The following is a 56,357-nucleotide window of genomic DNA, read 5'->3' on the forward strand; positions in this document are numbered from 1 at the left end:
GGAGCCAGGCACAGCCCGCCGCAGGGCAGGCAGGGCGCGCCCGCTTGCCCTACGCGACGGCCAGGCGCGACCCGCCTCAACTGCGGGAGCAGGCGTCTCGACCGGAGGAGCCAGGCACAGCCCGCCGCAGGGCAGGCAGGGCGCGCCCGCTTGCCCTACGCGACGGCCAGGCGCGACCCGCCTCAACTGCGGGAGCAGGCGCCTCGACCGGAGGAGCCAGGCACAGCCCGCCGCAGGGCAGGCATTTGCCTACCAGCTCTACCGAAGCAGTCAGGCGCGTCTCCCCGCCGGACAGACGTGCCTACCAGCTCTCATGAAGCAGTCCGACCAGCCCGGCCCGCTGCCGGTAAGACACGGCGTGTCCGCCTGCCTACCGGACGAGTCAGGCGCGAACCGGCACGCCACGGAGGCAGGCGTGGCGGGCTGTCCTGGCGCCGGCGGTCAGGCGTGACGCGCCCCCGGGTGAGGCGCGGGCGACCTGACCGGCGGCGACGGTCGCGCGGCGGGCGGGTGGTCAGGCCAGGCCCACGCGGTCCAGGATCCAGGCGGTGATGAACGCCTCCTCGCGCCAGGCGTCGTAGCGGCCGCTCGGGCCGCCGTGGCCGGCGCCCATCTCGGTCTTGAGCAGGACGTCGGACTCGGGCGAGAGGCTACGCAGGCGGGCCACCCACTTGGCCGGCTCGTGGTAGAGGACGCGGGTGTCGTTGAGGCTGGTCACGGCCAGGATCGCCGGATACGGGCGGGCCGACAGGTTCTCGTAGGGGGTGTAGGACTTCATGTACGCGTACACCTCAGGGTCGGCGAGCGGGTTGCCCCACTCCTCCCACTCGGTGACGGTCAGCGGGAGCGACGGGTCGAGGATGGTGTTGAGGGCGTCGACGAACGGGACCTGCGCGACGATGCCCGCGAAGGCCTCCGGGGCGATGTTGGCCACGGCGCCCATGAGCAGGCCGCCGGCGGAGCCGCCGCGGGCGATGAGCTTGTCCGACGACGTCCAGCCCGTCTTCACCAGGTGCTCGGCGCAGGCGACGAAGTCGGTGAAGGTGTTCCTCTTCGCCAGCAGCTTGCCCTCGTCATACCAGCGGCGGCCCATCTCGCCGCCGCCGCGGATGTGGGCGACGGCGAAGACGACGCCGCGGTCGAGCAGGGACAGGCGCGGGATGGAGAACCACGGGTCCATCGACGCCTCATAGGAGCCGTAGCCATACAGGACGGCGGGGGCCGAGCCGTCGCGGGGAGTGCCGGCGCGGGCCACGATGGAGATCGGGACGCGGGTGCCGTCCTCGGCGAGGGCCCACTCGCGGTGCTGCTCATAGCGGGACGGGTCGAACTCGCCCAGGACCGGCTTCTGCTTGCGCAGGGTCAGCTCGCCGCTGTCGAGGTTGCAGTCGAAGACCGAGTCGGGCGTGACCAGCGAGACATAGTGCAGGCGGAACGAGGTGGTGTCGTATTCGAGGTTGGCCTCGGGGCCCGCAGAGTAGATCGGCTCGGGGAACTCGATGTCGTAGGGCGCGGCGCCCTGCAGCGGCACGACCCGGATGCCGGTGAGCCCGTCGCGGCGCAGCGAGACGACCAGATGGCCGGAGAACGCGTCGACCCCGAGCAGGCGGGTGCCGGGCTCGTGCTCGATGAGCGTCGTCCAGGCGCCGGGCGCGTCGACGGAGGTGTACGACAGGGCGAAGTCCTCCGCGCCGTCGTTGTGCAGGATCAGGAACCGGTGGCCGTGGTGCTCGACCGAATACTCCACGCCCTGCCGGCGCGGCGCGATCGGCTGCGGCGGGCTGGTCGGCGCGTCGGCCGGGATGACCAGGACCTCGCTGGTGACCTTGCTGTGGATGTCGATGAGGATGAAGCGCTCGGAGCGGGTCAGGTCGACGCCGACCCAGAAGCGCTCGTCGGTCTCCTCGTGGACCACCACGTCGTCGGAGGAGGCGGTGCCCATGGCGTGCCGCCAGACCTTGTTCGGCCGCCACGCCTCGTCGACGGTGATGTAGAAGAGCGTGGAGCCGTCGGCGGACCAGGCGGAGCCGTAGAACGTGCCCTCGACGGTGTCGGGCAGCAGCTCACCCGTGTCGAGGTCCTTGACGCGCAGCGTGAAGCGCTCGTCGCCGGCGAAGTCGGTGCTGTAGGCCAGGAGGCGGCTGTCGGGGCTGACGTCGAACGTGCCCAGGGCGAAGAACTCCGAGTCGCCCGCGAGGGCGTTGCCGTCGAGGAGAACCTGCTCGCCGGGCAGGGCGCCGCCGTCGCCGAGGTCGGGCGGCGCGGCCTGGCCGGCCTCGACCGGGACCCGGCAGTGGATGCCATACTGCTTGCCCTCTTCGGTGCGCGTGTAATACCAGAAGCCACCCTTGCGGGTCGGCACCGAGAGGTCGGTCTCCTTGGTGCGGGACTTGATCTCGCTGAACGCCGTCTCGCGCAGGCTCTCCAGGTGCGCGGTCGCCGCGGTGGTGAACGCGTTCTCCGCCTCGAGATAGGCGATCGTGTCTGGGTCTTCCTTGTCCTGCAGCCAGAAGAACTCGTCGACCACGGTGTCGCCGTGGTGCGTCCGCTCGTGCGGAACCTGCTTCGCCGTCGGCGGCTGAACGCCCGTCACACCTGAAGTCACGCTCAAGACGTTACCCTCACCCCCCGACACTTTCGGGCGCGTCGACCCCTCAAAAACACCCGAGAGCCGGTGGGCGGAGCACGCAACCGGGGGGTGAACTCGGCAGTCTGTCCTGTAGGAGAAAGCGACGCCGGTACCGTCATGGTCTCGAAGTTCGGGCGAGCCCATGGAGGAGTGCGGTGCGGCGTCGTGGGGTGTTGCACATCGGGGTGGCGGGACTGGCAGCGATGCTGGTCCAAGCGTGCGCCGGGGAGTCGGATGCACCTGAAGTGAAGGGCGGCGCGGCGTCGGGCTCCTCCGGCGCGGTCCAACCGTCCTCCACGTTCGACCCCTCGGCGTACGTGCCTGCCGCCGTGCCGATCGCCGAGCTGAGGAAGCTCTACTCGTACGACTCCAAGGCGACGCTCAACGCCCAGCTCACCGACAAGCGGACGGGTGACGGCGTGATCCTGGAGGACATCACGTTCTCCGACACGAGGGGTCGCGAGGAGATCCCGGCGTACGTGCTGGGTCCGGAGAAGTTCACCGGCCGCCTGCCCGCGGTGGTGTACGCGCACGGCAGCGACGGCAACCGCGACACGATGCTCAAGGAGGGGATGGCGCTCGCCCGGCTGGGTGCGCTGGTGTGCGTGCCGGAGCTGCCGCTCAAGCCGTCGGGCGACCCGGTCGCCGACAGCAAGGTGGTGGCCGACTCCGTGGTGGCGCTGCGCCGCGCGTACGACCTGCTGATCCGCCGCTCGGACTGCGACGGGTCGAGGGTCGGGTTCGCCGGCCACAGCTGGGGCGCGGCCATGGGCGCCGTCCTGTACGGCATCGACTCCCGCATCACGGCGACCGTGCTGGCGTCCGGGTTCAGCCGGATCTCCCGCTGGATGGTCCGCAATCCGCTGCCGAAGGACTGGCACGCATACCTGGACGCATTGTCCCGCTTCGACGCGCCGCCGTACATCAAAGTCACCGGCCGCAAGGCTGTGCTGCTGCAATTCGGCAAGCAGGACCAGGAAGTCACAGACGCCGAGCGCGCCGAGCTGGCCGACGGCGTCGCGGGGCCCAAGGAGCGCAAGGACTACGACACCGGCCACGATCTCGTCGGCTTCGAAGCCGCGGCCACCGACCGGGTGGCCTTCCTGCGGAAGCAGTTGCGACTGAAGTAGCGACCCACTACGCTTTCGAACACATGTTCGAGATCGCTCGGACATGACTGAACGCGTCGTTGGGAAAGCTTGGATCACGCCCTGACCGGCGGGGTCCCGGCTGCCGCGAATCCCGCCGACGAGCACTTCCCCGTGTGGTCGTCTCGTCGGACGATCCAGCCTGGCGCTGGGTCGTGAGCAGGGAAGCGTGGGCTGCGGTGAGCGTGATCGAAGTGCTGGCGGAGGCGTGCGGGCCGGAGCACGTGTGGGAGGCCGGCCCCGCCGACAGGGTGGACGGGGTGCCGGCCGGCTGGGTGGTCGCGCCGGGCAGCGCCGAGGAGGTCTCCGGCGTGCTGCGCGCCGCGGCCACCGCCGGGCTGTCGGTCGTCCCGTCCGGTGCCGGCACGAAGCTCGACTGGGGGCTCCCGCCCGCGCACGTCGACGTCCTAATGGACCTCGGTCGCATGTCGGGCGTGCTCGACCACGCCCCGGACGACCTCGTCGCGACCGTCGCCGCCGGCACCCCGATGCGGGCGCTGCGGGCGCACCTGCTGCGGGTGGGGCAGCGGATCGCGCTCGACGTCGCGTCGCCCGGCGCGACCCTCGGCGGGGTCCTCGCGACCAACGAGGCGGGCCCGCTGCGCCACCGGTTCGGCACGCCGCGGGACCTGGTCGCCGGCGTGCGGGTCGCGCTCGACGAGGGCAGCCTGGAGCGGCATCTCGACGGGCACGACCTGGCCAGGCAGGTCTGCGGATCGTTCGGCACCCTCGGCGTCATCACGGAGGCGACGGTCCGGCTCGAGCCGATGCCGTCCGCGCGGGCATGGGTCGTGCGGCCGGTGTCGACCCCGCGCGAGGTGCAGCAGCTCACGGAGGCGCTGGTCTCCTCGTCGCTCGGCGCCGCGGCGATCGAGGCCGACCTGCCCGGCGGCGCCGGCCGCCCCGCCGAGCTCGCCGCGCTGTTCGAGGGCAGCCGCGCCGGCAGCGCCGCCCGGGCCGAGGCCGCCGCGCACCTACTCGGCGGCGGCGCCTCGGTCGAGCCCGCGCCGCCGGAGTGGTGGGGCCGCTACCCCTTCGACGCCGACGACGTGGCGCTGAAGATCTGGGGTCAGCCCAGTGAACTCTTCGCCGTCGTCTACGCCCTGCGCGACGCCGCCGGCATGCCGGTGCCGGTCCGCGGCTCGGTCGGCGCCGGCATCGCGCACGTGGCACTGCCCGTCACGACCCCGGCGGAGCGGCTCGCGGGCATGCTGACCGCCGCCAGGACGGTGCTCATGGCCCGTGGCGGGGGCGGGTGCACGCTGCTGCGCGCCCCCGCCGACCTGCGCGACCTCGTGGAGACCTACGGCCCGGCCCGGCTCTGTGACGCGACCGTCCGGCTGAAGCTGGCCCTGGACCCCGAGGAGCGGATGGCCCCCGGCCGCCTGCCCGCGTGTTAACGCGACCTCTCGGTCCAGACGACCAGCTGGTCCACGCCGTCGATCTCGGTGGTGTACTGCCGCTCCGGCACCTCTTTGAAGCCGAAGCGGCGGTGCAGGGCGATCACCTGCTTGTTCCACGCCAGGGTGCGGCCACCGACCGACGTGAGCTTCATCTCGTCGAACGCGTACGCGACGGCGGCCTTCTCCAGCTCCATCCACGCCGGCAGCAGCTCACCGCGCTCCTCCAGGCCGTCGACGTCGAGGAAGAACCCCCACTCGGCGGTCCCGGCCACCTCGTCGTGGTCGTTGAAGGTGACCACGCCGCAGTCGTTGCCCTTGTACGAGAAGATCAGCACCCGGCGGGACGGGTCGGACTGGACCTTCGACCACCACTGAGCGTGACCCTCGGGCGTGATGAACGCCGTGTAGATGCTGGCACCGCGCGTCTTCGGGTGATTGCGCCACCGCCGGATGGTCTCGACGTCCGAATCGTCGGCTTCGCGCAGCACCTTGGTACCTCCCGTAGGCGGGCGTGTGGGCATTGAAAGACCGGCCAACGGTACACTCGCTCGCGGACGCCAGCCGCTTACCCGATCGAACAGGACCCTGAGCTGATGAGCAACCTCGATCGTCTTCGTGTCGCCTTCCGCACCGCACTGGCACTCCCGGAGGACTACGACGTCGACAAGCTTGAATACCGGGGCATCGAGAAGTGGGACTCGCTGGCGCACCTCTCCCTGGTCGGCGAGATCGAGGACACCTTCGACGTGATGATCGACACCGATGAGGTGATCGACCTCAGCTCGTTCGACAAGGCCGTCGAGATCCTCGGAAAGCACGACGTTGAGTTCTCCGGCTGAGGGCAGGGTCGCGCTCGTCACGGGCTCCTCGCGCGGGATCGGCCGGGCAGTCGCGCGCAAGCTCGCTACTGAGGGCTACCAACTCGTCCTGCACGGCATGCGCGAAGGCTCGGCCAAGACCACGGCCGACGAGATCACCGCCGACTTCGGCATCGAGCCGCTCGTCGTGCACGGCGACGTCAGCGACGCCGCCGACGTCAAGGCCATCCTGCGGCTCGTCTTCGAGCGCCACCGCCGCCTCGACGCCCTGGTCGTCAACGCCGGCGTCCACGAGGCGGGCTTCCTCGGCATGATGGGCGACGCCGCGATCGAGCGGCTGTTCGCCGTCAACGCCGTCGGCGCCACGTACACGGTGAACGGTGCCGTCAAGCTGCTGCGCCGGGGCACCGCACCCTCGGTCGTCCTGCTCTCCTCCGTCATGGGCACCTCCGGCTCCGCCGGCCAGGTCGTCTACGGCGCGACCAAGGCCGCCGTCGCCGGGTTCGCCCGCGCCGCGGCGAAGGAGCTCGGACCGGCCGGCATCAGGGTCAACGCGGTCGCCCCCGGGTTCATCGCCACCGAGATGCTGGAGTCCCTCGACGAGGCCGGCCGTGCCGAGCGGGTCGCCGCGACCGCGCTGCGCCGACTGGGCCAGCCCGAGGACGTCGCCGACGTGATCGCGTTCCTGCTCTCCGACGCGTCCCGGTTCGTCACCGGCCAGGTGATCGAGGTCGATGGCGGCCTGGTCGTATGACACACCGTGACGGCGCTCTACACGACAAATCGGACTATTTTTTTGGATGCTGTACGGTGAGAGGCATCCGTGTCCACCTCGCCGGCATCAGTGCGCCGCGGAGGTGACGCCATGACGTTGTTGCACCCCGACGCGAGGCTGATCGACGCGGCGACCGGCGCCGAGCTCAGTGGCGTGCCGCTCCGCGAGGCGGTGCACGCGGCGGTCGCGGGGTTCACCGAGATCACGCCCGGCGTGGTGTTCCTGCGCACGCCGACCACCGTCGAGGCGATCGTCCGCTACATCGGCGCGTTCGAGTCGGGGCGTCCGCTGGCGCTGCTCGACCCGGGCCTGCCGGCCGAGATCCTCGCCGACTTCATCGACCGGTTCGAGCCCGCCGCCGTCTGCGGCCCCGTGCCGCAGGACGTGCACAAGGGGTACACCCGCCGCGGCGACGAGCTGTGGGAGCGCGACACACCGCCGGCCATCGAGCCGCACCCCGACCTCGCCACGCTGCTGGCGACGTCGGGCTCCACCGGAAGCCCCAAACTGGTCCGGCTGTCGCGCACGGCGATCCTGGCCAACACGACGTCGATCATCGAAGCGCTCGGCATCACCGGCGCCGACGTCGCGGTGAGCAGCCTGCCGTTCTACTACAGCTTCGGCATGTCGGTGCTCAACACGCACCTCGCCGCCGGCGCGACGGTCGTGGTGGAGTCCGAGGGGCTGGTCGCGCGGTCGTTCTGGCCGGCGGTCACGAAGTTCGGCGTGACCTCGCTCGCGCTGGTGCCGTCGCAGTACGAGATGCTGCGCCGCCTGCGGTTCGACCCGAAGCGCTACCCGAGCCTGCGCACGCTGACGCAGGCCGGCGGCCGGCTGCGGGCCGAGCTGGTGCAGGACTTCCACGACCGCATGGCGTCCGTCGACGGGCGGCTGTTCGTCATGTACGGGCAGACCGAGGCCGCTCCCCGCCTGACCACGCTGCCGGCCGGGCGGCTCGCGGAGAAGCTCGGCTCGGTCGGGCCCGCGGTGCCGGGCGGCGCGCTCGCCATCCGGCTCGAGGACGGCACCGAGACCACCGCCCCGGGCGTCGTCGGCGAGGTGCTCTACCGCGGCCCGAACGTGATGATGGGCTACGCGGAGACCGCCACCGACCTGGCCCGCGGCGACGAGCAGGGCGGGCTGCTGGAGACCGGCGACCTCGGGCACCTCGACGAGGACGGCTACCTGTTCATCGACGGGCGGCTCAAGCGCTTCGGCAAGGTGTTCGGCGTCCGGCTCAACCTCGACGACATCGAGCAGCTGGCGGCCGCCACCGGCCCGGGCGCCGTCGCGGCCGTCTCCGGCGACGACAAGGTCATCGTCTTCGTCGAGGGCGCGACGGCCGAGGAGCTGGCGCCGCGGGTGACCGAGCTCGCCGACCGGCTGAAGCTGCACTGGTCGGGCTTCGAGATGCGCGGCCTCCCCGCCTTGCCGCTGCTCAGCAACGGCAAGGTCGACTATCGAGCGTTGGAGTCCGCACGATGAGCGTGTTCACCCTGTCGCAGCCGGACCGCGAGGCGCAGCTGCTGCCCCGCCTGGTCGAGCTGACCGAGCAGCACCGGGCGCGGGGCGAGGCGTACGCCAACATCCTCGCCGCCACCGGTCATGGCCCCGGCCGCTCGTACGAGCGGATCAGCGACCTGCCGTGGCTGCCGGTGCGGCTGTTCAAGACGCACCAGCTCAAGAGCATCCCCGACGACGAGGTCTTCAAGGTCCTGACCTCCAGCGGCACCACCGGCGACGTCAGCCGCATCTACCTGGACAAGGCCGCCGCGGCCGCGCAGACCAGGATGCTCGGCCAGACCCTGCAGGCGGTCCTCGGCCCGAAGCGGCTGCCGATGCTCATCGTCGACACGACCGCGATCATCAAGAACCGCCGCTCGTTCAGCGCCCGCGGCGCCGGCGTCCTCGGCATGATCACGTTCGGCCGGGACCACGTCTGGGCGCTCGACGAGGACAGCAAGCCCGACCTCGAGGCGGTCCGCGGATTCCTCGCCAAGCACGGCGACAAGCCCTTCCTGGTCTTCGGCTTCACGTTCATGGTCTGGCTCTACCTGTACGAACTGGCGCGCGACAACGGCCTGGATCTCAGCAACGGGATCCTGGTGCACTCCGGTGGCTGGAAGAAGCTGGTCGACCAGCAGGTCGACAACGCCGAGTTCCGCCGCGCGTTCCAGGCCGACACCGGGCTGCGCAACATCCACAACTTCTACGGCATGGTCGAGCAGATCGGCGTCGTCTACCTCGAAGGCCCGGACGGCAACTCGCTGTACTGCCCCGACTTCGCCGACGTCGTCATCCGCGACCCGGAGACGTGGGAGCCGCTGCCGCCCGGCAAGCCCGGTCTCGTCGAGGTGATCAGCACGCTGCCGGAGTCGTACCCGGGCCACGTGCTGCTCACCGAGGACATGGGCGTGATCAACGGCATCGACGACGGCGCCTGGCCCGGCAAGCGCTTCTCCATCCTGGGCCGGCTGCCGCGCGCCGAGGCCCGCGGCTGCAGCGACACGTTTGTGGGTGCATCGTGAAGAGCGTATTTCCTGAAATTTCCGATATTTCGGTTGAGCGGCTGCTGGCGGAGATCACCGACGAGCCCGAAGGCGGGCGGCTGACCGTCGGCGACGAGCGGGTCCGGGACTTCCTGATCGCGTTCTCCCGGCGGCTGCTCAAGCCCGATCTCGCCCGCCGCCACCCCGAGCTCGGCTCGCTCGGCTTCTTCCTGCGCAAGGGCGAGCTGGCCCGCGCCGTCGAGCGCCTCGCCGACGGCGCCAACGGCCAGCGCCGCGCCCCCCGCGGCCTGGTGCTGCACTTCCCGCCGGCCAACGTCGACACGATCTTCGTCTACTCGTGGGCGCTGTCCGCCCTCGCCGGCAACCACAACATCGTGCGGGTCTCCGCCCGTGCCGCCGGCGCCGCGCAGACCGTCCTCGAGGCGCTCAACGACGTGCTCGCCGACGCCCACCCGGCGATCGCGCAGACCCAGCGGATGGTCACCTACGACCGCGACGACGCGATCACCGGCGCCCTCATCGGCGCCTGCGACCTGCGCGTGCTGTGGGGTGGCGACCAGTCCGTCAACCAGCTCCGCAAGCACCCGATCCAGCCGCTCGCCCGGGACCTCGCGTTCCCGGACCGGTCCTCGTTCGCCGCGATCTCCGTCGCCGGCTGGCAGGCCTCCACCCCGGAGCAGCGCCGGGCGGCCGTGGACGGGTTCGCCAACGACCTCTACTGGTTCGACCAGGCCGCCTGCTCCTCCCCTCGCGACCTGTTCTGGGTCGGTGAAGGCGGCGTCGAGGAGGCCCGCGCCGAGTTCGACGAGCTGCTCGGCGAGGTCGTCGTGCAGCGCGGCTGGGGCGTCGACCCGGCGATGGCCGTGGAGAAGTACGTCGCCACCTACGGCCTCGCCGCCACCGGCGCCGCCACCAGGATCGCGTTCAACGGCAACGCCGTCGCCAACGTGTCCCTCGCCGGCCTCGACGACCTGCAGCGGCACTGGCTCGGCGCCGGCACCATCTGTCACGTCACGGTCGGCTCGCTCGCGGAGCTCGCGCCGGCGATCCAGCGCAAGGACCAGACGCTCAGCCAGTACGGCTTCACCATGTCCGACCTCGACGACTTCGTCACCACGCTCGCCGGACGCGGCATCGACCGGATCGTGCCCTTCGGCCAGGCGCTGACGTTCGCGGGGACCTGGGACGGCTTCAATCTGCTCCACGAGTTCACGCGCATCATCACGATCCAGGCCTGACCTCAAAACGGAGTACTCTCCTCCGTACACGGTTCTGTGAGGAGCTCCACAACGTGTCTCTGTCCGTCGTCGTCCCGTGCTACCGCTCCGCGCGAATCCTCCCCACGCTGGTCGAGCGGCTCAACGGCGTGCTTCCCGGCATCACCCCCGACCACGAGGTGATCCTCGTCGTCGACAGCACCGACAACACGTGGGACGTCGCCAGCGAGCTCGCCGGCAAGTACGAGCACGTCCAGGCGATCCGCATGGCCCGCAACTACGGCCAGCACAACGCCCTCATCGCCGGCATCCGCGCCGCGTCCTTCGACCGCATCATCACGATGGACGACGACCTCCAGCACCCGCCGGAGGAGCTGCCGAAGCTCGTCGACGCCCTCACCGACGACCTCGACGTCGTCTACGCGGTCTCCGAGCAGGAGGAGCACGGCGCCTTCCGCAACCTCACGTCGTGGGGTGCGAAGAGCCTGGTCATGGGCCGCACGATGGGCATCCCCAACGCCGACGTCCTCGGCGCCCTGCGCATCTTCCGCACGTTCCTGCGCGCGGGCTTCGAGCAGGTCAGCGGCCCGCACGTCTCCGTCGACATCGTCCTGTCGTGGACCACGACCCGCGTCGGCACCGCCACCGTCCGCATGGACCAGCGCACCGAGGGCCGCTCCGGCTTCACCTTCAAGTCGCTGATGAAGCACGCCGTCAACATGATCCTCGGCTATTCGACGAAGCCGCTCCGGCTCGTGACGTACCTGGGGTTCCTGATCGGTATCTGCGGCCTGATCCTCACGATCCGGCTGGTCTGGCTCTACGTCATCGGTGACACGACCGTGGCCGGCTTCACCACGGTCGCGTCACTGGTCACGGTCTTCTCGTCGGCCCAGCTGATCGGCATCGGCGTCCTGGGCGAGTACCTGGGCCGGGTGCACGCCCACGGCATGGGCCGCCCGACCTACGTCATCCGCGAGCACGTCAACAGCACCGCCGGCCGCACCGACGCCGCCTGATCGAAACGGCCACTGGACCGGCGCTCCGCGCAGGAGCGCCGGTCGTCCACAGGCGCCCGGCTGTACACAGACCGATGTCCCCAGCTGTGGATAACTCCCGCCGAACCTGTGGATGAGTGCGCACAAGGCTGTGGATAACCGTGTGGGGTACACGTGGAGTACACCCCGGATCCACCTGGGTGTTGGCCGGGTGAGGCCAGGGCGAGGGCGACCTGGGGAGACGATGCCCACAGGAGTTACCCACAGGCTGTGGATAACCCGGTCAGTCGGTGAAGAGGCCAGCGGCCAGGCGGGGGTCGATGTTGCCGCCGCTGACGACTGCCACGGTGCGGCCGGCGGGGAGCTCGTCGCGGTGGTGCAGGACGGCGGCGGTGGCTGCGGCGCCGCTGGGTTCGGTGATGAGGCGGCCGCGGCGGGCGAGGACCTTCACGGCGTCGAGGATCTCGTCCTCGGCGACAGTCACGATCGCGTCCAGGTGGGCGCTGAGGTGCGCGAGGGTGAGCTCGGACAGCGGGGTCCGCAGGCCGTCGGCGATGGTGCTGAGCATGCGCTGCTCGGGCCAGACGCGCACGACGCCGGCGGCGAGGCTTTCGGCGGCGTCCGCGGCCACGGCGGGCTCGACGCCGATGACGGCGACGTGCGGGGCGAGGGCCTTGATCGCGGTCGCGACGCCCGAGGAGAGGCCGCCGCCGCCGACGGGGACGACGACGACGTCGACGTTGGAGAGGTCCTCGAAGATCTCCAGGCCGACGGTGCCCTGCCCGGCGATGATGTCCGGGTGGTCGTAGGGCGGGATCAGGGTCAGGCCGCGCTCGGCGACCAGCTCACGGGCGACGGTCTCGCGGTCGGCCTGCGGGACGAGGATGACCTCGGCGCCGTAGCCGCGGGTCGCTTCGATCTTCAGGGGCGTCGAGACGTCGGGCATGACGACGGTGACCGGGATGCCGAGGGAGCGGCCCGCGTAGGCGAGGGCCTGGCCGTGGTTGCCGGAGGAGTGGGTGACCACGCCGGCGCGGCGGTGGTCGAGGTCCAGGCGGTGCAGGGCGTTGGTGGCGCCGCGGAGCTTGAACGCGCCGATCGGCTGAAGGCTCTCGGGCTTCAGCCACAGTTCGTCGGCCCAGGGGCACGGCAGCAGCGGGGTGCGAACCACGAGGCCGGAGATCCGCGCGGCGGCGTCGCGGATGTCGTCCAGCCTGACGAGGTGTTGAGCGGTGGTGGTCACGGGGTCATCTTGACAGCCCACGGGCATGATCACCCTCCTCGCATCCGGCGAATGAGAGATCCATAACGTCGATGGTCAGCCGCTGCTGTAGAACCGCGCGGCGCCGGGGTGTAGCGGTACAGGATCGGTGACCAGAGCACCCGCTTTGTCGTAATTGGCGCCTTCAGGATGTACGCGGCTCAGCTCGAGCTGGTAGTCGAAAAGGATCTTGGTCAGGTCGTGCGCGAGCTGGTCGGGCATGTCGGGCGACACCAGCAGCAGGTTGCCGATCACGATCGTGTCGACGTCCGCGGGCGTGTCGTAGGTCGACTTGGGGAGCTTGCCCGCCGCGTACACCCCGCCGTAGCGGAACGCGAGCGGCTTGAGCAGATCGTCGAGCGGCAGCAGGGAGAACTGCCCGGGAGCGCTGGCCAGCAGGTCGGCGATGCCGGGTGTGGGCAGGCCGCCGGTGAAGATCAGCGCGTCGGTGGTGCCGGCGAGCATGCCCTTGGTCGTCTCCGGCAGGGAGAGGCGCTGCCGGACGATGTCGGTGTCGGGGTTGATCCCGCCCGCGAAGAGCAGCCGGCCGGCGAAGACGTCGGCGCCGGAGCCGGCGGAGCCGGTGGAGATCCGCTTGCCGCGCAGGTCGGCGAACTTCGTGACGCGCAGGCTGTTGCGGACCACGACCTGGGCGTAGCTGCGGTACAGCCGCCCCAGCGCCACGATCTTCTGCGGGTTGCCCTCGAAGGCGCCCTTGCCGTTCACGGCGTCGGCGGCGGTGTCGGCGATGCTGAACGCGACGTCCATGTCACCGGTCGCGACGCGCTGGATGTTCTCACCGGAGGCGCCGGTCGCCTCGGCGCGCGCCTCGTAGCCGGGCACGTGCTTGGTGATGAGGTCGGCGTAGCCACCGCCGAACTGGTAGTACACGCCCGTCGTGTTGCCGGTGGCGATGAAGATCCGCCCGCCGTGCCACAGCCCCGCGCCGGCGCGCGGCGGTGCCGACGAGCCGCAGCCGGCCAGCAGGGCGCACACGAGAAGGACAGCCGCGAAGCGCCTCACCGGAGCATCGCATCCCGCGGGAGGGGGTCGAGCGCGTCGGCGACCCGGTGGACGAGCATGGCCGTCTCGTAGCCGACCTGGCCGAGGTCGCAGCCGGGGGCGGCGAGCACGCCGAGCAGCGCGCGGTCGCCCACGGCCATGACGATCATGACGCCGCCGTCCATGTCGACGATGGTCTGGCGGACGAGGCCGGCCTGCATCACGCGGGCGGCGCCGAAGGTGAGGCTGGCCAGGCCGCTGATGACGGCGGAGAGGTGGTCGGCCTGGTCCACCGGCAGGTCGGCGGAGCAGGCCAGGCGCAGCCCGTCGCCGGAGACGGTGATCGCGTGCGCGACATCGGGGACCTGCCGGGCGAAGCTGGCCATGAGCCAGTCGAGCTGGCCCGCGCCGGTCGGGTTCTGAGCGTCTGGCATCGCCATCATCGGTCCTTCTGTGCAGGGTTTGCGCTGTGGGTCGCGCTGTTGAAGCCGCCCGTGCTGGTTCGGCGGGCGGCGGCCGAGACACCTTCCGCGAACGCCGACAGCCGGGACCGGACGGCGTCCGGGTCGACCGCGTTCCTGCGGGTGGCTGGCGGCTCCGGGCCCGTCGCTCCCGGTGCGGGCTGAGCTCCGGGGGCGGGCTGAGCTCCCGGTGCGAGCTGCATTCCCGGGGCGAGCTGCGCTCCCGGGCGGCGGCGGGGCAGGCCGTCCGAGTCGGAGCCCGAGGGTTCCGGGCCGTCGGCGGAGCGGGACGGACCTCCCGGCCGTAGCGGCGGCCAGGCACTGAGGGAGGGTGGCGGGACGGGTGGCCTGGGGGTGTCGCCACCGCCGCTGAGGTAGGGGCGGAACCACGGTGCGGGCGCCCCGGACGGAGTCGGCTGGTGTTGCTGCGGTACGCGAGGCCGCCCCAGCGGTGCGCCGACCGTCGAGGGCACGACGACCGGCGGCGGCCCGGGGCGGGGCGGCGCGGAGACCGGGACGCCCGAAACCGGCGCCGCCGAAACCGGCGCGGAGGACACCGGCGCGGACGAGACGGGCGCGGGCGAAACGGGTACAGCGGCGGCCGGCACGGAGAAAACCGGCGAAACCGGTGGAAACGGCGGAAGCGCCGAACGTGGCGGAGCCGACGGAACCGCGGCAGCGATTGGGGCAACGGCGGCAGGAGAAGGGGAAGCGGCAGCAACGGCGGAAGCGGAGGCAGGGGCCGAGGAGACCGGCGCGGCGGCGGGCGTCAGCGCCGGCATCCGCTCCAGGGCCCGGTGCGGCAGCGCCACGTAGGCGACCGTGCCGCTGCCGGTGGCGTGCAGCTCCACCCGGATCCGGTGCCGGGCGGCCAGGTGCGACACCACGTGCAGCCCCATCGTGCCGGCCGCCGCGCTGCTCAGCGTCGTCGGCGTCGCCAGCCGCGAGTTGATCTCCGCGAGCCGCCGCGGCGCGATGCCGATCCCGCTGTCGTGCACGCGGATGATGGCACCGTCGACCGTGGGCCGGGCGTCGACCCGGACCTGCTGCGTCGGCGGCGAGAAGGTCGTGGCGTTTTCGAGCAGCTCCGCCAGCAGGTGGACGAGGTCACCCACGACCGGCCCGGTGATCGCCAGGTCGGCGGGCTGGACCTCGACCCGCTGGAAGTCCTCGATCTCCGACGCGGCGGCCGTGATGACCGCGCCGATGCCGACCGCCTGGGTCGCCGGCCGGCCCGGTTCACCGCCGGAGAGGACCAGCAGGTTCTCGCCGTTGCGGCGCAGGCGGGCGGCGATGTGGTCGAGGGCGAAGAGGCGGGCGAGCACGTCCGGGTCGGTCTCGTCGCGCTCGAACTCGTCGAGGAGCCGCAGCTGCCGGGTGATGAGGGTGCGGATGCGCCGGGCCAGCACCTCGGCCATCCGCGACACGTCGACGCGCAGCTCGGCCTGCTCGCCGGCGAGCCGCAGCGCGGTGCGGTGGACGGTGGCGAACGCGTCGGCGACCTGGCCGATCTCGTCGTTGGTGGCGGCGATGCTCCGGGTGGCGGCGGCCGCCGAGGTGGCGGTCGGCATCGCCGCGCCGGCCGCCACGGAGTGGATCACGTCGGGCAGCTCCTGCCGGGCGACCGTCAGGGCCGCGGCACGCAGCCTCCGGAGGCGCCGGGCCGTCCGTACGGCCAGGGTGATCGCGATCGCGAGGGCGGCGAGACCGATCGCGGCGGTGCCGATGAGGGTCGCCCACGCGCGCCGCTGGGCGGTGACGGCGATCTGCTCGGCGCGCCCGTCGAGCCGGTCCGACAGGTCGAGGCTGACGATGTTGAGCCGGCGGATGAAGCCGGACTGCGCCACGAACCACGTGTCGGCGTCGACCTTCAGCCCGGCCGGGTCCTTCTCGGCGTTGCGGGCGGCGGCGCTGAGCTTGTCGGCCTTGTCGACGTCGAGGCCGCGGATCTCCTGGTCGTACACGGTGCGCCAGGCGCCGGTCGCGGCCCGGTGGAACTCGGCGGCCCGCTGGTCGCGGGCGCCCCGCAGCTCCGACATGGCGCCGAGGTCGCCGGGCTCGACGGCGCCCCGGGAGAACACCGCGCGCAGCAGGTCCCGTTCGAGGGCGGCGAAGTGCTCGACGGCCGCGACGGCGGCGACGGCCCGGGCCGCGTTGGCGAGCTCGTTGTCGGCGATCTGCGCCGGCACGGCGTCCGCGATCGCCAGCAGGGCCTCGGCGAGCGGCCGGTACACGGGGTCGGTCATCAGCGTGATGGCGGGGTTCGTGTCGGCCGCCTCGCGGGTGGCGCCGAGCCGGCTGTAGATCTCGTTGACGGCCCGGACGGCCCGGTCGAGGTCGGGCACGGCCTTGACCGCGGCGCGACTGTCGGCGAGGTAGCGTGCCGCGGCCTTGTCGGTCCGCTCGCGCTGGGCGACGACGAGCGAGACACCGGTCTTGCCGCCCCGTTGCCGCAGTGCCGCGGTCTCGGCGACCTCGCGCTCCAGCTCGTGCACGAAGCTGACCGCGCTGGTCGCGGTGGATGCGAGGGTACGAGCTCGCGCCGCGTCCCCGGCGGCGGACCTGGCGGTGGCGGCCTGGGCGGTGCTGAGGACCGCGAGCCCGACCATCGCGACGACGATGGGGGCGAGCAGCTGCGTGCGGACCGACCGCAGCCGGCTGGGCCGGGTCGTGCCGCCGCGCCGGTGCCCGGCGACCGAGGTGTCAGGCGCGCCCGACCGGCGCTGCCGACCGCCGCCGCCGATCGCGCGGGGCGAGTCGGTGCCGGTCGCTCGGGAGGGGCTGCTGCCTGCCAACCGTCATCGCCTACCGGTGGCGGAGGAGCACGCTGTAGCGGGAAACCTGGTTAAGGAACACGAAAGGGCACGCTACTGGAAAGGTGCTTCCCCGATAAGCCTTCATTCGCCGAACGGCGGCCGTCACAAGCCAAACGGCCCGCCGTTGGCGAACTAGGCGTGACGGCGTCGTCGCAGTACGAGGAAGGCGACCGCTCCGGCGATCACGACGACGACCCCGAGCCCGATCCAGCCGGTCGACCGGCGGCTGGTCTCGGTGGTCGCGGCGGGGCTCGGGCTTGAGGTTGCTTTAACGCTCGCCGGCGGCTCCCCCGGCGTGCCGGGGGCCGCGGTCGCGGACGGCGCGATGGACCGGCCGGTCGGTTCGCGGAGCGTCGGCAGGTCGCTCAGCGGCGGCAGCGTCGACGGCGGCGCGCCCGGCTCGACGACCGCCGGCGGACCCGGCAGCGGTGGCCCGGGCGGCGGCGACGGCTTGCCGGTCGCCCCGGCCAGCAGCGCGACCAGTAGCAGCCCGGCGACGGTGAACGCCCGATGATGCCTCACACCGGACAAAACGGCACCGACCACCCAGCCTTGAGGCTTTTCCTCCCGATGATCCCGAACGGTTTCGGTAGCCCTGGCCACCAGAACCGTTCGGGATCACGGGAAGGTCAGGCGGGCTGGACGAAGACCGAGACGGTGCGGCCGGGGACGGTGAACGTGCCGTGGGCGCTGTCGAAGGTGGCCTGGCGGGCGAGCGGGTCCGCCGAGGCGGCCTGCACCGGATGGAGCGCGAACCGGGCGCCCGCGTAGACGCCGACCGTCTGCGTCGCGGCGGCCGGGCCGGCGTTGAAGACCACCACGATCGTGTGGAACCGCTGGTCGAGGCCGCGGGCGTCCAGCGTCATCGTGATCACGCCGGGCGTCGCGGACGCGCCGGACAGCGGGAACGCCACCCGCTGCTGCACCTGCGCCGCGGTGCCCAGCGAGAAGACCGGCGAGCTCGCCCGGATCCTCAGCAGCTCCTGGAAGCGGGCGCCGGCCAGGTCGATCGCGGCGCAGTCCGGCACGAGCGCAGGGTTGGCCAGCAGCGGCTGGGCGTAGGACCACTTGTCCTGGTTGTCGGCGGCGGGCGGCAGGCCGGCGCCGAAGCCGTTGCCGGCCGCGCAGTCCCAGCGGATCTGGTTGAACCAGTCGCCGGAGTTGAACGAGTTGCGGTCCAGGGACTTGGAGCGCAGCCGGTCGGAGCCGGTGGTGACGAACCCGGTCCCCTGGCCGAGGACGGTCGTGGACAGGGCGAGCACCTGCAGCCTCGCCCGCTGCTCGGCGGTCGTGCCGGTCGGCAGCTTGTAGGCGAGGGCGTCGTAGAGGATCTCGTTGTCGTGGGCGTCGACGTACGTGACGCCCTCCGCGGGCAGGCGGGTGTAGCCGGCCGGCGAGCCGTTGTAGTCGACCTGCGCGCCGGTGACGCGGTGGCCCGTGGAGTCGACGAACTCGTAGGCGGCGAGGTTGCCGGTGAGCCCGACCTGGATCAGGTCCTGGTAGTGCAGGAGCCTGGCCCGCTGCTCGGCCGTCGTCCCGTTGGCCGGGTCGCCGTTGGGGGCGGTGTACAGCCCGGACGCGAACCCCTGGATGCGCGGGTCGCCGTCGAACGGGCCGCCGCCGCGGACCGCGTCGCGGAGCCGGTCGTTGAAGGTGCCGATGCCGGTGCCGGCCATGTTGGCCTGGGTCGCCTGGACGAAGCGGGCGTCGCCGGCGACCTCGCCGAAGTTCCAGCCCTCGCCGTAGATGAGGATCTTCTTGCCGTCGACGCCGTCCTTACCGAGGGTCAGCTGGTCCAGCGCGGCCCGCACGGCGAGGATGTTGGCCTTCGGGTGGTGGCCCATGAGGTCGAAGCGGAAGCCGTCGACCTTGTACTGCTTGGCCCACAGCACGACCGAGTCGACGACCAGCTTGCCCATCATCGCGTTCTCCGGCGCGGTGTTGGCGCAGCAGGTGGAGTTGGCGACGGTGCCGTCGTCGAGCAGCCGGTGGTAGTAGCCGGGCACGATCTGGTCGAGGACCGAGTGCGGATCGGTGCCGGCGGCGGTGGTGTGGTTGTAGACCACGTCGACGACGACCCGCAGGCCGGCGCCGTTGAGCCCGGCGACCATCTGGCGGAACTGGGTGATCCGCGGGGTGCCCTGCGGGTCGGTGGCGTAGGAGCCTTCGGGCGTGGAGTAGTGGAACGGGTCGTAGCCCCAGTTGTAGCCGTCCTGCTCCGCGATCTGGGCGACGCACGCCTGCTGCTGGCTGGAGTCCGGCGGCAGCGCGGCCAGGTCGCACGGCGGCTGCTGCTGGTCGGCCCGCCGCTCGGGGATGGTGGAGATGTCGAAGACCGGCAGCAGGTGCACGTAGGACGTGCCGGCCTTGGCCAGGTCCCGCAGGTGCGTCATGCCGGCCGACTGGGCCTGGGCGAAGGCGAGGTAGGTGCCGCGCTGCTGCGCCGGCACGGTGGTGTCGGCGATGGAGAAGTCGCGGACGTGCAGCTCCTGGATCTGCGGCCGGGCCGGCACCGGCGGCTTCTTGACCGCGGACCAGCCGGGCGGCTGCAGGGCGGCGTCGGCCAGGTCGACGATCTGGCTGTGGGTGGAGTCGGCGGCGAGGGACACCGAGTAGGGGTCGGTCACCGACGCCGTCGTCACGCCCCGGACCGCGGGCTGCCAGGCGGTGACCCGGAAGCGGTAGTAGCGCCCCTTCCAGCTGCGGTCGCCCGTCGCCGTCCAGACGCCGGTGTGCTCGTCGCGCTTCATCGCCGTCAGTACCGGCTGCGCCGCCGGGTCGTCGAAGAGCTCCAGCGCGACGTTCTTCGCGGTCGGCGCCCACACGCTGACGGAGACGCGGCCGCCCTCGAAGTGCGGGCCGAGCCTCGCCCCGACGGCGCCGACGTAGAGGTCGTCGAGTGCCCCGGCGACCTGCACGGCGCTGGCCTCGGTGACGGCGCCGGCGGCGTCGCGCTCGACCACGACGACCTGCCCGCGCAGCGCGGTGGACACGGCGGCGCGGTCGGCGGTGACGTGGAACGCCTGGTATGCCCACAGGTGCGGGAACTTCGCCCGCTGCGGCTCGGTCAGGCTGCCGGTCGCGCGCATCGGCAGGGCCTTCGCGACGCCGACGACCTGCCCGTCGACCACCGACAGGCCGCCGTCGGGCGCGGACAGCAGCTCGTAGGAGTGCCCGTCGGCCGGCCCGGACCGCCACGCGATGGTGTCGCGGTCGACCCACACCGCCTTGGCCTTGGTCAGGTCCGTGTCGGGGGTGCCCTGCGGCGGGACCGGCAGCAGGTAGCGCTCCTGCCCGGACAGGATCCAGACCTCGTGCCCGACGGTGACGAGGTCGAGCGCCTGGTCGGCGGGCAGGTCCTTGGTGTCGCCGTTGTGCAGGATGTAGTTGAGCGTCGTGGCGTTGCCGGTCAGCGGCACGCGGAACCGCGCGCCGAACGCGTCGCTGCCCTCCGGGAGCAGCGGGCTGCCCCAGTCGGTGGGGGTCGCCGCGCCGGTCCAGACGTGCAGCCCCCAGCCGGTGTAGTCGCCGGCCGGGCGGCGGTAGTGCAGCACGGCGGCGTGCTCGGCGGCGGCGCGGGTCGGGTGGACGGTCGCCTCGCCGGAGCGGACCCAGGCCTCGCCCTGCCGGTTCGGCAGGACGGACTGGTCGGCGCCGGGGTCCTTCACGTCGCCCTTGTGGACGATGAAGTTGACCGGCTCGGCCGGGTCGGTCACCGGCACGTGCCAGAAGGCGCCGTAGCTGTCGGTGCCGTCCGGCGGGCGCGGCGCGGACCAGTCGGTGCCGGTGCCGGGCGCGAGGCCGTCGCCCCACAGGTGCAGGCCCCAGCCGGTGTAGTCGCCGTCGGGCCGCCCGTAGTGCACGGCGACGGTGCCGGTGGCCGCGGCCTGTGAGGTGTAGATGGTCGCGTCTCCTTGCTTGAGCCAGATCTCCGGCGTCTTCGTCGGGTCGAGCGTGCGGTCGACGGCGACGTCCTTCACCCCGCCCGAGTCGACCACGAGGAAGCCGACGTTCGCCGCCCCCGGTTTCAGCTTGACCCATGCGAAGCGGCCGAACGAGTCCTCCCCGGCGAACGGGGCGCCGGCCGGCCACGTCATCGGCGTCTCGATGTCGCCCCACGCGTACAGGCTCCACGGCTCGTATCCGCTGGTGGGGCGCTGGTAGTGCACGATCGCGTAGTCGGGCGCGGCCGCGCTCGGCGGCGTGCCGACCTTCGCGGTGATCCTCGTCTCGGCGGTGCGGCCGGAGCCGTCGCGCACGACCGCCTTGTACTCGAGCGTCGTGCCGGCGGGCAGCCCGTCGAGGTCGTGGTGGACGCTGTACGGCGCGGCGTGGTCGGTGCCGAGCAGCTTCCACGGGCCGTTGCCGGCCTTCGCGGCGAACGTGACCGTCGACAGCGGGTCGCCGGTGACCTCGGCCTTGACCTCGGCGGGGCCGGGGACGGCCTGGCCGGCGGCGGGCGCGACCAGCGTGACGGTGGGCTTCGCGGCGGGCATCGCGATCGCGCCGCGGGCCTTGAACACCACGGTGCTCAGCGGCGGCACGTCCAGTCGCAGCCGGCCGTCCCCCGCGGAGGCGGCGATCGCGCCCGTGGACGGGTAGATCCGGTCGAAGGTCGTGCTCGCCATGGCCGTCGGGACGGTGACGGTCTGCGTCGTGGTGGCGTTGTTGGTGGCGACCAGGTACTCGACCCGCTGCTGGGGGTCGATCCGGGAGAACGCGAACACGCCCGCGCCCTGCGCCGCGTACCGGGTCACCTGCACGCCCTGCTTGAGCGCCGGGTGCGCCTGCCGCAGCCGGGCCAGGCCGGCGATGGTGCGGTAGATCGGGTGGTTCTCGTCGTAGTGGGCCGCCGCGTGGGTGGTGTCGGTGCCGAGCAGGTCGTCGTCGAGGTAGTCGGGCGTGACGCTCGGGAACATGTCCTGCCGGGCGTCCTTGTCGCCGCCGGCGCCGGTGAAGCCCTGCTCGTCGCCGGAGTAGACGACCGGCTGGCCGCGGGTGAGGAACATCAGCTCGTGGCCGAGCTGGTCACGGCGCAGGTGCGTGGCGGGGTCGGTGCCGCCACCGGCGACGAACATGCCGATGCGGCCCATGTCGTGGTTGCCCAGGAACGTCGGCAGGGTGCCCGCGGTGGTGCCCGCCGACGTGTACAGGTCGTCCTGCGCGTACACGCCGGCGAGACCGGCCGCCGAGCCGCCGCGCGCCACGTAGTCGGTCGCGGCCTGCTGGAACGGGAAGTCCAGGGTCGCCGGCAGCCGGCCCTTGCGCACGTAGGTCGAGTCGAACCGCGGGTCGGCGTCGTACACCTCGCCGAACATGAAGAAGCCGCGCTTGGCGACCTTGTCGACGCCCTCGACGAACTGCGGCCAGAACTCCATGTTGACGTGCTTGGTGGTGTCGATCCGGTAGCCGTCGATCCCGGTGTCCTTGACCCAGTCGGCGTAGATCTTCGTCATCCCGCGGACGACCTCCGGGCGCTCGGTCCACAGGTCGTCGAGGCCGAAGAAGTCGCCGTACTCGCTGTTCTCGCCGCTGAACGTGGAGTCGCCGCGGTTGTGGTACATGAGCGGGTCGTTGAGCCACGCCGGCTTCTTGACGGTCTTGTCCGTCTCGCCGGCGAAGACGGGGGTGTACGGGAAGGACTGCGCGTTCACCGGCGGGAAGCCGTGCCGCCCGTCGGCGAAGGCGCGGTCGTCGAACCTGTTGCCGGAGGCGTCCTTGTACGGGTAGTCCGTCTTGCTCCGGTACGAGTACTGGTCCTGCGCGTACCGGATGACGTCGGCGGTGTGGTTGGTGATGACGTCGAGGTAGACCTTGATGCCCCGGCGGTGCGCGAGGTCCACGAGCCGCCGCAGGTCGGCCTTCGTGCCGAAGTGGGGGTCGATCTCGGTGAAGTCGGTGGTCCAGTAACCGTGGTAGCCGGCCGAGACGTCGGCGCCGCTGCCCTGCACCGGCCGGTTCTTCAACACGGGGGCGAGCCAGATCGCGGTGGTGCCGAGGTGCTCGATGTAGTCGAGCCGGTCGATGACGCCCTTGAGGTCGCCGCCGTGGTAGAAGCCCTTGTCGGTGGGGTCGTAGCCGGAGCTCAGCCGGCCGCCGGGCAGGCCGCCGGTGTTGTTGGACGGGTCACCGTCGGCGAACCGGTCGGGCAGCACGAAGTAGAACTGCTCGGCGTGCTGCTGGGCGCCGCCGGCGAGGAGGCTGGCGATGGACGGCTCGTTCTCCCACTGGGGCACGCCGCCGGCGTAGCCGCTCGGTGTCTTCGCCTGGTCGGGCAGCGTCGGCACACTGCCCTGCACCGTGGCCAGCGCGGCCAGGGCGAAGGCCGCGGCGGCGATGGTTTGCGTGAGTTTCAGGCGCTTCATGACGGGGCCCCCATCTCGCGGCAGGCCGTGAACGTATCGACACCCAATGATCGACACAAGGCACAGTGCCCCGATGGGGGGAGCGTCAGGGGGTTACTTGAGGGAGGCCGCGATCGCCTCACTGATCTTGCGCAGCTGCTCGACCTGCTCCTCGGTGAGCGCGTCGAACAGGTGCTTGCGCACCGTCTCCACGTGGCCGGGCGCGGCCGCCTCGATGGCGGCGAAGCCGGCGTCGGTCAGGTCGGCGAACTGCCCGCGCTTGTCGTCGTCGCAGTCGCGCCGGCTGACCCAGCCGCGGGCCTCGAGCTTGGTGACGGCGTGGCTGAGCCGGCTGCGCGAGGAACGGGTGAGGTCGGCGAGCTCACTCATCCGCCGGGTGCGTCCCGGCGACTCCGACAGCACGACGAGGATCTCGTAGTAGGCGTGCGGCATGCCCGCGTCGTGCTGCAGTTCGCGGTCGAGCCGGTCGATCAGCTGCGTCGCGGCGGAGTAGAAAGCACGCCAGGCGAGTTGTTCCTCGGCGTCGAGCCAGCGGGTCGGTGCGCTCACATCGCTCCCTCCGAGAACTGCGTGCATGTGCGAAAAGTCTTACTGATCATGCTGGAGAGTGCCAGCTTTTCCGGACGGGGTCGCCTTGAACACCTACGATGACCTGGTCAACGACTATCTTCACGCGGTCGAGCAGGCGCTGCAGAACGTGCCCGCCGGCCGTCGCGCCGAACTGCTCGCCGACCTCAGCGACCACATCGCCGGCAAGCTCGCCGAGACCCGGCCCGCCGAGCCGCACACCGCGCCCGGCCGGTCCCACGCGCCCGAGGTCGAGGTCCGCTCGATCCTGGACCTGCTCGGCGACCCCGCGGAGGTCGCGGCCGAACTGGAGGCCGCCGAGCTCCCGCCCGCCAGCATCGAGATCAACCCGGGTCGCAAGCTCGGCGCGCTCATCTGGGTGCTCATCACGGTGGCCCTGGTGTCGCTGCTCTGTGTCGGCGTCGTCCTGGCCGGCGTGTTCCTCTTCTACACCGGCCGGAGCTGAGCCCTCTCCCTCGTGGCCCGCTGGGCAGCGGGGCGCACCCCGGACGGCGCGGCACCACCGGCGGCACGGCTGCCGCCGGCCGCGGACCTTCACCTGCGACGAAGCCTGCGCCGGCCAGAAGCGCGACCGTGGAGATGGAGCCGATCGCCTGGAGCGGTGGGTGGCCCGGTCCGGCAGACGATCGTCGGGATGGTGGACGGTCGCGGGGTCCGGCGAGACCCCGCGACCGCGGCTTGTCACCGACGCCGCCGGGCGGGACGCGCATCGCTGCGCGATCCGCCCGGCAGTCCACCCGTCCGCGCCCGCCCCCTTGCTCCCCCAAGGCGGCGCAGACGTGCCGGTGGCTTCTGCCGGAGCTGGCGATGCGCGGCCACGCACCTGCTGCCCCAGACACCCCCCGTTGAAGCCTCCGGCCGGTGTGTCCAGATCAGCGTATCTAGACGTCTAGGTTCGCGCAATTGTTGATTCGAGGAAGAGTGGTCTAGATTTGCCGGGTGCGTGGCCGGCTCCTTCCAGTCGCCGATGGCTGGTATGAATGGCGTCAGGAGCCGCCCCTGGCGCAGAGCGTCCGGGTGCGGGTCGGCGTCGCCGACACTGGTCGGCTGGTGCTGACCGGGCTGCACATCGACGGCACGCCCAGCGCGGACCTGCTCCGGGCGATCCCCGTCGGGCGGATCGAGGCCGCCGCCAACGCGCAGCTCGCGGTCGTCCACGAGTCGATCGACACGCCGCCGGTGCTCAATCCGCGGCCGCGGCCGGTCGCAGCGCCCGTCGCCGGTGACACCGGCTGGGAGATGGTCGAGCCGGCGCTGGCGGTCGCCCGCACGTCGCCCGCCGCGGCGAACCCGTCACGGGGACGGCCGGACGTCTTCTACCGCGAGGTCGCCGACGTGTACCTCGACTTCGCGCAGGACTCGCCGCGGCCCGCCTGCGACCTGGCCGACCGGCACGGCGTGCCGGTCAGCACCGCGCACCGCTGGGTCAAGGAGGCCCGCCGCCGTGGCTTCCTGCCCCCTGGCCGGCCCGGAAAGGCCGGATGACCGGTGGCTGTGCGGTCATTCGATAGGGTGACAGGCGTGTCGATCGACGACGCCGTGCGCACCCGGGTGCACCGCCTGCTCACCGACTACCTCGGCGGGCAGCCGGTGCCCGCCGATCTGAGCACCACCCCGGCCGCCATCCGCAGCGGCACCGCCGTGGTGTACCTGCGCCTGGTCGCCAACGATCCGCCCTTCGTGCGCGTCTTCTCGCCGCTGCTGCGCCGTCTGGAGTGCTCGCCGCAGCTGCTGACGGAGCTCAACGAGCTCAACGGCCGGCTCAACTTCGTCCGGCTGTTCTGGCGCGACGACTCCGTCATCGCGTCGTATGAGCTGATGGCCGAGACGCTCGATGCGACCGAGCTGAGCAACGCCTGCGACTGGGTCGCCGACGCCGCCGACTACTACGACGTCCGGCTGCACGACCAGTTCGGCGGCGAGCTGGCGTTCGCACCGCCGCCCACGTCCCAGCACCCGGCCGACACGCCCCACGGAAAATTGTCGTAGCCCCACGGCAAGATGGGGGCATGAGCAAGCTCCTCGTCTCCACCGTCGGCGGCAGATCCCTCGACGCGCCCGGCGACGCCCGTTTCCGGTCCGTCGACCCGGCCCACCTCGACCAGGTCGTCGCCGAGGTCGCCCTCGCCCACGCCGGCACGTTCGTCGCCGCCTGCCGGTCCGCCCGCCGCGCGCAGCGGGACTGGGCCGACGTGCCCGCGCCGGTCCGCGGCCGGGTGATCGCCAACCTGGGCAGGCTCGTCGAGGCCAACTTCGAGGCCCTCGCCGCGCTCGTGACCCGGGAGGCCGGCAAGACGACCGCCGAGGCCCGCGGCGAGGTGCAGGAGATCGTCGACACCTGCGACTTCTTCCTCGGCGAGGGCCGCCGCCTCTACGGGCAGACCGTGCCGAGCGAGATGCCCGACAAGCAGCTGTTCACGTTCCGCGTGCCGGTCGGGGTCGCCGCGATCATCACCGCCGGCAACTTCCCGGTCGCCGTCCCCAGCTGGTATCTGGTGCCGGCCCTGCTGTGCGGCAACGCCGTCGTGTGGAAGCCGGCCGAGTACTCCGCCGCCTGCGCCGACGCGTTCGCCCAGCTGATCCGGCGCGCCGGGGTGCCCGACGGGGTCTTCGACGTGGTGTTCGCCGACGGGGCGACCACGTTCGACGGCCTCGAGAAGGCCCTGTCCGAGGGCCTGGTCGACAAGGTCGGGTTCACCGGCTCGTCGGAGGTCGGCGCGCGGATCGGCGAGCTCGCCGGGCGGCACCTGCAGAGCGCCTGCCTGGAGCTCGGCGGCAAGAACCCGATGGTCGTCACCGAGGACGCCGACCTGGACCTGGCGGTGCACGGCGCGCTCTTCGCCGGGTTCGGCACCGCGGGCCAGCGCTGCACGTCGCTCGGCACGCTGATCGTGCAGGAGAGCGTCCTCGAGCCCTTCACCGCGAAGCTGGAGGAGGCGATCGCCGAGGCGCGCATCGGTGACCCCACCGACCCCTCGGTGCTCTACGGCCCGCTGATGACCGACCGCTTCGCCGCGCGCTACGAGGAGTTCCTCGGCTGGATCGAGGGCCATCACCGGCCGGCGGGCCCGACCGGCAGGATCACCGCCGCCAACCCGCGTGAAGGCTTCGTCGGCGACCCCGCGGCGGGCCTGTTCTACCACCCGGCGCTGGTCCACGGCGTACGACCCGAGGACAAGATCTTCCAGCAGGAGACCTTCGGCCCGCTGGTCGGTGTGACGGCCTACGGCACGCTGGACGAGGCGGTCGAGCTCGCCGACGCGCCCGGCTACGGGCTGTCCGCCGCGATCTACACCACCGACCCGCGCAAGGCGTTCACGTTCCGCCGCCGCACCCGCGCCGGGATGGTCAGCGTCAACAACTCCACCTCCGGCGCGGAGGCGCACCTGCCCTTCGGCGGCAACGGCAGGTCCGGCAACGGCAGCCGCCAGTCGGGCGTCTGGGTGCTCGACCAGTTCACCCGCTGGCAGTCGATGAACTGGGACTACTCCGGCCGGCTCCAGCGCGCCCAGATGGACACGCTGGAGATCACCCCGGACCTGGACTTCCGGCTTCCCTGATCCGCTACGCCGCGGCCACCGCGACCGGCGCGGGCGTCACGACCCCGCGCCGGGTGCGCAGGAGCAGCAGCGACAGGGCCGCCGCGCCGATCGACAGGCCGCCCGCGACGTACCAGGCCAGGTCGTAGTCGCCGAGCCGGTCGCGCAGCAGGCCGGTGCCCGTCGCCGCGATCGCCGCGCCGAACTGGTGCGACGCGAACACCCAGCCGAACACCACCGGGCCGGACGCGCCGAAGTACTCGCGGCAGAGCGCGACCGTCGGCGGGACCGTCGCCACCCAGTCGAGGCCGTAGAAGAGGATGAAGACGACCATGCTCGGTCGCACCGTCGCGGCGAACAGCACCGGCAGCACCAGCAGCGAGGCGCCGCGCAGCGCGTAGTACCAGCCGAGCAGGATGCGGCTGTCCATCCGGTCGGTGAGCCAGCCGGACGCGATCGTGCCGACGATGTCGAACAGGCCGACGAGCGCCAGCAGCGACGCCGCGACCGGTTCGGTCATGCCGTGGTCGTGCGCGGCGGGGATGAAGTGCGTCCCGATCAGCCCGTTGGTCGTGGCGCCGCAGATCGCGAACCCGCCCGCGAGCAGCCAGAACGCCGGCACCCGCGCCGCGCCGCGCAGCGCGCCGAGGGCCCGGCCGGCCGCACCGCCCGTCGCCGGCGGTACCGGCGCGGCATCGGCACCGGTGGCACCGTAGGCCGTCACGCCCAGCTCCGCCGGGTGGTCGCGGAGCCGCCAGAGGACGAGGGGCACCACGATCAGCGCCGCACCGGCGACCGTCAGCGCGGCGGCGCGCCATCCGCGGGCGTCGACCAGGAGCGCGAGCAGCGGCAGGAACACCAGCTGGCCGGCCGCTCCGCCCGCGGTGAGGACGCCGGTGACCAGGCCGCGCCGCTTGACGAACCAGCGGCCGGTGACCGTCGCGACGAACGCGAGCGCCATCGAGCCGGTGCCGAGGCCGACGAGCACACCCCACAGCGCGATGAGCTCCCAGCTGTGCCGCATGAAGACGGTCAGCCCGCTGCCGGCGGAGACGAGCAGCAGCGCGTAGGCCACGACCCGCCGGATCCCGAAGCGCTCCATGAGCGCGGCGGCGAACGGCGCGGTGAGGCCGAACAGGAGCAGGTTGATCGACACCGCGAGGGAGATGGTCCCCAGCGACCAGCCGAACTCCTCGTGCAGCGGGTGCAGCATGACGCCGGGGGTGGCCCGGAAGCCCGCCGCGCCGACCAGCGCGACGAACGCGACCGCGGCGACCAGCCAGGCAGGGTGGAGTCGTTTCACGGTCATCATCCTTCTGGCTCCGGTACGCGCGGACGAGTGGCCCGGAAGCCATAGTGCGCAAGAATTGGGCCATGGGTAGGCATCTGGTGGCCGTGATCGCGCTGGACGGAGTCGTGGCGTTCGACCTCGGCACCCCGCCGCAGATCTTCGGCGCCGCCCGCGGGGACGACGGCCGCCGCAAGTACAAGACCGAGGTCTGCACGCCGGGCGGGCTGCCGGTGCGCAGCGCGGCCGGCTTCCAGGTGCTGCCGGAGCACGGGCTGGAGATCACCGAGCGGGCCGACACCGTGCTCGTGGCCGGAATCCACCGCGGCGGGCCGGTCGAGGACGCCACCCTCGAGCCGTCCGTCGCGGCGGCGCTGCACGCCGCGCACGCCCGCGGGGCCCGGGTCATGTCGATCTGCACCGGGGCGTTCGTGCTCGCCGCCGCCGGCCTGCTCGACGACCGCCCGGCGACCACGCACTGGGGGTGGGCCGACCAGTTCCGGGCGCTGTACCCGCGGGTCAAGCTCGACCCGGACGTGCTGTTCATCGACGACGGCGACGTGCTCACCTCCGCCGGGGTCGGCGCCGGGGTCGACCTGTGCCTGCACGTGGTGCGCACCGACTTCGGCAGCGAGGTCGCCAACCGGGCGGCGCGGCGCAGCGTCGTGCCGCCGTGGCGGGAGGGCGGGCAGGCGCAGTACATCGAGCGGCCCCTGCCGCGGGTCACCGACACCACCACCGCACCCACCCGCGAGTGGGCGTTGCGGCGACTCGCCGAGCCGTTGACGCTGCAGGACATGGCCGCGTACGCCACGATGAGTGTGCGCACGTTCACCCGGCGTTTCCGCGAGGAGACCGGGGTGAGCCCGGCCCGGTGGCTGCTGCAGCAGCGGGTCGATCACGCCCGCGGGCTGCTGGAGAGCACCGACCTGGCGGTGGAGCAGATCGCCCGCCGGTCGGGGCTCGGCACGGCCGCGTCGCTGCGCCAGCATCTGCAGACCACGATCGGCGTCGCTCCGAGCGCGTACCGCCGCACGTTCCGGGTTGTGCCCGACCCCCAGGGACGGTAGGCAGGAGGAACGATCGCTGTCGATCCTCCGGGAGGCACCATGCGTAAGCTAGCCCCGCTGCTGCTGGTTCCACTGCTCGTCGCTCCTGGCCTCGCCCCAGCGACGGCGTCCGCGGCCGTCCAGGGCCCCACCGCGACCGGGTACGGCGGCGCGGTGACCTCGGTCGACCCGACGGCCACCGCGGTCGGGCTGGACGTGCTGCGCCGCGGCGGCAACGCGGTCGACGCCGCCGTCGCGGTCGCGGCGACCCTCGGCGTGACCGAGCCGTTCTCCGCGGGCATCGGCGGCGGCGGGTTCTTCGTGTACTACGACGCCCGCAGCGGCAAGGTGTCCACCCTCGACGGCCGCGAGACCGCGCCGCAGTCGATGACGGCCACGGCGTTCGTCGACCCGGCGACCGGCCAGCCGTACGCCTTCCAGGAGGCCCGAGTCAGCGGCATCTCCGCCGGCGTGCCCGGCACCCTGGCCACGTGGGACACCGCGCTGCGCCGGTGGGGCAAGCGGCCCCTCGCCACCAACCTGCGGCCCGCCGCCGAGGTCGCGCGCCGCGGCTTCACCGTCGACCAGACGTTCGCGACCCAGGTCAGCGACAACAAGGCGGCGTTCGCGCAGTTCACGCCGACGGCGGCGCTCTTCCTGCCGGGCGGGCAGCCGCCGGCGGTCGGCAGCACGCTGCGCAACCCCGACCTCGCCGCGACCTACGACCTGGTCGCGCGCCGCGGCATCGACGCGTTCTACGGCGGCGAGGTGGGCCGCGACATCGTGGCGGCCGTCCAGCACCCGCCGGTCGCGGCGAACCCGTCGGTGCCGTGGCAGTACCAGATCCGCCCCGGCGGCATGACCCTCGCCGACCTGCGCGCCTACGAGGTCCGCCGGCCCGCGCCGACGCACATGGTGTACCGCGGCTACGACGTCTACGGCATGGCCACCCCCTCCTCGGGCGGCTCCACGGTCGGCGAGGCCCTCAACATCCTCGAGCGCTCCGACCTGGGCAAGCTCGACGGCACGCAGGCCCTGCACCGCTACCTGGAGGCCAGCGCGCTCGCCTTCGCCGACCGCAACCGCTACGTCGGCGACCAGACGCCGCGCCCGCTGCTCGAGTCGCTGCTGACCGACGACTTCGCGGCCTCCCGCGCCTGCCGGATCGACCCGCTGCACGCCGCCACGAAGCCGGTCCCGCCCGGTGTACCGGGGGGCTTCTGCGCCACCACGGCCGGCGGAGCGACCGCCGACTTCGGCAAGTCGACGACCAACCTGACCGTCGCCGACAAGTGGGGCAACGTCGTGGAGTACACGCTCACGATCGAGCAGATCGGTGGCAACGGCATCGTCGTGCCCGGCCGCGGCTTCCTGCTCAACAACGAGCTGACCGACTTCAACTTCACCAACACCCAGGCCCCGGCCGACGACCCGAACCTTCCCGCCCCCGGCAAGCGCCCGCGCAGCTCGATGGCCCCGACGATCGTCCTGCAGCACGGCCGCCCGTTCCTCGCCCTCGGCTCCCCCGGCGGCTCGACCATCATCACCACCGTCCTGCAGATCCTGATCAACCGGATCGACCTGGGCATGACGCTCCCGCAGGCCCTGGCCGCGCCCCGCGCCACCCAGCGCAACACCGCGTCCGTGGTCGCCGAGCCCGCCTTCATCACCGGCCCCGGCGTGCCGCTCGGCGCCCTCGGCCACACGTTCACCCCGATGGCCGAGATCGGCGCCGCGACGGCGATCGAGTTCCTCCCCCGCGGCAAGCTGCTCGCCTGCGCTGAGCCCGTCCGCCGCGGCACCGGCTCCGCCGGCACCGTCCGCTGAGTCCGTCACGACCGGCGCCGCCTCCATGCGGGGCGGCGCCGCCGTGGGATCGTTGTTCCTCGTGGGTGGGCGGATCGAGGAGGACCTGCGGCGGCTGGCGCCGCAGGTGCTCGGAGTGCTCGTGCGGCGGCACGGCCAGTTCGACGCGTGCGAGGACGCCGTGCAGGAGGCGTTGCTGGCGGCGGCGTTGCAGTGGCCGGTCGAGGGGGTGCCCGAGCAGCCGCGCGGGTGGCTGATCACCGTCGCCTCCCGGCGGCTGACGGATCAGTTCCGCAGCGAGGACGCGCGGCGCAGGCGTGAGCTCTCCGTCGCCGTTTCACATGAAACATCGAACATACCTGATATTTCCGACAAAGATGACACGCTGCTGCTGCTGTTCCTGTGCTGCCACCCAGCGCTGACGAGCGCGTCGCAGCTGGCGCTCACACTGCGGGCCGTGGGCGGGCTGAGCACCGCGCAGATCGCGCACGCGCTGTTCGTGCCGGAGGCGACCCTCGCCCAGCGGATCAGCCGGGCCAAGCAGAAGATCCGGGCCGCGGGCGCGCGCTTCAGCATGCCGCCACCCGCCGAACGCGCCGGCCGCCTCCAGGTCGTGCTGCAGGTGCTCTACCTGATCTTCAACGAGGGGTACACCGCCAGCTCCGGCGACGACCTGCACCGGCCCGAGCTGACCACCGAGGCGATCCGCCTGACGCGGGAAGTGCACCGGCTGCTGCCCGACGACGGCGAGGTCGCCGGGCTGCTCGCGCTGATGCTGCTCACCGACGCCCGCCGGCCCGCGCGCGCCCTGCCCGACGGCACGCTGGTGCCGCTCGCCGAGCAGGACCGCGCGCTGTGGCACCGGCCGGCGGTCGCCGAAGGCGTCGAGCTGATCACGCGGACGCTGCCGAAGGGGCCGCCCGGCCCGTACCAGCTGCAGGCCGCGATCGCCGCGATCCACGACGAGGCCGGGTCGGCGGCGGACACCGACTGGCCGCAGATCCTCGCCCTGTATCAGCTGCTGGAGCGGGTCGCGCCCAACCCGATGGTGACGCTCAACCGGGCCGTTGCGGTGGCGATGGTGCAGGGTCCGGGCGCGGGCCTGCGCCTCCTGGAGGCACTCGACGCCGACGAGCGGCTGGCCAGGCATCACCGGCTCGCCGCGGTCCGCGCGCACCTGCAGGAGATGTCCGGTGACGCCGCGGCGGCGCGCTCGTCGTACGAGCTGGCGGCCCGCCGCACGACGAGCCTCCCCGAGCGGCGGTACCTGCTGTCGAAGGCCGCGGGCCTGTCACACGGGTAGCGGGCGGGCCTTGTCGGTGGCGAGCTTGACCGCGATCATGCCGAGCAGCGTGCCCGTCACGTACCGCTGCAGCCTCAGCCACACGGGGCGCTTGGCCAGGAAGACCGCGATGCCCCCGGCGGCGAGGACGATGCCCGTGTTGACCACCATACTCACCGCGATCTGCACCCCGCCGAGCATGAAGCTCTGCGCCATCAGGTGCCCGGCGTGCGGGTCGACGAACTGCGGGATCAGCGACGCGTACATGATCGCGGCCTTGGGGTTGAGCAGGTTGGTCATCAGCCCCATCGTGAGCAGCTTGCGCGAGGAGTCCGGCGGCAGCTCGACCTGCGCGAACACCGACGTGCCGCCGGGGCGGACCGCCTGCCACGCGAGGTGGGCGAGGTAGGCCGCACCGGCCAGCTTCACCGTCGTGTACAGCGCGGGGACCGTCGCGAACACCACCGACAGACCGGCCGCGGCGAGCGTCAGGTAGACGAGGAACCCGGCGGCGACCCCGGCGAGCGAGACCATGCCGGCCCGCCGGCCCTGGGAGATGCTGCGCGAGACGAGGTACATCATGTTGGGCCCCGGCGTGAGCACCATCCCCAACGCCACCAGCGCGACCCCGGCCGCCGCTCCCGTCGTGATCATGGCATCGACGCTGCCACCCGTCGCGGCGCAGGTCGAGAGCCAATCGGCGGTCAGAGGCTCTTCACCCAGCGCCGCCACTCCTCCTGCGGCACGTAGCCGGCCGCCGCCCACGCGTGGTGCGCGAGGGTGTTGTCGTCCAGGACCATCGCGTCGGCCCGCCGTCCGCCGAACCCGCGGAACCGTGCTTCGGCCGCGGCCAGCAGCCGCGCCCCGATGCCCTGGCGGCGCCGCGCAGGGTGCACCGCGAACCGGTACAGGTGGCACCGCCACCCGTCGAACCCCGCGACGAGCGACCCGACGATCTCGCCGTCCCGCACCGCCAGCAGCAGCGCCCCGGGGTCCCGCGAGATCAGCGCCTCGACGGCCGCGGTGTCGTCACCGCCGCGGTTCGTGCCCTCCGCCGCGAGCTGCCAGAAGGCCAGCACCGCCGCAACGTCCTCGGCGGCCGCGCCGCGCAGCTCGATGTCCACGGCGCCGACGGTACCGCCTCACGCGGAGCCGGCGGCCGGTCGCCGATCGTTGAGGATGCGCTTGAACACCAGCGCGTCCCGCCAGGCGCCGTCGAGGAACAGGTAGTCGCGGGCCGCACCGATCCGCTCGAAGCCGTTCCCGGCCAGGACCCGCTGCGTCGCGTGCCGGACGTGCTCGCGGTTTCGCTCGTGTACGTCCAGCAGCGCCGCGGCGTCCGCGGGTTCGAGCGGGCGCAGCGTCGCGCCGCCGGGCAGCGGCACCGGCTCCGGAGGCGGCACAGCGTCGACCATGGCGCCACAGTACAGCGCGATCATTCTGAGAACTTTTGTCAGAACGCGTTGAACCTTGTTGATTCAGGCGCTGGGACTGCCTTGACGTGCTTGGTGGTTCTGTTCAATATTTACCGAACATGTGGGAACCGCCACGCCGTCCGCGCCCGCCAGCGCGTCACCGTCGGAGCCGCCACCGATGTTCACCCTCGATCGAGCCGGACGCAGCGCCGTCCTGACCGCCGTCCTGACCGCCGCCGCGCTGCTCGGCAGCGCGCTCGCGCCCGTCGCGGCCGCCGCCGCGATCCCCGACTACACGACCGCCGAGGCCGGCAACCCGATCGTCGACGGGTGGTACGCCGACCCTGACGTCGCGGTCTACAACAACACGTTCTGGGTCTACCCGACGACGTCGAAGTCGTACGCGGAGCAGACCTACCTCGACGCGTTCTCCTCCACCGACCTGGTCAACTGGACCAGGCACCCCAACGTGCTCACCAAGGCCAACGTGTCGTGGGCGTCCTACGCGATGTGGGCGCCGGCGCCGATCCAGCGCAACGGCAAGTACTACCTGTACTTCGCCGCCAACGACATCCAGAACAACTCCGCGCTCGGCGGGATCGGCGTCGCCGTGGCCGACAACCCGGCCGGGCCCTACCGGGACGCGATCGGCCGGCCGCTGATCGGGCAGTTCTACAACGGCGCGCAGCCGATCGACCAGGACGTGTTCATCGACGACGACGGCCAGGCGTACGTCTACTACGGCGGCTGGGGCCACGCGAACGTCGCCAGGCTCAACGCCGACATGATCAGCCTCGGCACGTTCAGCGACGGCAGCACGTTCAAGGAGATCACGCCGTCGGGGTACACCGAGGGCCCGCAGATGTTCAAGCGCAACGGCAAGTACTACCTGATGTGGTCCGAGGGCGGCTGGACCGGCCCGGACTACTCCGTGTCCTACGCGATGTCGAACTCGCCGACCGGGCCGTTCACGAAGCTGGACCGGGTCCTCACGCAGGACGCCGCGGTCGCCCGCGGATCCGGGCACAACTCGGTGATCAACGTGCCGGGCACCGACACCTGGTACATCCTCTACCACCGCCGGCCGCTGAGCGAGACCGACGGCAACCACCGTGTGCTGAGCTACGACCGCATGAACTTCAACACCGACGGCACCATCCAGCGGGTCACCATGCGGGTGAAGGACAACTTCGCCGACGGCAACGCGCTGGGCTGGAAGACGTACGGCGGCGCGTTCTCGGTGGCCGGCGGGAGGTACCAGGCCGGCAGCTCGCTCGGCGGCAAGGCGCAGCTGGACACCAGCTTCGGCGACTTCTCCTACGACGCCGACGTGACCGTCACCTCGGGCGGCGGCGACGCGGGCCTCACCTTCCGGGTCAGCAACGCGGCCACCGGCACCGACAGCTACAACGGCTACTACGCCGGCATCAGCCCCGCCGGGCGGGTCGTGCTCGGCCGCGCCGCCAACAACTGGACCCAGCTGGGCACCGCGAACCTGACCGTCGCCGCCGGCACCAGCTATCACCTGCGGGTCACCGCGATCGGGTCGTCGATCAAGGTGTACGTGGACGACATGACCAACCCGAGGATCAGCGTCACGGACGGCACGTTCGCGTCCGGCAGCGACGGGGTGCGGGTGTTCAACGCGGCCGCGACGTTCGACAACGTCGTGGTCGGGGCGCCGGTCGGCGCCGGGGTCAACGTCGCGCAGGGCCGGCCCGCGACCGGCAGCACGCCGTGCGCGGCGTCGGAGGGGCCGGAGAAGGCCGTCAACGGCAGCGTCAGCGGCGGCAACTCCGACAAGTTCTGCTCGTCGGTCGCCGGCGCGTGGCTGCAGGTCGACCTGGGCTCCACGCGCTCGCTGAGCCGCTTCGAGCTGGCGCACGCGCAGGCCGGCGGTGAGGCCGCGAGCATGAACACGAAGGCGTTCACGATCTCGGTGTCCAACGACGGCACGACCTGGACGCAGGCGGTGAACGTCACCGGCAACACCGCGGCGAACACCAGCCACCCCGTCAGCGGCGTCTCCGGTCGGTACGTGCGGCTCAACGTCGTGACGCCCACGCAGACGACCGAGGTCGCCACCCGGATCTACGAGCTGCGGGTCTTCTGACCTTCCCGGGGTGTTCATCGACGTCGCAGACGGCCACCCAGTACGCGCAGATCCGCGGCGAAGGCCAGGACGTGGTCCTGCTCTACGCCGGCGCCGCGGATCTGCGGACGTGGGACTCGACGGTCCCGTGGCAGTCGGAGTTCGCCCGGATGATCACCTTCGACCACCGCGGAGCCAGGCCCGGTCCATGAAATCACCACGCCGGTCAGCGTGGTGGTGGGTGGCCGCGACTTCGCCGCCACGCGGATCGTCGCCGCGGCGGTGGCGTTCCCGCTTGGCCGCCGCTAGCGCGGCGTACGGTCGTCGCGGTCCGGGGTGTAGTAGTAGTCGGCCTGGTCGGCGTCGTCGTGCTCCGGGGTGGGCGCACCGGCGAGCTCGTGCTGGAGGGCGGTGAGATCGGTCGGCGGGGTGAAGTACTTCAGCTCCCGGGCGATCCGCGTCTGCTTGGCCTTGGCCCGTCCACGTCCCATGTCGGCTCCCCGTTTCCCGCGCGCCGGGAGGCGGTGGCAGTGCCGCGCCCGGGCGTCGTGACAACTTGAATTCGTCCTCGTGCCCGACACGGTACATCCCCTTCGCAGGTGTCGTCTGCCGGCGATGAGACAAGAGTCCGACGACACTGCGTTCCGGGTCGGGTTTCCGGCTTCGTTTCGTCCTGGCCTTCCGTTTCCGCCTTGTGGCTTCCGGCTTCCGGCTTGGGCGGCTTCTGGCTTCCGGCCTCCCGCTTGGGCGGCTTCTGGCTTCCGGTTTCCGGTTTCCGGTTTCCGGTTTCCGGTTTCAGCAGGGTGCCGCCGCGCGGATCAGGCGGCACCGCCGTTGACGTAGATCGTCTGGCCGTTGACCCAGCGGGCGGGCCCCGCCAGGGAGGACACAACCTCGGCGATGTCCTCCGGGGTGCCGAGGCGCTCCATCGGGTTCATCTTCGCCATGCGCTCGACCGTGGCGTCGTCCTTGCCGTCGAGGAACAGGTCGGTGGCGGTCGGCCCGGGTGCGACGGCGTTGACGGTGACGTCGCGGCCGCGCAGCTCCTTGGCGAGGATCGGGCTGATCGCCTCGACGGCGGCCTTGCTCGCGGCGTACGCGGCGTAGGTCGGCAGCGACAGCCGCGTGATCGACGTCGAGAAGTTGATGATCGCGCCGCCGCGGCGGACCCGGCGGGCGGCCTCCCGTCCGACGACGAACGTGCCGCGGATGTTGGTGCGGTGCACGCGGTCCAGGTCGTCGAGGTCGATCTCGGCCAGCGGCGCCAGGACCATGATCCCGGCCGCGTTGACGACCACGTCGACGCCGCCGAACTCCCGCTCCGCCGTGTCGAACAGGGCGGCGACGGCGCTCTCGTCCGCGACGTCCGCCCGCACGGCCAGCGCCTGCCCACCCTTGCCGGTGATCTCGGCGACGACGCCGTCCGCGGCGGCGGGTGCGTGCCCGTACGCCACGACGACGGCCTGACCGTCCTGCGCCAGCCGCAGCGCGACGGCCCGCCCGATCCCCCGCGATCCCCCGGTGACGACGGCAACCCTGTCCATGACGACCTCCCTGTTATCGGCGCTAACAACTTCACGTTAGCATTCATTCGATAACGCGCAAGTGTTAGCGTTGTTACCGTGACCACTACCCGCGAAAAGATCGTCGAAGCCGCCGCCGCCCTGCTGAACGAGGGTGGTCGCGAGGCGATCTCGACCCGGGCGGTCAGCGCCGCCGCCGGCGTGCAGGCCCCGACCATCTACCGGCTCTTCGGCGACAAGCAGGGGTTGCTGGACGCCGTCGCCGGCCACGGTTTTGTGTCGTACCTGGGTGGCAAGATGGGGCTCGAGGCGACGGGGGACCCTGTCGAGGATCTGCGGAGGGGGTGGGATCTGCACGTCGCGTTCGGCCTGGAGCACCCCGCCGTCTATACGCTGATCTACGGCGAGCCCCGGCCCGGCGTCGAGTCGCCCGCGGCGCGCGCGGCCGCCGAGGTGCTGGCGGGGCAGGTGAAGCGGATCGCGGCGGCCGGGCGGCTGCGGGTGAGCGAGGAGCGGGCCGCGCACCTGGTCCACGCGGCGGGATGTGGCATGACGCTGACGCTGATCGCGCTGCCGCCGGAGGCGCGCGACCCCGCGCTGTCGATCCTCGCCCGCGAGTCGGTCATCGCGGCGGTCACGGTTGAGCGGGTGAGCGGCGGTGACGGCAACGGTCAGGGCGGCGGCGGCGGCCAGGGAAGCGGCGACGGGCTTGTGGGTGCCGCCGGGGCGCTGCGGGCGGCGCTGCCAGGGGTGACGGCGCTGACGGGCGCCGAACGCGCCCTGCTCGACGAGTGGCTGGCCCGCCTCGCCAACGCGGAACGCACCGCCGAAGCCTGACCCGCCTGGCCAACCCGGAAGCGCACCGCCTGCGCCTGACCCGCCCCGCCAGGGTGGGGTCGGAACGCACCGCCGGAGCCTGACCCGCCTCGTCAACTCGGAAGCGCACCGCCGACACCTGACCCGAGATCGCCCGGGCACCCGACCCGCCTTGCCAACGCGGAAGCGCACCGCCGGCACCTGACCCGGGCACCCGACCCGCCTCGCCAACGCGGAACGCACCGCCGAAGCCTGACCCGCCTGGCCAGCCCGGAACGCACCGCCGGAGCCTGACCCGAGATCGCCCGGGCACCCGACCCGGGGTCCGCCCGGACAGCAGACCCAGCGCCACGCGGGCAGCAGACCTGGGGTCGCTCGGGGCGCTAACCGAGGGTCGCGCAGACGGCGTCCAGGACGGCGGTCTTGAGGTCGTCGGCCGGGACGTCGGTGAGCATGGCCGTGCAGTCGCTGAGGCCGCCGACGGCCACGATCGCGCGGGTGCGCTGGGCCAGGGTCGGCGCCGGGCCGAACAGCAGGGTGGTGAGGCGGCGGCCCCAGTCGGTCACCTCCGCCGTCAGGTTGAGGTCGGCGAGCACGCTCGGGTCCTGCATGATCAGCTTGGTGATGTTGCGGTGGCGGTACGTGACGTCGAAGTACGCGCCGAGCACGGCGCGGCGGTCGGTGACGTCGCCCGGCCAGCGGCCGGACTCGACGGCGTCGAGCAGGGCCGACACGTCGTCGACCAGGGGCTGGAACAGGCTGCGGACGAGCTCCTCGCGCGACCCGAAGTGGTAGTACAGCGCGGGTTTGCTGATGCCGACGCGCTCCGCGATCTCGCGCAGGCTCGCCTGTGCGACGCCCTTCTCAGCGATCAGGTCGATCGCGACGGCGCGGATGCGGTCGGCGGTCTCTGTGGTCCTCACCCTTGGCACGCGTCACATCCTACTTTACTTACCGGGAGGTAAGTGATTCCCTTTACCTATCGGTAAGTAAACGATCGTAGGAGGAGCCATGCACGTGCTCATCTCCGGCGCGAGCGTCGCCGGTCCCGTCCTCGCCTACTGGCTGCACCGCAACGGCCACCGCGTCACCGTCGTCGAGCGGACCCCGCGGCCGCGGCTCGGCGACGGCGGCCACGCGGTCGACCTGCTCGGCCCGGCCGTCGAGGTCGTCGCCCGGATGGGGCTGCTGCCGCGGGTCGAGGCCGCCCGCACCACGGCCGACACGATGACCCTGATCCGGCCCGGCCGGCCCGACGTCACGATCGACGGGTCGCAGCTGCTGGCCGGCGTGTCCGACCGGCACATCGAGATCATGCGGGGCGACCTCGCCCGGATCCTCTACGAGGCGACGCGGGAGCACGTCTCGTACACCTTCGGCACCAGCATCACCGGGCTGGTGGAGCGCGACGGGGGCGTCGACGCGACCTTCGCCGACGGCACGTCCGGCGGCTTCGACCTGGTCGTCGGCGCCGACGGGATGCACTCCGGGGTCCGGCGGCTGGTGTTCGGCCCGGAAGAGGAGCACAGCCACTTCCTCGGCGGCTGCCTGGCGGTGTTCAGCGTCCCGGACTTCATCGGGCTCGACGGGCGGGTCCTCGGGTACAACACCGTCGACCGGGCCGTCGCGCTCTACCCCACGAAGGTCCCCGGCCGCACCAGGGTGGTGGTGCTGTTCCGCGCCGCGGAGCCCGCGCCCCGCGACCCGGGCGCGCAGCGGCGGCTGCTGCGCGACGTCTGCGCCGGTCTCGGCTGGGAGGTGCCGCGCCTGCTGGAGCACCTCGACACCGCCGACGACTTCTACCTCGACTCGATCAGCCAGATCCGGCTGCCGTCCTGGTCCCGGGGGCGGATCACCCTCGCGGGCGACGCGGGCTACGGTCCCGGCCCCGCGGTCGGCGGCGGCAGCAGCCTCGCGATCGTCGGCGCGTATGTCCTCGCCTCCGAGCTGGCGGCCGCCGGTGACGACCATGTGCCGGGGTTCGCGGCGTACGAGCGGGCCATGGCCGACGCGGTCGCGGCCAGCCGCACGATCGGCCCGTCGGTCCTCGGCACCCTGATCCCGCGCAGCGAGCTGCAGGTCTGGACGATGGCCCAGGCGCTGCGCGTGCTGCCGCGGCTGCCCGGCTTCGTGCAGCGCAAGCTCACGTCGTTCGGGGGCGGGCCGGCGGCGATGCTCAACGGGGTGCGGCTGCGCGACCCTCTAGTGTTGCGGGCATGAACCGGGTGGTCGCCGCCGACGCGGCCGGGCTGCGTCGCGCCGCCGAGCTGCTGCGGCAGGAGTCCGTCTGCGCGTTTCCGACCGAGACGGTCTACGGGCTCGGCGCGCACGCGTTCTCCGCGCGGGCCGTCGCCGCGGTGTACCGGCTGAAGCACCGCCCCTCGTGGAACCCGCTCATCGTGCACGTCGCGACGGCGGCCGAGGCGGAGGCCCTCGCGCACGAGTGGCCGCCGGCGGCGCGCCTGCTCGCCGAGCACTTCTGGCCCGGGCCGCTCAGCCTCGTCGTGGAGCGCGCCCACCACCTGCCGGCGCTCGGTGGCCCGTCCACCGTCGCGATCCGGGTCCCGGCCCACCCGGTCGCGCTGGCCCTGCTGCGCGAGTGCGGGCTGCCCCTGGCGGCGCCGAGCGCGAACCGGTCCGAAAGCATCTCGCCCACGACCGCGGATCACGTGATCCGCAGCCTGCCGGACGTGCCGCTGGTCCTGGACGGCGGCGCGTGCCGGCTCGGCATCGAGTCCACGGTCGTCGACGTGACCGTGTCGCCGCCGCGGCTGCTGCGCCCGGGCGCGCTGAGCCTGCGGGCGATCCGCGACGTGGTCGGCCCGCTCCAGCTGTCACGCCCTTCCGGCAGCTCCGGGCAGCTGTCACGCCCCGCCGGCAGCTCCGGGCAACTGTCACACCCCGCCGGGGACGCCCCGGAGGTACGGTCGCCCGGGCTCGCGCACCGGCACTACGCGCCGCGGGCCCGGCTCCTGCTCGTCGACGACCCCGCCACGCTGGCGGAAGGGTCCGACCCGGGCACCGTCGGCATCCTCACGCACCTGCCGGCGGCCGCGGAAGGGGTGCACGTCGAGCTGCTGTCGGCGGACCCTCTCGAGTACGGCGCCGACCTGTACGCCGCCCTGCACCGCCTCGACGACGCCGGCGTGGCGACGATCCTGGCCCAGGACCCACCCCCCGGCGACGACTGGCTGGCGATCCGCGACCGGCTGACACGGGCGTCCGCCCAGTAGGCCCGACCGGGACGGCGACCCCCCGTTTGAGTCGCCGGCCCGTCCCGGCCGCCGAAATGCTGCCGGTTCCCACTGCCGTGCCGCTGCCGGTATGCTGCCGTCCGACCGTCTGCGGCACCGACCAGCGCCTTTACCGCCCGGACCGCAAACCGCCCGGACCGCAAACCGCCGGACCGCAGACCGCCCGGACCACAGCACGAGGGATTGGATGGACGGCGGCTTCCGCTTCGAGATCCTCGGCCCGCTGCGGGCCTGGGCCGGCGAGCGACCGGTCAACCTCGGCCCCGCCAAGCAACGCGCCGTCCTCGGCGTCCTGCTCCTGCAGCCCGGCCGGCCGGTGCCGCCCGCCCAGATCATCGACGCCGTCTGGCCGCACGACCTCCCCGACAACGCGCTTCCGGAGAACGCGACCAACGTCCTGCAGAAGTACGTCGCCGCGCTGCGCCGCCTGCTGGAGCCGGACAGGTCGCCGCGGACCCCGTCGCGCCTGCTGACCCTCGACGAGGGCGGCTACCGGCTGGCGATCGAGCCGGCCGCCGTCGACGTGACCGAGTTCGAGGCGTGCATCGAAACGGCGGCCACCGCGCACGCCGCCGGCCGCGACGACGACGCCGCCGACGGCTTCCGGGCCGGGCTGCGGCTGTGGAAGGGCGAGCCGTTCGCGGGCCTCGGCGGGCCGGTGTTCGAGGCGGTGCGGGTGCGGCTCGGCGAGCGGCGCGTGTCGGCGTCCGAGGCCCTTGCGGAGATCCGGCTCCGCCGCGGCGAGCACCGGGAGCTCATCGCCGACCTGACCGCCCTCGTCGAGGAGTTCCCCCTGCACGAGCGGCTCCGTCAGCTGCTCATGCTGGCGCTGTGCCGCAGCGGCCGCCCCACGGACGCGCTGCAGTCCTTCCGGGAGCTGCGGACGCTGCTGGACGACCAGCACGGCATCGAGCCCGGCGAGGCGCTGCAGGACCTGCAGCGGCGCATCCTGCGCTCCGACCCCACCCTGGCGGGGCCGTCGTCGCCGGCACACACGGCATCGTCGCCGTCCGTCCCCGAGCCGGTCTCAGCGGCGTCGTGGGAGCCGGTCAGCCCGGCGCCGGTGGAGCCGCCGGTCAGCCCCGCACCGTTCCTGACCACTCCGCCGTCCCCGCCGCCCCTTCCGCCGCCGCTGTTCCCGGCGCCGATGCTGGTGGCGGCGCCGGTGGGGATGCGGCGCTGGCCACCCTTCGCCGTCGGGGTCGACCCGTACTTCGGCCACGAGTTCGACCGGCAGCCGTGGATCACCTGGATCGAGACGCTGATCGGCATCGTGCTCAGTGCCTGCACGCTGTCCACGTTCGCGTGGGTGCCGTTCCTGTACCACGGCGCCCGCCGGCGCAGCCGCCCGCTGCTCGCCATCGCCCTGGGGTACTTGGCCGTGGCGACGACGTACTGGACCGTCGAGTTCATCTACCTCGAGGACGACCTGTCGCAGCCGCCCCTGGCGGAGGCGGTCGCGATGCTGTCGCTCTTCGGCGTCTCGCTCGGCGCGCCCGTCCACGTCCTGCTGATCAACGAGCACCTGCGGCACCTGTGGCGGCGGCGCCGCAGCGGCCCGCTCGAGCGGCGCGAGCGGGCCCGGCAACTGCTGATCACCAGCCCGGTGGCCAGGTTCGCGCTCGCGATCGGCCGGCCCGACCTGCCCCGCCGGCACAACGACGGCGGCCTCATCGACGTCAACGCCGTGCCGGACTATGTGCTGCTCGGCATCAGGGGCATGCGCCCGGCCGTGGCACACCGGATCATCGCGAACCGCGCCGCCCACGGCCCGTTCGTGTCGATGCTGGACCTCGCCCTCCGCTGCGGAGTGAGCCCCGACGACACCGCCGCGTACAACGACCGCCTGCTCTTCCTGCCGCCGCCACTCGTCCTGCGGAAACCCGTGCTGCAGGGCTGACCGGAGCGCCCAGCACTGCCCGTAGCGAAACACCCGTTCTGCGGAAGCCTGCGCTGCAGGGCCGACCCGAGCGCCCAGTACTGCCCGCAGCGAAAACACCCGTCTTGCGGAAGCCTGTGCTGCGGGGCCGACCCGAGCGCCCGGCACCGCCCGTGGCGAATCCGTGCGCCGGACACAGAGAAGGGCGGGCGCCCCCGAAGCGCCCGCCCTTCCCGGCTTACCGGTGTGCTGTCACCACGGCTGAGGCGCCGGGGGCACGACGACCGGCGGACGGTCGTCGCAGGTGATGGTGTTCGGCAGCTCCCACGGCGCGAGCCACGGGCCCGTGGTGCCGCCGCCGTCGTTGCCGCCCAGGTCGACGACCGAGAACTCGGAGCCGGCCGGGGTGAAGTGGAACGAGCCGCAGTTGTTGATGCCGACGGCGCCGACGTTGCGGGCGTCCACGTTCTCGAACGAGGCGGAGCCGGCGGCGCGGGCGCTGAGCACCGAGGTGCCGGTGCCGTCGACCCGGATGTTCTTGAACTTCAGGCCGTTGATGGAGTAGAGGTCCTTCACCGGCCAGTCGGACACGATCATGATCGCGTTGTAGGTGTTGTCGAGGAAGTGGTCCCCGGTGACCTGGATGTCGGCGTCGATACTCTTGTCGAGCGCCATGAACCAGATGGCGCCGAGGCCGATGTTCCAGTTCAGCTCGTACGTGCCGGCGCGGACCGTCGTGTTGTCGGTGACCTTCACGTAGCCGGTGAACGCCTCCGCGCCGAAGCGGGAGCCGACGTGGATCGCGCTGCCCTCACGGATCGGGTCCGCGACGAGGTTGTTGGACACCGTGGTGTCCTTGCCGCCGTAGATCGCGATGCCGTTGGCGAGGACCGGGGTCTGCACCGTGTTGTGGTCGAACGTGTTGCCCGCGTTCGCCGTCTTCTCCGACCACATGGCCAGGCCGTCGTCGCCGGAGTTGCGGACGAAGTTGTTGGACACGCTGGAGTTGGTGACGCCGGTGTGGAAGTTGAGGCCGTCGGCGATCTGGTCGACGATCACGTTGTTGGTGATCTTCGTGTTGGTCATCGGGCCGTCGAACCACAGGCCGACCTTGGTGTGCTGGATGTACAGGCCGTCGATCGTCGAGTCGCTCAGCGCCCCGCCGATGCCGTTGACCTGGTCGGTGTCGATGCGCTCGCGCACGTCACCGATGATCGAGAAGCCGGACAGGTGGACGTTCTTGCTGCCGCCGTCCTGGGCGTACCTGCCGTAGAACCCGACGCCCGTGTGGATCGAGTTGTCCGGGGCCGGCGTGCTCAGGGCGACCTCTTTGCCCTTGATGATGGTGTACCAGCTGCCCGCGCCCTCGATCGTGACGTCGTCGACGACGATGTGGCGGTTCACCTGGTACGTGCCCGGCGGGATGTAGACCTTCAGGTGCGTCTTCTTGGCGAACGCGATGGCCTTGTCGATCGCGTCGGCCGAGTCGCGCCGGCCCGTCGGGTCCGCGCCGAACAGCAGCACGTTCGCCGCGATGATGCTGATCTTCGGGGCGCCGACGAGCTCGGAGTCGAGCAGGTCGATGACCGTCCAGGCGGCGCTGTTCTTCGGCGCGGTCAGCCGCACCGTGTCGCCCGCCTTGTAGGTCTTGCCCAGCAGCAGCCGCTGCTCGTCGTAGAAGTGGTTCGGCCGGAACGGGGTGGTGATCGTCGGCGCGGGGGTGGTGGCGGCCGGCACGCAGGCGCACTCGGTGATCCACCAGTCGGGGTGCAGCAGGCCCGCGTTCGGGTCGTTCGAGAACGGGTACTGGTTGTACAGCCACGAGTACTGCGACGTGAGCGTCATCGTGGTCTTCTTGCCGCCGTTGACCGTGACGTCCAGGGGCGAGGTGATGCCGCCGCCGTTGGGCGCGTCGGGGATGCTGTAGCGCACGTTGATCGCGTTGGCGCTCTTCGGCAGCGTGAACTCCACGTACTGGCCGGGGAGCAGCTTCACCGCGCTGCGGCCCGACGCCTCGGCAGGCAGCGTGTACGCCGTGCGGTCCGGCCCGATGACGGTGCCGTTCGTCTTGGCCTTCTCGGCCTCCTGCTCGACGAACGCGACGCTGGCGCCGCGGCCCGCGCTCAACGCCGGGTCGATGGCGGCGCGGGTCACCGCCAGTGCGGCCCCGGGGTTTCCGGCGGCGGCCGGCCCGGCACCGGTGACCACGACACCGACGCCGACCGCTGCGGCTGTCGCCGCCGCGGCCCAGCGCGGTAAGGGTCCAATGCTGCGTGACATCGACGACTCGATTCTCTCGGGAGGAGGGCGGACGCCCGAGACGCTCTACGGCGGGGCGGCGCCATGAGGATGAGGGTGAGGTGACATTAGGTCCCCCATCCCGCACTCCACAAGGTCTTGCGAAATATTTACGCAACATAGCAGCCGGATCTGTCGTCGCCTTGTCGGTTCTTTGCAGCAAACTGCCGTGGTGTTTGCGGTACACGGGCATGCAAAAGCGGCGGAATCCGGCACCCGGATCCCGCCGCTCGGCTGTTCGGTGGTCTGCGGCCCCTACGCCTGCGCGCCGATGTTGACCATCCACGGGATGCCGAACTGATCGACGCAGGCGCCGAACTGGTCGCCCCACATCTGCTTCTCCAGCGGGACGCTCACCTTCCCGCTCGCGGACAGCTTCTCCCAGTACCCGTGCAGCTCCGCGGCATCGTCACCGCTGAGGCTGACCGTGATGTTGTCCCCGGGGTTGTGCGCCATCTCCGGCGGCGTGTCGGACCCCATGATCGTGTAGCCGCTCCCGGTCTCCAGCTGCCCGTGCATGATCTGGTCCGCGATCGGCCCGGCCTCGGGGTTGAACTCGCCGAATGTGCTGAGCCGCAGCGTCCCGCCGAAGACACTCTGGTAGAACTCCATCGCCTGGCGGGCGTTGCCGCGGAAACTCAGGTACGGATTGAGCCGAGAGGTCATCACAAACTCCCTTGGTCGCGTAACCGTCGACCCGACCCTAAGCCTCCGCCACCCCGACCGGCCCCGATTCCCCTTTTCCCCCACGATCGGTCCGCCGCCCCCACGGCCTGCACGCCGCCAGCGCCACCGACATGATCAGCACCGCCGACAGCGGCAGGAACAGGGCGCCCCCGACGAAGCTCATCGCCGGATACGCAACATCCTTGCCCACACCGCCGCTCAACCCCGCGACCCCGAGCGCCAGCAGCAGCACGTCGCTGCCCAGCCACCCCACCCCCGCGACGACCCGCAGCGTCAGCACGGCCTTCCGCCACCACGGCGTGAACCTCATCCCCCCACCCTGCCGCACACCGCGCCGCCGGTCGTCGCCCCAGCGCGGTAACCCCGCCTACTCCCGCCGTCGTACACGCCCCGGCACCGGAGGTCCGCCGCTGGGGAGCACGGCGCAGCCGTGCGCGGGGCACGGAAAACCGGTGTCGAGGGGTCGACGGGGTCCGCTACAACGGTCAGGTGCTGCGCAAGTATCCGAGAACGCCTCATCTGCAGGGGTCACGCCTGCAGCCGGGCGACCACGACCTGGCACAGGTGCCGTTCGCGCAGCTCGCCGGGCAGGAGCTCGTCGTGGAGGAGAAGCTCGACGGCGCGAACTGCGCGGTCAGCTTCGACGCCGGTGGGGAGCTGCTGCTGCAGTCCCGCGGCCATTACCTCAGCGGCGGGCCGCGGGAGAAGCAGTTCGGGCCGCTGAAGGCCTGGGCCGCCACCGTCCGGTATCAGCTGCAGCCGGTCCTCACCGACCGCTACGTCATGTACGGCGAGTGGCTGTACGCCAAGCACACCGTCTTCTACGACGCCCTGCCGCACCATTTCTGCGAGTTCGACGTCCTCGACCGCGAGACGGAGACGTTCCTGTCGACGGTCCGGCGCCGCGAGCTGCTCGCGGGGCTGCCCGTCAGCTCCGTGCCCGTGCTGTACACCGGCCGCCTCGGCAAACTCGCCGAGCTGACCGCGCTCGTCGGACCCTCGACCTGCCGCACGCCGGGGTGGCGCGACGCGCTGCGTGAGGCCGCGGTCGCCGGCGGCGCCGACCCGGACCAGGTCGTCAAGGAGACCGACATGTCCGAGGACATGGAGGGGCTGTACCTGAAGCTGGAGTCCGCCGACGCGGTGCTCGGCCGCTACAAGTGGGTCCGGCCCAGCTTCCACACCGCGATCCTCGACTCCGGCAGCCACTGGCAGGACCGGCCGATCGTCGCCAACCGGGTCAGCGCGTGAACGGCTTCGAGCGGCTGTGCCCGGCCGGTCCGGACTGGACGGTGCCGTGGGACGCGATCCACGCCGAGTTCGACTGGGTCCGGCGGTTGGACGGTGTGCCGCAGGACGCCGTGCACCACGCGGAAGGTGACGTCGCCACCCACACGCGGCTGGCGTGTGAGGCCCTCGCCGCGCTGCCCGCCTGGCGGGAGCGCCCGCGGGACGAGCGGGTCCGCCTCTTCGCCGCGGTCCTGCTGCACGACGCGGCGAAGCCGTTCTGCACCCAGGTCGAGGAGGACGGGCGGATCACCGCCCACGGCCACTCGCGGCGCGGTGACCTCGTCGCGCGGCGGGTGCTGTGGGAGGCCGGCGTGCCGATCGCCTGGCGGGAGCACGTCGCCGCGCTGATCCGCCACCACCAGGTGCCCTTCTGGGCCCTGGAGCGGCCGCGCGGCGAGCTCGACCGGATCGTCCACCGGGTCAGCCTGCTGGCCCGCAACGACGACCTGGGGCTGCTGGCCACCGCCGACATCCTCGGCCGCGTCTGCGCCGACCAGGCCGGGATGCTGGACAACGTCGAGCTCTTCCTCCAGTACACCGGCGACGACGACTGCCTGGACAAGCCCCGGCGCTTCCCGTCGGACCACGCCCGCTTCACCTACTTCCGCAACCCGCTGCGGGAGGCGGACTACGCGGCCTACGACGACACCAAGGTCACCGTCACCGTCATGTCGGGCCTGCCAGGCTCCGGCAAGGACCACTGGATCGCGGCCAACCGCCCCGGCGTGGCCGTCGTCAGCCTCGACGACTGGCGCGAGCGGCTCGGCGTCCAGCCCACCGACGACCAGGGCCCGGTGATCGCCGCCGCGACCGACCAGGCCAAGGTGTTGCTGCGGGCGGGCACGCCGTTCGTCTGGAACGCCACCAACCTCACCCGCCAGCTGCGCGCCCGCTGCATCGGGCTGGTCGCCGACTACGGCGGCAGGGTCGAGATCGTCAGCGTCGAGGCGCCACCCGACGTGATGCGCCGCCGCAACCGCGCCCGGCCGCGGCCGGTGCCGGACGGCGTGATCGACCGGATGGTGGGGCGCTGGGAGCTGCCCGACCCCACCGAGGCGCACCGGGTCGACTGGGTGCTCAACGCCTGATGTTGGACGCCGAGGTGGTGCGCTGGCGCTGCATCGCGAGGGCCTGCAGGGCCGAGGAGCGCACCAGCAGCAACGGGTTGAGCGGTTCGTTGGCCGCGATCGCCTGCGCGTAGGCGCGGTTCTCCACCGACCAGCCGTTGTGCAGGTCGTACTCGACGGAGAAGCTGCGGTCGCGGGCCTTCGAGTAGTCCAGCAGGATGCCGGGGCCGAGTGCTCTGGTGGCGACCTCGCCGGCCATGTGCGGGATCGGCGAGAAGAAGAACGCGACCTTCGGGATCGGCTGGAACAGGTCCACGTCGATCAGGTCGAAGATGCCGATCGGCTGGTACATGCCGTGCGTGTCATGGATGCACAGGCCGGCGCCGAGCTCCATCCGCCCGGTGTTGTCGATCTCCAGGTGCCCGGCCGGCCCGCCCGGCGTCACGATGCCGGCACCGTCGTTGCCGGAGACCGTCAGGACGCTGCCCAGCGGCGCCGGGTAGTTGTGCGTCGGCACGACCTTCGTGCTCGGCACCATGCTCTGGTGGCGCGCCGTGAACATGGAGTAGGTCTCCTGCCACGTCAGCTCGAGATGGCGTTCGAGGTAGTGGACCGAGAGCCAGATCGTGGGGACGCCGCTCGCCGAGGTGGCGACCGCGTGAAGGCCGAACAGCGCGAAGTGGTGGTCGCGCAGCTGCTCGATCGTGGCCTCGTTCATGTCGATCGTGAGTTTGTGCTGCTCCACGGCAGTCCTCCAAGGTCCGGCGGCGGTTGGTCCTCAGTGTGGAGCGGTCGGGTTGCACAATCGGGGCAATTCGCGAAATAGCTACGCGTTTCGCGCGGCCGCGATGACGGCTCGGGCGGCCTGCTCCAGCTCGGCCCGATCGGGTGCGAACGCGTCGGCGATGTCCGGGTGGAGGCTCGACTTCGCGATCTCCAGCAACCGGGCGGCGACCTCGTCGGCGGACTCGCCGTGGTAGTCCTGCTCGACGATCTCGGCGGCGCGCTGCAATGCCGAGCCCAGCTGGGCTTCGAGCGGCTCCTGCAGCTTCTGCGCCGCCGGGCTGAGGTGAGCGTCTTCCAGAGACACGTGGAGTTCCTGCATGCCCGCGCGTTACCCAAGCGGTGCGGTTTTCACGCGCTGTGCGTCAGCAGCTGCATCGACCTGGGGGCGTTGCGCCGGACGGGGTAGGTCGAGCGGACCATCGCGAGGGCCCACGCCATCCGCGCCACGGCCGTGTCCGGGTGGTCGCCGAACTCGACCGCGACCTGCGCCGCGCAGCCCTTGATGCCGACGCGCCGCAGCGTGATCGCCACCGCGGTCCGGATCTCGTCGCTCCTCGGAGCCTGTGAGCACTGCAGGTGGGAAACGAACAATGCCTCGGCTCGTACCGCCTCGAACGTCGTGGTTGCCATCTCGACCCCTTGAAAGGTGTGTTCCTGATAACACCCACGCTAGAAGCGAACACGGCGTTCAGGCTCCCGTATTTGTGCCACGGTCACGGAATTGTCACCCTGCGTGCGCTGGTGCGGCAGGGTGGGGGCTGTGACAGGGTGATCTCGTGTCGTTGACCCCATCAGGTCCGGTCCGCCTGCACCGAGCCGCACGCATCGAGGACGCCTTCCACGACGTGCTGGAGCGGCGGCTCCGGCTGCGCGGGTGGAAGGTCGCCGTCACCCCGTACACCGGCTACGGCGGCCCCGGCTGGGTCCGCGTCCTCGGCCGGGTCCTGCTGGCCCGCTTGGACCCGAAGCCCGGCAAGCGCCTCAAGAAGGTGCGCGGATGGCGGTCGTTCACCGCCGTGTCCGTGGCCGACGCGCCCGTGCGGATCACGGCCGGGGGTCGCACCTGCGAGGTCCGCTGCGACCGCGGCGGCTTCATCGACACCGTCATCGAGGCCGACCTGGCCCCGGGCTGGGCGACGGTCACGCTGCAGAGCGAGGACAGCGCTCCGGTCGAGGCGCCGGTGAGGATCATCGACCCCTCCGTCCGCTTCGGCATCGTGTCCGACGTCGACGACACCGTCATGGTCACGACGCTGCCCCGCCCGCTGCTCGCCGCATGGAACACGTTCGTCCTCGACGAGCACGCCCGGGCCTCCGTGCCGGGGATGGCCGTGCTGTACGAGCGGCTGGTCAACGCCAACCCCGGCGCTCCGGTCTTCTACCTCTCCACCGGCGCCTGGAACGTGGCGGCGACGCTCACCCGGTTCCTGTCCCGGCACCTGTACCCGGCGGGCCCGCTCCTGCTGACCGACTGGGGCCCGCAGCCCGACCGGTTCTTCCGCAGCGGCCAGGCGCACAAGCGGGCGTCCCTGGCACGGCTCGCCTCGGAGTTCCCCGACATCCGATGGCTGCTCGTCGGCGACGACGGCCAGCACGACCCCGAGATCTACGCGGAGTTCGTCGCCGAGCACCCCGACAGCGTCGCGGCCGTCGCGATCCGGCACCTCTCGCCGACCCAGGCCGTCCTCGCCGGCGGCTTTCCGACCCCGGTCGGCAGCACCCGCCGCCTGCCCTCCTCCGCGTCCGCCGCCCAGCGCTGGCTGCGCGCCCCGGACGGCGCCGGCCTGTGGCGCCTGCTGCGCGACACGGAGCTGCTGTAGTTAGTAGCCATGGCTACTATTGCCATGTACTGTTTCCCGCATGAGTGGTCCTACGCCCGGGTTCCTTGTCTGGCGGCTGTCCATGAAGTGGAAGGTCGCCGTCGACCGCGCGCTGGCGCCGCTGGGTCTCACGCACGCGCAGTATTCATTGCTGGCCACCCTGTATGGCCTGCAGCACGACCCGCGCAGTGCCGAACTGCCCAGCCAGCGGCGGCTCGCCGACCACACGGGGCTGGAGGCGCTGTACGTGTCGAAGCTCGCCCGGACCCTGGAGTCGGCCGGCCTGCTCGACCGCCTTCCCGACCCCGCCGACACCCGCGCAGTGCAGCTCCGGCTCACCCCCCGCGGCCGCTCGGTCAGTGCGGAGGCGGTCGGCATCGTCCACGAGCTGATGTCGCAGCTGCTGGCACCGCTGGAGCCGGGCCGGCGGGCCGCCTTCGTCGAAGACCTTCAAGCCCTCCTTCTGGAAAGGGGTCCGTCATGACCACCCTCAACGGGCGCATCCTCGGCCAGGCCGAGCGTGCCACCCGCGCCGTCCTCGACCGCCTGCTCACCCGCGCCGGCATCCCGTTCGAGCAGTGGGTCGCCGTCAATCTCACCGCGACCGGTTCGCTGACCCGCGACGAGCTCCTCGCGCAGATGTCGGCCGGCCTCCGGACCGACCCCACCGCTCACGTCGACGCCGCCGAGCGGGCCGGCCTCCTGACCGGCGACATCTCGCTCACCGCGCTCGGCCGGGCCCGCCACGAGGAGATCACCGCCGGCATCAGCAGGATCACCACCGAGCTGTACGGCGACGTGCCCCCCGAAGAGCTCGAGATCGCCGGCCGGGTCCTGCTGCGGGTCACCGAGCGCGCCAACGCGGCGCTCGCGGCGGCCTAGCGGGTCATCGCCCGGGCATGACCATCCACAGGTGGCCGTCGGGGTCGGCGAAGGTCCCGGCGTAGCCCCACGGCTGCTCGGCGGGCTCCGTGACGACCCGGCCGCCGGCGGCCCGGGCCCGCTCGATCACGGCCCGCACGTCCTCGCGCCCCGGCACCGGCCGGTGCAGCACGCACTCACTGGTGCCGGGCGGTGCGACGGTGTGCCCGCCGATCGCCCAGCCGAAGCCGTCGGCGGGCACCAGCATCAGGGCGACCCCGGCCGCGACCTCGAACCGCAGCGGCTCCGGCAGCCCGTCCCCGCCCAGCGGGCCTTCGTCACGGATCGGTTCGGTTTCGAGGACGGCGCGGTAGAAGTCGTGGGAAGCCACGCGGTCGGCGACCGGCAGCGCGATGGTGAAGGTCATGCAGGGTGTACGTCAGGACGCGCCGGAACTCATCGCCGCGGCGCGAGGGGCGCCGACGCTGGCGATGATCTCGGCCAGGACCCGCTCGGCCTCATCGTGCGCGACCTGGCAGGTGCCGGCCGCGAGGTGGCCGCCGCCGCCGTACCGCAGCATCACCGAGCCGATGTCGGTCGGCGACGTCCGGTCGAGGATCGACTTGCCCACCGCGAAGACGGTGTTGAGCTTCTGCCTGCCCCAGATCACGTGGATGGAGACCCGGGCCTCGGGGAACAGGGCGTACACCATGAACCGGTTACCGGCGAAGATCACCTCCTCGTCGCGGAGGTCCACGACCACGACGTCGCCCTCCAGGTGGCTCACCCGCCGCAGCTGGTCGACGAAGAGCTCCTGCTGCTCGCGGAACAACTCCGCGCGCTCCGCCACGTCCGGCAGCGCCAGGATCTCCTCGACGTCCTGATGGTCGATGCACGCGTCGATGAGCTGCATCATCAGCTGGTAGTTGGAGATCCGGAACTGCCGGAACCGGCCCAGCCCCGTGCGGCTGTCCATGAGGAAGTTCATCAGCGTCCAGCCGACCGGCTGCAGGATGTCGGTGATGTCGTACTGGGCGGAGTCCGCCTTGTCGACCGCTTCCATCAGCTCGTCGGACACGTCCGGGAAGCGCGCGGCGCCGCCGAAGTGGTCGTAGATGACCCGGGCCGCCGACGGGGCCTCCGCGTCGATGATGTGGTTGCTCCGGTCGCCCACGTTGCGCAGGGTCTCCGAGTGGTGGTGGTCGAAGACGAGGTGGGCGCCGGGCGCGTAGGGCAGGTTCGTCAGGATGTCGTCCGGCCCGATCTCGACCGTGCCGTCCTGGACGTCCTTCGGGTGCACGAACGTGATGTCGCCGATGAGATCCAGGTGACGCAGCAGGACGGCACACACCAGGCCGTCGAAGTCGCTGCGCGTCACGAGTCGGTGCTTCACTTCGGATCCCCTCACCCTGCGTCGGCCGGTCGACAGTTGCCCTATCGGCCGGCCGTCCGCAGACGTGAGGTCTTGGCGCTGCTTACAGGACGGACAGGTGCACGTGGTTCGTATGGTCGCTGGAGGGGTCTCCGCCCACACCGCTGTAGTGGTGCCAGCCGACCGCGGGTGTCCACACCTGTTTGAACCAGATGACGTACATGACGCCGAGCCGGTCCGCGTTCTTCACGAAGTACGTCGCCAGGTTGGCCCCGTAGACCTTGTCCTCACCGGCGGCGACGCCACCGAAGCCCGACTTGGCCTGCACCGAGAAGTCACACGCGCGGCCCTTCGGGTGCTCGTACGGGCCGCTCGGCCGGTAGCAGGACACGAACCGCTTGAAGCCCGCCGCCTGTGCCTGCTGCATCGCGTGCAGCGTGCGCATCGTGAGGCAGCCGCTGGTGGTCGGGTCCTTCTGCTTGCACGACTCCGAGGACCAGCCGCCGCTGGCGTTGCGCGGCGACGGCTGCGCGAGCGGCAGGTTGGCCGACACGAAGCCGTTGCTCGGGCCGCCCGCCTGGGCCAGGCCCTTCTCGGCTTCCTTCTTCTTCGCGGCCATGACGGCGACCTGCTCCTGCTGGAGCTTGACCTCGCCCTCGAGCGCCGCCTTCTGCGCCGCCTGGTCCCGCTTCAGCTGGTTGAGGTCGCGCAGCAGGTTGTCGTTGTGGTGGGCGATCTCGTCGATCGAGCCCGCCCGCTCCGCGAACCCGGTGGGGCTGCCGGAGTCCATCAGCACCATGAACGTGGTGAGCGGTCCCGTCCGGTACGCGGCCACGGCGATCGCCGACACCTGCTCGGTGACCTTGGCCAGGTTGGCCTCGGTCGCGGCGAGCTTGGCGGTCAGGTCCGCCTGGTTCTTCACCGAGGCGTCGTACTTGTCCTTGGCCTCGATCCACGCACGGGTGCTCTCGTCGAGGACCTGGGCGAGCGTCGCGTTGGACCCCTCGTCGCCCGTGTCGTCTCCCGGCTCGGCGGCGGCCGGAGCGGCAGCCATCCCGAAGAGGACGGCGGCCGTCATCAGGACGGCGATGATCCGCCGACCGGGATGTCGTGATGACATCTGGCTCGTTGTTCCTTCCGTCGGCCGCCGACCGGGTTAGCTGACGGGTTCGGGACGGAACGACCCCTACCACGGTTGCCCGCGGATTCACCCCACTGTGCGGTTGGGTCCCCGATTCACCGGTGTCGAGCCGGCGATTGGGCGGCAGTCGCGCCCGGCGCCGCGGGGGGCGGTGCCATGTCGGACGAGACCGACGGCCAGCCTACCCAGGGCAATCAGACCGCGCAGCGTACCGCCTGTCCGCTGCTGTGACACACCTCTCGAAACCGTGCCGTCCCAGCAGGTCGCCTAAGCCTGCCGAAAGACTGGCATGTGATGCAAATCACTAAATCGACCTGAAGCCCTCGGCAACGTTCGTCGCGCGCCGGTTGTTCTACGCCACTCCGCGATCGCACACCGTCACCATCCACACCACTCCCAACCTGCCGACACGATGCCCGCACCAGCCCTGGATCGACCGGCAGTGCGCTCCGATGAAACAGGTCGTACAATTTCTTGTACGTCTCAGTCCGGAGTTCGGGGGATGCAATGCGCACGGTCAGCTACTCAGAGGTTCGGCAGAACCTGGCCAAGATGCTCGACCATGTCGTCGACGATGCCGAGGAGGTCGTGATCACCCGCTCTGGTCATGAATCCGCGGTCATCATCTCGCTGCGGGAGTACGAGTCACTGAAGGAGACGGCGTACTTGATGGCGAGCCCCGCCAACGCCCGCCGGCTCAACGAAGCGATCGAGGAACTACGCGCGGGCGGTGGCGAGGTGCACGACCTGATCGACCCGGACGAGGCGTCTGCCGCATGAAGGTGCAGTTCGCCAGTCGGGGCTGGGATGACTATCTGAGCTGGCAGCAGGACCGGCAGATGCTGCGACGGGTGAACGCCTTGATCGAGGACATCCGCCGCAACGGCCACGAGGGCATCGGCAAGCCCGAGCAGCTGCGCGGCAACTGGTCGGGATTCTGGTCGCGGCGCATCGACCAGGAGCACCGCTTGGTGTACCGGATCGCCAACGACACCGTACAGATCGCGCAGTGCCGCTACCACTACGAATGACTTTGAGGGCGAACCGTAAACGTCGGTCGAAGGTCGGCGTGGATACAGGTGACCGCTGCCGATCGGACGC

General features: G+C 71.8%; 51 protein-coding genes, 1 pseudogene and 1 riboswitch. Of the genes and pseudogenes, 27 read left to right on the plus strand and 25 right to left on the minus strand.

Annotated elements, in window-relative coordinates; all coding sequences use genetic code 11:
- Positions 1-514: 514 nt before the first annotated feature.
- Positions 515-2,593, minus strand: a complete 2,079-nt coding sequence (locus tag ACFY3L_RS30485; RefSeq protein WP_389332524.1) for a S9 family peptidase — start codon at positions 2,591-2,593, stop codon at positions 515-517.
- A 281-nt stretch (positions 2,594-2,874) separates the two neighbouring features.
- On the opposite strand from ACFY3L_RS30485, the gene ACFY3L_RS30490 reads away from it, so the two are divergent.
- Positions 2,875-3,759 carry a dienelactone hydrolase family protein gene (locus ACFY3L_RS30490; RefSeq protein ID WP_389331559.1) on the plus strand — a complete coding sequence of 295 codons (885 nt, stop codon included), beginning with the start codon at positions 2,875-2,877 and terminating at the stop codon, positions 3,757-3,759.
- Positions 3,760-3,956: 197 nt separating this feature from the next.
- Complete coding sequence (locus ACFY3L_RS30495) at positions 3,957-5,177, plus strand: FAD-binding oxidoreductase (protein WP_389331562.1); 1,221 nt, start codon at positions 3,957-3,959, stop codon at positions 5,175-5,177.
- Here the strand turns inward: ACFY3L_RS30495 and ACFY3L_RS30500 are convergent.
- Complete coding sequence (locus ACFY3L_RS30500) at positions 5,174-5,701, minus strand: GNAT family N-acetyltransferase (RefSeq protein ID WP_389331565.1); 528 nt, start codon at positions 5,699-5,701, stop codon at positions 5,174-5,176. The two genes, ACFY3L_RS30495 and ACFY3L_RS30500, sit on opposite strands and share 4 nt — an antisense overlap.
- A gap of 72 nt (positions 5,702-5,773) precedes the next feature.
- On the opposite strand from ACFY3L_RS30500, the gene ACFY3L_RS30505 reads away from it, so the two are divergent.
- From ACFY3L_RS30505 to ACFY3L_RS30530, 6 genes are all read left to right on the plus strand, one after another.
- Complete coding sequence (locus ACFY3L_RS30505) at positions 5,774-6,019, plus strand: acyl carrier protein (protein ID WP_389331568.1); 246 nt, start codon at positions 5,774-5,776, stop codon at positions 6,017-6,019.
- Complete coding sequence (locus tag ACFY3L_RS30510) at positions 6,003-6,752, plus strand: SDR family NAD(P)-dependent oxidoreductase (protein ID WP_389331571.1); 750 nt, start codon at positions 6,003-6,005, stop codon at positions 6,750-6,752. The genes ACFY3L_RS30505 and ACFY3L_RS30510 overlap by 17 nt, the downstream gene beginning before the upstream one ends.
- A gap of 111 nt (positions 6,753-6,863) precedes the next feature.
- On the plus strand, positions 6,864-8,258 hold the full coding sequence (locus tag ACFY3L_RS30515) for an AMP-binding protein (RefSeq protein ID WP_389331574.1): 1,395 nt from the start codon (positions 6,864-6,866) through the stop codon (positions 8,256-8,258).
- A complete protein-coding gene (locus tag ACFY3L_RS30520; RefSeq protein ID WP_389331577.1) occupies positions 8,255-9,301 on the plus strand; it encodes an acyl-protein synthetase in 1,047 nt (348 codons plus the stop codon). Before ACFY3L_RS30515 ends, ACFY3L_RS30520 begins: the two co-directional genes overlap by 4 nt.
- A complete protein-coding gene (locus ACFY3L_RS30525) occupies positions 9,295-10,521 on the plus strand; it encodes an acyl-CoA reductase (RefSeq protein ID WP_389332527.1) in 1,227 nt (408 codons plus the stop codon). The genes ACFY3L_RS30520 and ACFY3L_RS30525 overlap by 7 nt, the downstream gene beginning before the upstream one ends.
- Before the next feature lie 53 nt (positions 10,522-10,574).
- Complete coding sequence (locus ACFY3L_RS30530) at positions 10,575-11,519, plus strand: glycosyltransferase family 2 protein (RefSeq protein WP_389331580.1); 945 nt, start codon at positions 10,575-10,577, stop codon at positions 11,517-11,519.
- Positions 11,520-11,781: 262 nt separating this feature from the next.
- On the opposite strand, the gene ACFY3L_RS30535 is transcribed toward ACFY3L_RS30530, so the two are convergent.
- The 7 genes from ACFY3L_RS30535 to ACFY3L_RS30565 all read right to left on the minus strand — a co-directional run bounded on the left by ACFY3L_RS30535 (position 11,782) and on the right by ACFY3L_RS30565 (position 23,952).
- Positions 11,782-12,741 (minus strand): threonine/serine dehydratase, encoded by a 960-nt coding sequence (locus ACFY3L_RS30535; protein WP_389331583.1) that lies wholly within the window; start codon positions 12,739-12,741, stop codon positions 11,782-11,784.
- A 75-nt stretch (positions 12,742-12,816) separates the two neighbouring features.
- Positions 12,817-13,782 (minus strand): TAXI family TRAP transporter solute-binding subunit, encoded by a 966-nt coding sequence (locus ACFY3L_RS30540; RefSeq protein ID WP_389331586.1) that lies wholly within the window; start codon positions 13,780-13,782, stop codon positions 12,817-12,819.
- Positions 13,779-14,195 (minus strand): roadblock/LC7 domain-containing protein, encoded by a 417-nt coding sequence (locus ACFY3L_RS30545; RefSeq protein WP_389331589.1) that lies wholly within the window; start codon positions 14,193-14,195, stop codon positions 13,779-13,781. The genes ACFY3L_RS30540 and ACFY3L_RS30545 overlap by 4 nt, the downstream gene beginning before the upstream one ends.
- Before the next feature lie 5 nt (positions 14,196-14,200).
- A complete protein-coding gene (locus ACFY3L_RS30550) occupies positions 14,201-17,017 on the minus strand; it encodes a nitrate- and nitrite sensing domain-containing protein (RefSeq protein ID WP_389331592.1) in 2,817 nt (938 codons plus the stop codon).
- Positions 17,018-17,170: 153 nt separating this feature from the next.
- Positions 17,171-17,560, minus strand: a complete 390-nt coding sequence (locus ACFY3L_RS30555) for a hypothetical protein (RefSeq protein WP_389331594.1) — start codon at positions 17,558-17,560, stop codon at positions 17,171-17,173.
- 107 nt (positions 17,561-17,667) lie between these two features.
- Positions 17,668-23,403: a pullulanase-type alpha-1,6-glucosidase gene (gene pulA, locus ACFY3L_RS30560; protein WP_389331597.1), complete on the minus strand. Its 5,736-nt coding sequence runs from the start codon at positions 23,401-23,403 to the stop codon at positions 17,668-17,670.
- A gap of 93 nt (positions 23,404-23,496) precedes the next feature.
- Positions 23,497-23,952, minus strand: a complete 456-nt coding sequence (locus tag ACFY3L_RS30565) for a MarR family winged helix-turn-helix transcriptional regulator (protein WP_389331600.1) — start codon at positions 23,950-23,952, stop codon at positions 23,497-23,499.
- Positions 23,953-24,037: 85 nt separating this feature from the next.
- Here ACFY3L_RS30565 and ACFY3L_RS30570 point away from each other — a divergent pair, with 85 nt between their 5' ends.
- The 4 genes from ACFY3L_RS30570 to ACFY3L_RS30585 all read left to right on the plus strand — a co-directional run bounded on the left by ACFY3L_RS30570 (position 24,038) and on the right by ACFY3L_RS30585 (position 27,551).
- Positions 24,038-24,436 carry an HAAS signaling domain-containing protein gene (locus ACFY3L_RS30570; RefSeq protein ID WP_389331603.1) on the plus strand — a complete coding sequence of 133 codons (399 nt, stop codon included), beginning with the start codon at positions 24,038-24,040 and terminating at the stop codon, positions 24,434-24,436.
- A 494-nt stretch (positions 24,437-24,930) separates the two neighbouring features.
- A complete protein-coding gene (locus tag ACFY3L_RS30575; protein WP_389331606.1) occupies positions 24,931-25,476 on the plus strand; it encodes a hypothetical protein in 546 nt (181 codons plus the stop codon).
- Positions 25,477-25,512: 36 nt separating this feature from the next.
- Positions 25,513-25,980: a YbjN domain-containing protein gene (locus ACFY3L_RS30580; RefSeq protein ID WP_389331609.1), complete on the plus strand. Its 468-nt coding sequence runs from the start codon at positions 25,513-25,515 to the stop codon at positions 25,978-25,980.
- A gap of 20 nt (positions 25,981-26,000) precedes the next feature.
- Positions 26,001-27,551 (plus strand): aldehyde dehydrogenase family protein, encoded by a 1,551-nt coding sequence (locus ACFY3L_RS30585; protein WP_389331612.1) that lies wholly within the window; start codon positions 26,001-26,003, stop codon positions 27,549-27,551.
- 4 nt (positions 27,552-27,555) lie between these two features.
- On the opposite strand, the gene ACFY3L_RS30590 is transcribed toward ACFY3L_RS30585, so the two are convergent.
- Positions 27,556-28,839, minus strand: a complete 1,284-nt coding sequence (locus ACFY3L_RS30590; protein WP_389331615.1) for an MFS transporter — start codon at positions 28,837-28,839, stop codon at positions 27,556-27,558.
- Between the two features lie 65 nt (positions 28,840-28,904).
- On the opposite strand from ACFY3L_RS30590, the gene ACFY3L_RS30595 reads away from it, so the two are divergent.
- The 3 genes from ACFY3L_RS30595 to ACFY3L_RS30605 are packed head-to-tail and all read left to right on the plus strand — an operon-like array spanning position 28,905 to position 32,976.
- Entirely contained in the window at positions 28,905-29,888 is a 984-nt protein-coding gene (locus tag ACFY3L_RS30595; RefSeq protein WP_389331618.1) for a GlxA family transcriptional regulator, read from the plus strand.
- 39 nt (positions 29,889-29,927) lie between these two features.
- Positions 29,928-31,694, plus strand: coding sequence for a gamma-glutamyltransferase (gene ggt, locus ACFY3L_RS30600; RefSeq protein ID WP_389331621.1), 1,767 nt, complete (start codon positions 29,928-29,930; stop codon positions 31,692-31,694).
- Positions 31,695-31,737: 43 nt separating this feature from the next.
- Entirely contained in the window at positions 31,738-32,976 is a 1,239-nt protein-coding gene (locus ACFY3L_RS30605) for an RNA polymerase sigma factor (RefSeq protein WP_389331624.1), read from the plus strand.
- On the opposite strand, the gene ACFY3L_RS30610 is transcribed toward ACFY3L_RS30605, so the two are convergent.
- From ACFY3L_RS30610 to ACFY3L_RS30620, 3 genes are read right to left on the minus strand one after another with little or no spacing between them, the layout of a single operon-like run.
- Positions 32,965-33,609 carry a LysE family translocator gene (locus ACFY3L_RS30610; RefSeq protein ID WP_389331628.1) on the minus strand — a complete coding sequence of 215 codons (645 nt, stop codon included), beginning with the start codon at positions 33,607-33,609 and terminating at the stop codon, positions 32,965-32,967. The genes ACFY3L_RS30605 and ACFY3L_RS30610 overlap by 12 nt on opposite strands.
- A gap of 50 nt (positions 33,610-33,659) precedes the next feature.
- Positions 33,660-34,079: a GNAT family N-acetyltransferase gene (locus ACFY3L_RS30615; RefSeq protein ID WP_389331631.1), complete on the minus strand. Its 420-nt coding sequence runs from the start codon at positions 34,077-34,079 to the stop codon at positions 33,660-33,662.
- A gap of 18 nt (positions 34,080-34,097) precedes the next feature.
- Positions 34,098-34,370 (minus strand): hypothetical protein, encoded by a 273-nt coding sequence (locus tag ACFY3L_RS30620; protein WP_389331634.1) that lies wholly within the window; start codon positions 34,368-34,370, stop codon positions 34,098-34,100.
- Between the two features lie 322 nt (positions 34,371-34,692).
- Between ACFY3L_RS30620 and ACFY3L_RS30625 the strand changes: the two are divergent.
- Positions 34,693-36,483 (plus strand): annotated as a pseudogene (locus ACFY3L_RS30625) (family 43 glycosylhydrolase); the annotation flags it as partial.
- A gap of 284 nt (positions 36,484-36,767) precedes the next feature.
- On the opposite strand, the gene ACFY3L_RS30630 reads toward ACFY3L_RS30625, so the two are convergent.
- Both ACFY3L_RS30630 and ACFY3L_RS30635 read right to left on the minus strand, forming a co-directional pair.
- Complete coding sequence (locus tag ACFY3L_RS30630; protein WP_389331637.1) at positions 36,768-36,953, minus strand: DUF3073 domain-containing protein; 186 nt, start codon at positions 36,951-36,953, stop codon at positions 36,768-36,770.
- Between the two features lie 327 nt (positions 36,954-37,280).
- The gene (locus ACFY3L_RS30635; RefSeq protein ID WP_389331640.1) at positions 37,281-38,006 is read right to left on the minus strand and encodes an SDR family oxidoreductase; all 726 of its coding nucleotides are present in this window, start codon (positions 38,004-38,006) and stop codon (positions 37,281-37,283) included.
- Between the two features lie 78 nt (positions 38,007-38,084).
- On the opposite strand from ACFY3L_RS30635, the gene ACFY3L_RS30640 reads away from it, so the two are divergent.
- Positions 38,085-38,822, plus strand: a complete 738-nt coding sequence (locus ACFY3L_RS30640; protein ID WP_389331643.1) for a TetR/AcrR family transcriptional regulator — start codon at positions 38,085-38,087, stop codon at positions 38,820-38,822.
- Positions 38,823-39,184: 362 nt separating this feature from the next.
- On the opposite strand, the gene ACFY3L_RS30645 is transcribed toward ACFY3L_RS30640, so the two are convergent.
- Complete coding sequence (locus ACFY3L_RS30645) at positions 39,185-39,733, minus strand: TetR/AcrR family transcriptional regulator (protein WP_389331646.1); 549 nt, start codon at positions 39,731-39,733, stop codon at positions 39,185-39,187.
- Between the two features lie 79 nt (positions 39,734-39,812).
- Between ACFY3L_RS30645 and ACFY3L_RS30650 the strand changes: the two genes are divergently transcribed.
- The 3 genes from ACFY3L_RS30650 (at position 39,813) to ACFY3L_RS30660 (ending at position 43,955) form a co-directional block, all read left to right on the plus strand.
- A complete protein-coding gene (locus ACFY3L_RS30650) occupies positions 39,813-41,021 on the plus strand; it encodes an FAD-dependent monooxygenase (RefSeq protein WP_389331649.1) in 1,209 nt (402 codons plus the stop codon).
- The gene (locus ACFY3L_RS30655) at positions 41,018-42,034 is read left to right on the plus strand and encodes an L-threonylcarbamoyladenylate synthase (RefSeq protein ID WP_389331652.1); all 1,017 of its coding nucleotides are present in this window, start codon (positions 41,018-41,020) and stop codon (positions 42,032-42,034) included. Before ACFY3L_RS30650 ends, ACFY3L_RS30655 begins: the two co-directional genes overlap by 4 nt.
- A 208-nt stretch (positions 42,035-42,242) precedes the next feature.
- Positions 42,243-43,955 carry a BTAD domain-containing putative transcriptional regulator gene (locus tag ACFY3L_RS30660; RefSeq protein ID WP_389331655.1) on the plus strand — a complete coding sequence of 571 codons (1,713 nt, stop codon included), beginning with the start codon at positions 42,243-42,245 and terminating at the stop codon, positions 43,953-43,955.
- A 231-nt stretch (positions 43,956-44,186) separates the two neighbouring features.
- Here the strand turns inward: ACFY3L_RS30660 and ACFY3L_RS30665 are convergent, their stop codons facing one another.
- The 3 genes from ACFY3L_RS30665 to ACFY3L_RS30675 form a co-directional block, all read right to left on the minus strand.
- Entirely contained in the window at positions 44,187-46,214 is a 2,028-nt protein-coding gene (locus ACFY3L_RS30665) for a glycosyl hydrolase family 28-related protein (RefSeq protein ID WP_389331658.1), read from the minus strand.
- Positions 46,215-46,487: 273 nt separating this feature from the next.
- Positions 46,488-46,898, minus strand: coding sequence for a VOC family protein (locus ACFY3L_RS30670; RefSeq protein WP_389331661.1), 411 nt, complete (start codon positions 46,896-46,898; stop codon positions 46,488-46,490).
- A 37-nt stretch (positions 46,899-46,935) separates the two neighbouring features.
- Entirely contained in the window at positions 46,936-47,229 is a 294-nt protein-coding gene (locus tag ACFY3L_RS30675; RefSeq protein WP_389331664.1) for a hypothetical protein, read from the minus strand.
- A gap of 179 nt (positions 47,230-47,408) precedes the next feature.
- Here ACFY3L_RS30675 and ACFY3L_RS30680 point away from each other — a divergent pair, with 179 nt between their 5' ends.
- Both ACFY3L_RS30680 and ACFY3L_RS30685 read left to right on the plus strand, forming a co-directional pair.
- Positions 47,409-48,170, plus strand: a complete 762-nt coding sequence (locus tag ACFY3L_RS30680; RefSeq protein WP_389331667.1) for an RNA ligase family protein — start codon at positions 47,409-47,411, stop codon at positions 48,168-48,170.
- Positions 48,167-49,297 carry an AAA family ATPase gene (locus tag ACFY3L_RS30685; RefSeq protein ID WP_389331671.1) on the plus strand — a complete coding sequence of 377 codons (1,131 nt, stop codon included), beginning with the start codon at positions 48,167-48,169 and terminating at the stop codon, positions 49,295-49,297. Before ACFY3L_RS30680 ends, ACFY3L_RS30685 begins: the two co-directional genes overlap by 4 nt.
- Here ACFY3L_RS30685 and ACFY3L_RS30690 read toward each other — a convergent pair.
- The 3 genes from ACFY3L_RS30690 to ACFY3L_RS30700 form a co-directional block, all read right to left on the minus strand.
- A complete protein-coding gene (locus tag ACFY3L_RS30690; RefSeq protein ID WP_389331674.1) occupies positions 49,287-50,021 on the minus strand; it encodes a hypothetical protein in 735 nt (244 codons plus the stop codon). The two genes, ACFY3L_RS30685 and ACFY3L_RS30690, sit on opposite strands and share 11 nt — an antisense overlap.
- Before the next feature lie 81 nt (positions 50,022-50,102).
- Entirely contained in the window at positions 50,103-50,366 is a 264-nt protein-coding gene (locus ACFY3L_RS30695) for a hypothetical protein (RefSeq protein WP_389331677.1), read from the minus strand.
- A 44-nt stretch (positions 50,367-50,410) separates the two neighbouring features.
- Positions 50,411-50,692 (minus strand): hypothetical protein, encoded by a 282-nt coding sequence (locus tag ACFY3L_RS30700; RefSeq protein ID WP_389331680.1) that lies wholly within the window; start codon positions 50,690-50,692, stop codon positions 50,411-50,413.
- Between the two features lie 146 nt (positions 50,693-50,838).
- Here ACFY3L_RS30700 and ACFY3L_RS30705 point away from each other — a divergent pair, with 146 nt between their 5' ends.
- The 3 genes from ACFY3L_RS30705 to ACFY3L_RS30715 are packed head-to-tail and all read left to right on the plus strand — an operon-like array spanning position 50,839 to position 52,764.
- Positions 50,839-51,882 (plus strand): App1 family protein, encoded by a 1,044-nt coding sequence (locus ACFY3L_RS30705; RefSeq protein WP_389331683.1) that lies wholly within the window; start codon positions 50,839-50,841, stop codon positions 51,880-51,882.
- Positions 51,883-51,922: 40 nt separating this feature from the next.
- Positions 51,923-52,366, plus strand: coding sequence for a MarR family winged helix-turn-helix transcriptional regulator (locus tag ACFY3L_RS30710; protein ID WP_389331686.1), 444 nt, complete (start codon positions 51,923-51,925; stop codon positions 52,364-52,366).
- Complete coding sequence (locus ACFY3L_RS30715) at positions 52,363-52,764, plus strand: hypothetical protein (protein WP_389331689.1); 402 nt, start codon at positions 52,363-52,365, stop codon at positions 52,762-52,764. The genes ACFY3L_RS30710 and ACFY3L_RS30715 overlap by 4 nt, the downstream gene beginning before the upstream one ends.
- A gap of 4 nt (positions 52,765-52,768) precedes the next feature.
- Here ACFY3L_RS30715 and ACFY3L_RS30720 read toward each other — a convergent pair whose 3' ends face one another.
- The 3 genes from ACFY3L_RS30720 to ACFY3L_RS30730 all read right to left on the minus strand — a co-directional run bounded on the left by ACFY3L_RS30720 (position 52,769) and on the right by ACFY3L_RS30730 (position 55,235).
- Complete coding sequence (locus ACFY3L_RS30720; protein WP_389331692.1) at positions 52,769-53,170, minus strand: VOC family protein; 402 nt, start codon at positions 53,168-53,170, stop codon at positions 52,769-52,771.
- Between the two features lie 12 nt (positions 53,171-53,182).
- Positions 53,183-54,136: an exopolyphosphatase gene (locus tag ACFY3L_RS30725; RefSeq protein ID WP_389331694.1), complete on the minus strand. Its 954-nt coding sequence runs from the start codon at positions 54,134-54,136 to the stop codon at positions 53,183-53,185.
- An 82-nt stretch (positions 54,137-54,218) separates the two neighbouring features.
- Complete coding sequence (locus tag ACFY3L_RS30730; protein WP_389331697.1) at positions 54,219-55,235, minus strand: coiled-coil domain-containing protein; 1,017 nt, start codon at positions 55,233-55,235, stop codon at positions 54,219-54,221.
- A 9-nt stretch (positions 55,236-55,244) separates the two neighbouring features.
- Positions 55,245-55,381, minus strand: a riboswitch (cyclic di-AMP (ydaO/yuaA leader).
- Positions 55,382-55,763: 382 nt separating this feature from the next.
- Here ACFY3L_RS30730 and ACFY3L_RS30735 point away from each other — a divergent pair.
- On the plus strand, positions 55,764-56,036 hold the full coding sequence (locus ACFY3L_RS30735) for a type II toxin-antitoxin system prevent-host-death family antitoxin (protein WP_354889941.1): 273 nt from the start codon (positions 55,764-55,766) through the stop codon (positions 56,034-56,036).
- Positions 56,033-56,287 (plus strand): Txe/YoeB family addiction module toxin, encoded by a 255-nt coding sequence (locus tag ACFY3L_RS30740; protein WP_389331700.1) that lies wholly within the window; start codon positions 56,033-56,035, stop codon positions 56,285-56,287. Before ACFY3L_RS30735 ends, ACFY3L_RS30740 begins: the two co-directional genes overlap by 4 nt.
- The last annotated feature ends 70 nt before the right edge of the window (positions 56,288-56,357 follow it).

Source organism: Dactylosporangium sp. NPDC000521, from assembly GCF_042898305.1.
Lineage (GTDB): Bacteria > Actinomycetota > Actinomycetes > Mycobacteriales > Micromonosporaceae > Dactylosporangium.

Coding starts and splice junctions, on each gene's coding strand:
- ACFY3L_RS30650 (WP_389331649.1), top strand. CDS start 39,813: ATGCACGTGCTCATCTCCGGCGCGAGCGTCGCCGGTCCCGTCCTCGCC.
- ggt (WP_389331621.1), top strand. CDS start 29,928: ATGCGTAAGCTAGCCCCGCTGCTGCTGGTTCCACTGCTCGTCGCTCCT.
- ACFY3L_RS30505 (WP_389331568.1), top strand. CDS start 5,774: ATGAGCAACCTCGATCGTCTTCGTGTCGCCTTCCGCACCGCACTGGCA.
- ACFY3L_RS30730 (WP_389331697.1), bottom strand. CDS start 55,235: ATGTCATCACGACATCCCGGTCGGCGGATCATCGCCGTCCTGATGACG.
- ACFY3L_RS30700 (WP_389331680.1), bottom strand. CDS start 50,692: ATGGCAACCACGACGTTCGAGGCGGTACGAGCCGAGGCATTGTTCGTT.
- ACFY3L_RS30500 (WP_389331565.1), bottom strand. CDS start 5,701: ATGCCCACACGCCCGCCTACGGGAGGTACCAAGGTGCTGCGCGAAGCC.
- ACFY3L_RS30520 (WP_389331577.1), top strand. CDS start 8,255: ATGAGCGTGTTCACCCTGTCGCAGCCGGACCGCGAGGCGCAGCTGCTG.
- ACFY3L_RS30710 (WP_389331686.1), top strand. CDS start 51,923: ATGAGTGGTCCTACGCCCGGGTTCCTTGTCTGGCGGCTGTCCATGAAG.
- ACFY3L_RS30670 (WP_389331661.1), bottom strand. CDS start 46,898: ATGACCTCTCGGCTCAATCCGTACCTGAGTTTCCGCGGCAACGCCCGC.
- ACFY3L_RS30665 (WP_389331658.1), bottom strand. CDS start 46,214: ATGTCACGCAGCATTGGACCCTTACCGCGCTGGGCCGCGGCGGCGACA.
- ACFY3L_RS30595 (WP_389331618.1), top strand. CDS start 28,905: ATGGGTAGGCATCTGGTGGCCGTGATCGCGCTGGACGGAGTCGTGGCG.
- ACFY3L_RS30515 (WP_389331574.1), top strand. CDS start 6,864: ATGACGTTGTTGCACCCCGACGCGAGGCTGATCGACGCGGCGACCGGC.
- ACFY3L_RS30545 (WP_389331589.1), bottom strand. CDS start 14,195: ATGCCAGACGCTCAGAACCCGACCGGCGCGGGCCAGCTCGACTGGCTC.
- ACFY3L_RS30630 (WP_389331637.1), bottom strand. CDS start 36,953: ATGGGACGTGGACGGGCCAAGGCCAAGCAGACGCGGATCGCCCGGGAG.
- ACFY3L_RS30660 (WP_389331655.1), top strand. CDS start 42,243: ATGGACGGCGGCTTCCGCTTCGAGATCCTCGGCCCGCTGCGGGCCTGG.
- pulA (WP_389331597.1), bottom strand. CDS start 23,403: ATGAAGCGCCTGAAACTCACGCAAACCATCGCCGCCGCGGCCTTCGCC.
- ACFY3L_RS30610 (WP_389331628.1), bottom strand. CDS start 33,609: ATGATCACGACGGGAGCGGCGGCCGGGGTCGCGCTGGTGGCGTTGGGG.
- ACFY3L_RS30715 (WP_389331689.1), top strand. CDS start 52,363: ATGACCACCCTCAACGGGCGCATCCTCGGCCAGGCCGAGCGTGCCACC.
- ACFY3L_RS30740 (WP_389331700.1), top strand. CDS start 56,033: ATGAAGGTGCAGTTCGCCAGTCGGGGCTGGGATGACTATCTGAGCTGG.
- ACFY3L_RS30590 (WP_389331615.1), bottom strand. CDS start 28,839: ATGACCGTGAAACGACTCCACCCTGCCTGGCTGGTCGCCGCGGTCGCG.
- ACFY3L_RS30620 (WP_389331634.1), bottom strand. CDS start 34,370: ATGGTCGACGCTGTGCCGCCTCCGGAGCCGGTGCCGCTGCCCGGCGGC.
- ACFY3L_RS30655 (WP_389331652.1), top strand. CDS start 41,018: ATGAACCGGGTGGTCGCCGCCGACGCGGCCGGGCTGCGTCGCGCCGCC.
- ACFY3L_RS30735 (WP_354889941.1), top strand. CDS start 55,764: ATGCGCACGGTCAGCTACTCAGAGGTTCGGCAGAACCTGGCCAAGATG.
- ACFY3L_RS30675 (WP_389331664.1), bottom strand. CDS start 47,229: ATGAGGTTCACGCCGTGGTGGCGGAAGGCCGTGCTGACGCTGCGGGTC.
- ACFY3L_RS30635 (WP_389331640.1), bottom strand. CDS start 38,006: ATGGACAGGGTTGCCGTCGTCACCGGGGGATCGCGGGGGATCGGGCGG.
- ACFY3L_RS30585 (WP_389331612.1), top strand. CDS start 26,001: ATGAGCAAGCTCCTCGTCTCCACCGTCGGCGGCAGATCCCTCGACGCG.
- ACFY3L_RS30720 (WP_389331692.1), bottom strand. CDS start 53,170: ATGACCTTCACCATCGCGCTGCCGGTCGCCGACCGCGTGGCTTCCCAC.